The organism is Roseateles terrae (genome assembly GCF_014192155.1).
Lineage (GTDB): Bacteria > Pseudomonadota > Gammaproteobacteria > Burkholderiales > Burkholderiaceae_C > Roseateles > Roseateles terrae.
This window is the reverse complement of record NZ_JACHXO010000002.1, coordinates 391729-449399: the sequence shown is the minus strand read 5'-3', so window position 1 is coordinate 449399 and position 57671 is coordinate 391729. Positions and strand designations below refer to the sequence as shown.

At 65.6% G+C, this 57671-nt stretch carries 44 protein-coding genes and 1 tRNA gene (2 of these 45 only partly in view); 27 read left to right on the top strand and 18 right to left on the bottom strand.

The window, feature by feature from the left end:
* From FHS28_RS08410 to radC, 3 genes are all read right to left on the bottom strand, one after another.
* Positions 1-597, bottom strand: partial view of a hypothetical protein gene (locus FHS28_RS08410; RefSeq protein WP_184294401.1) — the 5' portion only. It extends 84 nt beyond the left edge of the window; the window shows 597 of its 681 coding nt (coding positions 1-597); its start codon is at positions 595-597; its stop codon lies off the left edge, out of view.
* A gap of 161 nt (positions 598-758) precedes the next feature.
* Positions 759-1400 carry a Smr/MutS family protein gene (locus FHS28_RS08405; RefSeq protein WP_310736762.1) on the bottom strand — a complete coding sequence of 214 codons (642 nt, stop codon included), beginning with the start codon at positions 1398-1400 and terminating at the stop codon, positions 759-761.
* Entirely contained in the window at positions 1397-2071 is a 675-nt protein-coding gene (gene radC, locus FHS28_RS08400; protein ID WP_088450301.1) for a RadC family protein, read from the bottom strand. The genes FHS28_RS08405 and radC overlap by 4 nt, the downstream gene beginning before the upstream one ends.
* Before the next feature lie 73 nt (positions 2072-2144).
* Here radC and FHS28_RS08395 point away from each other — a divergent pair, with 73 nt between their 5' ends.
* The 5 genes from FHS28_RS08395 (at position 2145) to FHS28_RS08375 (ending at position 6383) form a co-directional block, all read left to right on the top strand.
* Positions 2145-2588, top strand: coding sequence for an FKBP-type peptidyl-prolyl cis-trans isomerase (locus tag FHS28_RS08395; protein ID WP_088450299.1), 444 nt, complete (start codon positions 2145-2147; stop codon positions 2586-2588).
* A gap of 11 nt (positions 2589-2599) precedes the next feature.
* Complete coding sequence (ispH, locus tag FHS28_RS08390; protein WP_088450297.1) at positions 2600-3568, top strand: 4-hydroxy-3-methylbut-2-enyl diphosphate reductase; 969 nt, start codon at positions 2600-2602, stop codon at positions 3566-3568.
* Positions 3569-3684: 116 nt separating this feature from the next.
* A complete protein-coding gene (serS, locus tag FHS28_RS08385; protein WP_088450295.1) occupies positions 3685-4980 on the top strand; it encodes a serine--tRNA ligase in 1296 nt (431 codons plus the stop codon).
* Between the two features lie 208 nt (positions 4981-5188).
* Positions 5189-5279: transfer RNA gene (locus FHS28_RS08380), tRNA-Ser, on the top strand.
* A 546-nt stretch (positions 5280-5825) separates the two neighbouring features.
* Complete coding sequence (locus FHS28_RS08375) at positions 5826-6383, top strand: hypothetical protein (protein WP_184294399.1); 558 nt, start codon at positions 5826-5828, stop codon at positions 6381-6383.
* Positions 6384-6896: 513 nt separating this feature from the next.
* Here FHS28_RS08375 and FHS28_RS08370 read toward each other — a convergent pair.
* Positions 6897-8015 carry an IS3 family transposase gene (locus FHS28_RS08370; protein WP_246409742.1) on the bottom strand — a complete coding sequence of 373 codons (1119 nt, stop codon included), beginning with the start codon at positions 8013-8015 and terminating at the stop codon, positions 6897-6899.
* Positions 8016-8750: 735 nt separating this feature from the next.
* The gene (locus FHS28_RS08360) at positions 8751-9302 is read right to left on the bottom strand and encodes an RNA 2'-phosphotransferase (RefSeq protein ID WP_310736761.1); all 552 of its coding nucleotides are present in this window, start codon (positions 9300-9302) and stop codon (positions 8751-8753) included.
* Between the two features lie 114 nt (positions 9303-9416).
* Between FHS28_RS08360 and FHS28_RS08355 the strand changes: the two genes are divergently transcribed.
* The 9 genes from FHS28_RS08355 (at position 9417) to FHS28_RS08315 (ending at position 18273) form a co-directional block, all read left to right on the top strand.
* A complete protein-coding gene (locus tag FHS28_RS08355) occupies positions 9417-10142 on the top strand; it encodes an NUDIX hydrolase (protein ID WP_088450291.1) in 726 nt (241 codons plus the stop codon).
* A gap of 21 nt (positions 10143-10163) precedes the next feature.
* Complete coding sequence (locus FHS28_RS08350) at positions 10164-10718, top strand: O-acetyl-ADP-ribose deacetylase (protein WP_088450289.1); 555 nt, start codon at positions 10164-10166, stop codon at positions 10716-10718.
* A gap of 80 nt (positions 10719-10798) precedes the next feature.
* Positions 10799-11269 carry a GNAT family N-acetyltransferase gene (locus FHS28_RS08345; protein WP_184294397.1) on the top strand — a complete coding sequence of 157 codons (471 nt, stop codon included), beginning with the start codon at positions 10799-10801 and terminating at the stop codon, positions 11267-11269.
* A gap of 113 nt (positions 11270-11382) precedes the next feature.
* Complete coding sequence (locus tag FHS28_RS08340; RefSeq protein ID WP_184294395.1) at positions 11383-13176, top strand: AI-2E family transporter; 1794 nt, start codon at positions 11383-11385, stop codon at positions 13174-13176.
* A 352-nt stretch (positions 13177-13528) separates the two neighbouring features.
* Positions 13529-14137, top strand: a complete 609-nt coding sequence (locus tag FHS28_RS08335; RefSeq protein ID WP_246409832.1) for a YitT family protein — start codon at positions 13529-13531, stop codon at positions 14135-14137.
* A 283-nt stretch (positions 14138-14420) separates the two neighbouring features.
* Positions 14421-15290: a hypothetical protein gene (locus FHS28_RS08330; protein ID WP_184294393.1), complete on the top strand. Its 870-nt coding sequence runs from the start codon at positions 14421-14423 to the stop codon at positions 15288-15290.
* Positions 15291-15576: 286 nt separating this feature from the next.
* Positions 15577-15825, top strand: a complete 249-nt coding sequence (locus FHS28_RS08325; RefSeq protein ID WP_088450279.1) for a hypothetical protein — start codon at positions 15577-15579, stop codon at positions 15823-15825.
* Positions 15826-16204: 379 nt separating this feature from the next.
* The gene (locus FHS28_RS08320) at positions 16205-17302 is read left to right on the top strand and encodes a sensor histidine kinase (protein ID WP_088450277.1); all 1098 of its coding nucleotides are present in this window, start codon (positions 16205-16207) and stop codon (positions 17300-17302) included.
* Positions 17303-17352: 50 nt separating this feature from the next.
* Complete coding sequence (locus tag FHS28_RS08315) at positions 17353-18273, top strand: LytR/AlgR family response regulator transcription factor (RefSeq protein WP_088450275.1); 921 nt, start codon at positions 17353-17355, stop codon at positions 18271-18273.
* Positions 18274-18277: 4 nt separating this feature from the next.
* Here the strand turns inward: FHS28_RS08315 and FHS28_RS08310 are convergent, their stop codons facing one another.
* From FHS28_RS08310 to kynB, 4 genes are all read right to left on the bottom strand, one after another.
* On the bottom strand, positions 18278-20095 hold the full coding sequence (locus FHS28_RS08310) for an aminopeptidase P family protein (protein ID WP_088450273.1): 1818 nt from the start codon (positions 20093-20095) through the stop codon (positions 18278-18280).
* 101 nt (positions 20096-20196) lie between these two features.
* Positions 20197-21054 carry a tryptophan 2,3-dioxygenase gene (gene kynA / locus FHS28_RS08305; RefSeq protein ID WP_088450271.1) on the bottom strand — a complete coding sequence of 286 codons (858 nt, stop codon included), beginning with the start codon at positions 21052-21054 and terminating at the stop codon, positions 20197-20199.
* Positions 21051-22349 carry a kynureninase gene (kynU, locus tag FHS28_RS08300; protein WP_088450269.1) on the bottom strand — a complete coding sequence of 433 codons (1299 nt, stop codon included), beginning with the start codon at positions 22347-22349 and terminating at the stop codon, positions 21051-21053. The genes kynA and kynU overlap by 4 nt, the downstream gene beginning before the upstream one ends.
* Positions 22350-22470: 121 nt before the next feature.
* Positions 22471-23100 carry an arylformamidase gene (gene kynB, locus FHS28_RS08295; RefSeq protein WP_088450267.1) on the bottom strand — a complete coding sequence of 210 codons (630 nt, stop codon included), beginning with the start codon at positions 23098-23100 and terminating at the stop codon, positions 22471-22473.
* A 268-nt stretch (positions 23101-23368) separates the two neighbouring features.
* On the opposite strand from kynB, the gene FHS28_RS08290 reads away from it, so the two are divergent.
* Positions 23369-24601 (top strand): acyl-CoA dehydrogenase, encoded by a 1233-nt coding sequence (locus FHS28_RS08290; protein WP_088450265.1) that lies wholly within the window; start codon positions 23369-23371, stop codon positions 24599-24601.
* Positions 24602-24696: 95 nt separating this feature from the next.
* Here the strand turns inward: FHS28_RS08290 and FHS28_RS08285 are convergent, their stop codons facing one another.
* Positions 24697-26610 carry a glucokinase gene (locus tag FHS28_RS08285; RefSeq protein WP_088450263.1) on the bottom strand — a complete coding sequence of 638 codons (1914 nt, stop codon included), beginning with the start codon at positions 26608-26610 and terminating at the stop codon, positions 24697-24699.
* A gap of 746 nt (positions 26611-27356) precedes the next feature.
* On the opposite strand from FHS28_RS08285, the gene FHS28_RS08280 reads away from it, so the two are divergent.
* From FHS28_RS08280 to FHS28_RS08260, 5 genes are all read left to right on the top strand, one after another.
* Positions 27357-30152: a TonB-dependent receptor gene (locus tag FHS28_RS08280; RefSeq protein ID WP_221193819.1), complete on the top strand. Its 2796-nt coding sequence runs from the start codon at positions 27357-27359 to the stop codon at positions 30150-30152.
* Positions 30153-30422: 270 nt separating this feature from the next.
* Complete coding sequence (locus FHS28_RS08275; RefSeq protein WP_088450259.1) at positions 30423-32588, top strand: pectate lyase-like domain-containing protein; 2166 nt, start codon at positions 30423-30425, stop codon at positions 32586-32588.
* Positions 32589-32695: 107 nt separating this feature from the next.
* Positions 32696-33829, top strand: a complete 1134-nt coding sequence (locus FHS28_RS08270) for a DUF2332 domain-containing protein (protein ID WP_088450257.1) — start codon at positions 32696-32698, stop codon at positions 33827-33829.
* A gap of 155 nt (positions 33830-33984) precedes the next feature.
* Positions 33985-34341, top strand: a complete 357-nt coding sequence (locus tag FHS28_RS08265; protein WP_246409740.1) for a helix-turn-helix domain-containing protein — start codon at positions 33985-33987, stop codon at positions 34339-34341.
* On the top strand, positions 34338-35594 hold the full coding sequence (locus FHS28_RS08260; protein WP_088450253.1) for a type II toxin-antitoxin system HipA family toxin: 1257 nt from the start codon (positions 34338-34340) through the stop codon (positions 35592-35594). The genes FHS28_RS08265 and FHS28_RS08260 overlap by 4 nt, the downstream gene beginning before the upstream one ends.
* 55 nt (positions 35595-35649) lie before the next feature.
* Here the strand turns inward: FHS28_RS08260 and FHS28_RS08255 are convergent, their stop codons facing one another.
* Genes FHS28_RS08255 through FHS28_RS08235 form a run of 5 tightly spaced genes read right to left on the bottom strand, consistent with a single transcriptional unit; the run spans position 35650 to position 43081 of the window.
* The gene (locus FHS28_RS08255) at positions 35650-38217 is read right to left on the bottom strand and encodes an alpha-amylase family glycosyl hydrolase (protein ID WP_088450251.1); all 2568 of its coding nucleotides are present in this window, start codon (positions 38215-38217) and stop codon (positions 35650-35652) included.
* Positions 38214-39104 (bottom strand): maltose ABC transporter permease MalG, encoded by an 891-nt coding sequence (gene malG, locus FHS28_RS08250; RefSeq protein ID WP_088450249.1) that lies wholly within the window; start codon positions 39102-39104, stop codon positions 38214-38216. Before malG ends, FHS28_RS08255 begins: the two co-directional genes overlap by 4 nt.
* 16 nt (positions 39105-39120) lie before the next feature.
* Positions 39121-40746 carry a maltose ABC transporter permease MalF gene (gene malF / locus FHS28_RS08245; protein ID WP_088450247.1) on the bottom strand — a complete coding sequence of 542 codons (1626 nt, stop codon included), beginning with the start codon at positions 40744-40746 and terminating at the stop codon, positions 39121-39123.
* A complete protein-coding gene (malE, locus tag FHS28_RS08240; RefSeq protein ID WP_246409738.1) occupies positions 40743-41993 on the bottom strand; it encodes a maltose/maltodextrin ABC transporter substrate-binding protein MalE in 1251 nt (416 codons plus the stop codon). Before malE ends, malF begins: the two co-directional genes overlap by 4 nt.
* Complete coding sequence (locus tag FHS28_RS08235; protein ID WP_375140724.1) at positions 41990-43081, bottom strand: ABC transporter ATP-binding protein; 1092 nt, start codon at positions 43079-43081, stop codon at positions 41990-41992. Before FHS28_RS08235 ends, malE begins: the two co-directional genes overlap by 4 nt.
* A gap of 321 nt (positions 43082-43402) precedes the next feature.
* On the opposite strand from FHS28_RS08235, the gene FHS28_RS08230 reads away from it, so the two are divergent.
* The 6 genes from FHS28_RS08230 (at position 43403) to truD (ending at position 54574) form a co-directional block, all read left to right on the top strand.
* Positions 43403-45910, top strand: coding sequence for a glycogen/starch/alpha-glucan phosphorylase (locus FHS28_RS08230; RefSeq protein WP_246409736.1), 2508 nt, complete (start codon positions 43403-43405; stop codon positions 45908-45910).
* Between the two features lie 68 nt (positions 45911-45978).
* Entirely contained in the window at positions 45979-47973 is a 1995-nt protein-coding gene (gene glgB / locus FHS28_RS08225; protein ID WP_088450242.1) for a 1,4-alpha-glucan branching enzyme, read from the top strand.
* Between the two features lie 8 nt (positions 47974-47981).
* Complete coding sequence (glgX, locus tag FHS28_RS08220) at positions 47982-50222, top strand: glycogen debranching protein GlgX (protein WP_246409734.1); 2241 nt, start codon at positions 47982-47984, stop codon at positions 50220-50222.
* Between the two features lie 85 nt (positions 50223-50307).
* Positions 50308-51831: a 4-alpha-glucanotransferase gene (gene malQ, locus FHS28_RS08215; protein ID WP_088450238.1), complete on the top strand. Its 1524-nt coding sequence runs from the start codon at positions 50308-50310 to the stop codon at positions 51829-51831.
* Between the two features lie 280 nt (positions 51832-52111).
* Complete coding sequence (locus FHS28_RS08210) at positions 52112-53314, top strand: cation:proton antiporter (protein ID WP_088450236.1); 1203 nt, start codon at positions 52112-52114, stop codon at positions 53312-53314.
* Positions 53315-53530: 216 nt separating this feature from the next.
* Positions 53531-54574, top strand: a complete 1044-nt coding sequence (gene truD / locus FHS28_RS08205; protein ID WP_088450665.1) for a tRNA pseudouridine(13) synthase TruD — start codon at positions 53531-53533, stop codon at positions 54572-54574.
* Positions 54575-54721: 147 nt separating this feature from the next.
* On the opposite strand, the gene FHS28_RS08200 is transcribed toward truD, so the two are convergent.
* Positions 54722-55207, bottom strand: coding sequence for a hypothetical protein (locus FHS28_RS08200; RefSeq protein WP_088450234.1), 486 nt, complete (start codon positions 55205-55207; stop codon positions 54722-54724).
* A gap of 214 nt (positions 55208-55421) precedes the next feature.
* On the opposite strand from FHS28_RS08200, the gene FHS28_RS08195 reads away from it, so the two are divergent.
* Entirely contained in the window at positions 55422-56642 is a 1221-nt protein-coding gene (locus FHS28_RS08195; RefSeq protein WP_088450231.1) for a porin, read from the top strand.
* Here FHS28_RS08195 and FHS28_RS08190 read toward each other — a convergent pair whose 3' ends face one another.
* Together FHS28_RS08190 and FHS28_RS08185 are read right to left on the bottom strand one after the other, a co-directional pair.
* Positions 56643-56933: a hypothetical protein gene (locus FHS28_RS08190; RefSeq protein ID WP_088450229.1), complete on the bottom strand. Its 291-nt coding sequence runs from the start codon at positions 56931-56933 to the stop codon at positions 56643-56645.
* Positions 56934-57035: 102 nt separating this feature from the next.
* Positions 57036-57671, bottom strand: partial view of a glycoside hydrolase family 13 protein gene (locus FHS28_RS08185; RefSeq protein WP_088450227.1) — the final stretch only. It continues 1380 nt past the right edge of the window; 636 of the gene's 2016 nt are visible here — the last part of the coding sequence; the start codon falls outside the window, past its right edge — the gene reads right to left on this strand; the stop codon is at positions 57036-57038.

Sequence of the window (57671 nt, the reverse complement as noted above, 5' to 3'; positions counted from 1 at the left end):
TGCCGTGAGCGCGCGACGGGTACGGGCGTCCATGCCTCCCTGCAACGCCCGGATCTCAACGGCCACCACACGGCCGGCCTGCACCTCAGCCACCGCCCGGAAGACGGCTTCGCCGGACCAATGGACCGCCGGCATGTCCGGCGCACCCATCGAGGTACAGACCAGCCCCGGTGCAACCGGCTCCCGGGCGGCAGTGCCGCTGCCCGTACCCCCGGGCCCCGTCGCGCCTGTCACCCCTGCGCCGGCGGATTCCCCCGGCACTCCGTTGCCAGCCAGAGCGGGTGTGACCGTCTCGGACGGGGGCTGAGGGTTCACCAAAGGGGTGACGACCGAAACGTCCGGGACCTCCACCAGCCGAGGCGTGATCGATGCCAAGGGCGGCTGAGGCAATACGTCCACGGTGGGCGTCGGCGGTGGTGGCGTGCGGGCGACGTCCATCTGCACCTGGGTCAGCGGTGGTGGCTTGGGCGCGGCATGGCGCCGAAAACCTTCCACCAGCGCGGCCACCATGGCCACGTGCACAAGACCGACCAGAATCAAGCCGGCGCTGCGGGTGTGACCGGCGGCGCCCCAGGGGCGAACGGTTGCTGAAGGCATGCGAATCCCTCCCCATCGAAACGATGGCTACGTAATTGAGAATAGATGTCAACAACGCCGGCGTGGGCCCAGACTAGGGGCTTGCCGAGGGACCGTCAATGCAATTCCTGCGCGTGCAGGCATCAAAACAACGCGCGAAAACCCGGGGGAACGTTCTGGGGTCAGGTCGCGTTGAGCAGCACCATGAGGGCGCCGCTGCCGCCATCGCTGGCGCGGGCCTGGACAAAGGCCAGCACCTCCTGCTTCTGCACCAGCCAGCGCCGCACACGCGCCTTCAGCACCGGCTCACGACCCGGGGAGCCGTTGCCCTTGCCATGGACCACCCGCACACAGCGCAGGCCGCGGCGGGCGCTGTCGTGGATGAACTGGCCCAGGGCCTCGCGGGCCTGATCACGGCGCAGGCCGTGCAGGTCGATCTGGCCCTGCAGCGCCCAATGCCCACGGCGCAGCTTGCGCACCGACTCCTGGGTGATCTCGGGGCGGCGGAAGGACAGGGTTTCGTCGGTCTCCAGCAGCGAATCGACATCAAAGTCGTCCGACAGAGCCTGCTTCCAGGCCGCCTGCTCGTCCAGCATCCGCTGCAGCGGTTCCGGTGACGGCCGGCCGGGCTGCAGCAGCACGCGATTGGCCTCCGGCATCTTCACCACCGTCCCGACGGTCAGCTCAAAGATGCGAGCTTCCTGCTCGCGCAGACGCGCCTGCGCCGCCTCGCGTTCGCGACGCTCTTCTTCCGCCCGCTGGCGGATCCGAAGTTCTCGGTGCAGGGTCTGCAGGTCTTGCAGGCTGCGCAGGCGATCATTCACAACAAACCCAATTCGGCCATGGAGACAGCGTGCCCCGCGCCAACCACAAAGTGGTCCAGCACCGACACCTCCACCAGGGCCAAGGCTTCCTTGAGCGTCCGGGTGAGCCGGATGTCGGCCTCGGACGGCTGGGCATGGCCGGACGGATGGTTGTGCGCCAGGATCACCGCCGCGGCCTCCAGGGCCAGCGCGCGCTTCACCACTTCGCGGGGATACGCAATGGTATGGGATAGGGTACCCCGGAACATGTTATCCATGCGGATGAGGCGGTGGCGGACATCCAGAAACATCACGGCGAAGCACTCGTGGGGCAGGGCGTCGAGCTGCAAACGCAGGTAGGTGCGCACCGCGTCCACCGATTCGAACACCGGCTGGTCGGACAGGCCTTCGCGCAGGCCGCGGCGGGCGAGCTCCATGACGGCGGCCAGCATGGCCTGCTTGGCGGGCCCCACGCCGCGCAGCTCGCCGAGGTCCTTCGGATCAGCGCGGAGCAGGCCCGCCAGTCCGTTGAAGCGGTCCAGCAGCTCCCGCGCCAGTGCCAGCACGGATTGGCCGGGCAGGCCGGTGCGCAGCAGCACGGCCAGCAGTTCGCTGTCGCACAGGGTTTCGGGGCCGCGGGACAACAGTTTTTCGCGCGGACGGGCGTCGAGGGGCAGGCTGGCGAGGGTCATCTGAAGCGCTCTCGGGAGTTGGGCAGCGCTCAAGCCTAAAATCCGGCTTCGATTCCCAAAATACCCCTGACTTGTGAACCTCGTCCAACCTGGATCGTTCCTGACCCTGCATTACCGGCTCACCGGCCCGGATGGCCAGGACGTGATCAACACCTTCAACGACAAGCCGGCCACGCTGTCGCTGGGGACCGGCGAGCTCGCGCCCGCGATCGAAGCCCGCCTGATCGGGCTGGCGGAAGGCAGCCGCACCGTGCTGGAACTGGGCCCGGGCGAGGCCTTCGGTGATCGCAATCCGGAGATGATGCAGCGGGTGAAGCTCAGCCTGATGCGCGAGCTGGGCGACCCCTCGGAGGTGTACCAGGTGGGGGATGTGGTGCAGTTTCCGACCCCGGATGGCCAGGGCCAGTACGCAGGCGTGGTGCGGGAAGTGGGCGCGGATTGGCTGCTGTTCGACTTCAACCATCCGCTGGCCGGGCAGCCGGTGAGCTTTGAAGTGCAACTGATTGGTGTGTTGTGAGCGGAGCGGACATGCAGTTGAACAAGGACATCATCCTGGCTGAACCGCGCGGCTTCTGCGCGGGGGTGGACCGGGCCATCGAGATCGTCGAGCGGGCGCTGAAGAAGTTCGGCGCTCCCATCTACGTGCGTCACGAGATCGTGCACAACACCTATGTGGTGAACGACCTCAAGGCCAAGGGCGCCATCTTCATCGAAGACCTCGCGGACGTGCCTCCCGGCGCGACGCTGGTGTTCTCCGCCCACGGTGTGAGCCAGGCGGTGCGTCAGGAAGCGGCGGATCGCGGCTTCCAGGTGTTCGATGCCACCTGTCCGCTGGTCACCAAGGTGCATGTGGAGGTGGCCAAGCTGCACCGGGAGGGTTATGAGTTCATCATGATCGGCCACAAGGGCCATCCCGAAGTGGAAGGGACCATGGGCCAGCTGCGGGACGGCATCTATCTGGTGGAGGAAGCCTCGGATGTGCCGCATGTGCAGGTGAAGGATCCGTCGCGCGTGGCGGTGGTCACCCAGACGACCTTGAGCGTGGACGATGCCGCGGAGATCCTGCTGGCGGTGAAGCGTCATTTCCCGCTGGTGCGCGAGCCCAAGAAACAGGACATCTGCTACGCCACCCAGAACCGCCAGGATGCGGTCAAGGTGCTGGCGCCGCAGGTGGACGTGATGATCGTGGTGGGCAGCCCCACCAGCTCCAACAGCAACCGCCTGCGCGAGCTGGCGGAGCGCCTGGGCACGCCCGCCTACATGGTGGATGCGGCCGAAGACCTGAAGGCCGAATGGCTGGACGGCCGCAGCCAGGTGGGGCTGACGGCCGGCGCCTCGGCCCCGGACGTGCTGGTGCAGGCCGTCATCGACCGGTTGCGTCAACTGGGCGCCACCACCGTGCGCAAGCTGCCGGGCGTGGAAGAGCATGTGCGCTTCCCGCTGCCGATGGGCCTGGGCGACAAGTCCATGGCCGAGGTCACCAGCGAACGATCTTGATCGCTGTTGGCTGCTGCGGCGGACGCTGATCCGTTGCCGGTCCGACCTCTCCCTGGCGCGTGGTGCGAGGCATCACGCGTCGCCCTGAGCATCCAAGAACATCGAAGAGAACTCCCATGCTGGACATCACCCAAGTGCGCAAGGACCTGGACGCCGTCATCGCGCGTCTGCAGGCGCGCAAGAATCCGCAGCCCTATCTGGACGTGGACCGCTACAAGGCGCTCGAAGCCGAACGCAAGCAGGTGCAGATGCGCACCGAGGAACTGCAGGCCAAGCGCAACTCGCTCTCCAAGCAGGTCGGCCAGCTCAAGAGCAAGGGCGAAGACGCCAGCGCGCTGATGGCGGAAGTGGGCGGCATCGCTGACGAACTCAAGGCCGGCGCCGAGCGTCTGGACGGCATCCAGGCCGAACTGACGCAGATGCTGATGAGCGTGCCCAACCTGCCACACGAAAGCGTGCCGGTGGGCAGCGGTGAAGAAGGCAATGTGGAAGTGCGCCGCTGGGGCACGCCGCGCGAGCTGGGCTTTGCTGCGCGCGACCACGTGGACCTGGGTGCCCCGCTGGGCCTGGACTTCGAGACCGGCGCCAAGCTGAGCGGTTCGCGCTTCACCTTCATGAAGGGTCCGATTGCCCGCCTGCATCGTGCGCTGGCGCAGTTCATGCTGGATCTGCAAACGCAGCAGCACGGCTACACCGAGTGCTACACGCCCTACATCGTCAACCGCGAAGTGCTGGAAGGCACCGGCCAGCTGCCCAAGTTCAAGGAAGACATGTTCTGGGTACTGCGGGGCGGCGATGAGGAAGCGGTGGAGCAGTACCTGATCTCCACCTCGGAGATTTCGCTGACCAACACCGTGCGCGACCAGGTGCTGGATGTGAACCAGCTGCCGATCAAGCTGACGGCCCACAGCCCGTGCTTCCGCTCGGAAGCGGGCAGCGGCGGCCGCGATGTCCGCGGCATGATTCGCCAGCATCAGTTCGACAAGGTGGAGATGGTGCAGATCGTCCATCCTGAGAAGAGCTATGAAGCGCTGGAAGAGATGGTGGGACATGCGGAAGCGGTGCTGCAGAAGCTGGGCCTGCCGTATCGGGTGATGTCGCTGTGCACCGGGGACATGGGCTTTGGCGCCGCCAAGACCTACGACCTGGAAGTGTGGCTGCCGGCCCAGAACACCTATCGCGAGATCAGCTCGTGCTCGAACTGCGAGGGCTTCCAGGCCCGACGCATGCAGGCGCGTTTCAAGAATGCGCAGGGCAAGAACGAGCTGGTGCACACGCTCAACGGCTCCGGCCTGGCGGTTGGCCGCACCTTGGTGGCGGTGCTGGAAAACTACCAGCAGGCCGATGGCAGCATCGAGGTGCCGGAGGCGCTGCGCCCGTATCTGGGTGGGCAGGCGGTGTTGAAGGCCTGAGCCTGTTAGGTCGGCGAAGCCCGGGCACTGCGGTTTGAAAGCCCGGGGCCGTGCGACGGCTGCGGCGGTGTTGAATGTGGACAGAACGAGTTCGCACAATCGCGCGCTGAAACTTGTTCGGGGCCTGAAAACGCTGCTACACTCTTGGTCTTTCTCGCAGTCAACCCGCGAGACGCAAACACTCCGCAAGGGGTGTGTCACCGAATCAGGGAAGGTGGCAGAGTGGTTGAATGTACCTGACTCGAAATCAGGCGTAGGGCGAACCCCTACCGGGGGTTCGAATCCCCCCCTTCCCGCCAAATTGTCCGGAGTCATCCGGGCCGCAAAAAGCCAGTCGAGAGACTGGCTTTTTGCTTTTGACCTTTAGTGTCCCGGGGTGCGTTGTTGACGAGCTCCAGCCAGTTTTGAAACGCCTTGCTTATAGAGTCGCGTACTGCAAGATTGAATACAGGTACGGTTTTCTGGTAAGGTGGCGTGCATTCTCTTAACACTGGTGAAAAGCTAAATGAAATCGAGAAACCTTCGTCTTCTTCGCGTTACCTTGATGGTATCCGCAATGGTCATGCCTGGTCTTAGCTTTGCATCGCTCTATGTGGCGACGGGGCCGGTAGTGACTCCACGAGTTGAAAGCGGCGTGGCAGTGTTTTATGTAGGTCCATTCGGCGGAAATTGTGGAAGTCGTGCTTGGGTGGACCTGTCAACTCCGATCGGCAGGAGCACCTATGCAACAGTACTCACCGCTTTTGCTTTGGGGAAAAGCGTTACGGTACGCGTAGATGATGCAGAGCCGCGTGTTTTTGGTGAATGTAAGCTGTACGATATCGCAATAAATTAAGGGGCGTGGAATGCAAGTCATTCAATTCGGAAAGATCACCGATTTCGCCATTTTCGCCCTGCTGCTATGTCTCGAGTCAGCTAGCGCAGCAGGCACGGATGCTGTTCCGAATGGCTGCTCCTATAATATGTCATTGGCGGCTGGTCAAGCTGCCAACGGAGATCATCCCGGGTCAACTTCATGGTCTCCCGAGAGTACCGCTCCAATCGGGGTTAGTTACTATTTGTTCGTGAATCCGCTCAAAAAGCAGAATGTGTGTTTGCCCGGTGTGCCAACACTAACATTTCCGATCAAGATTCAACCGGGAAATATATTATTGGGGAACATGACTATCGTGGTGGATAAGATGGTTTCTGTAAATCAGTATTCAATGTCTGGTTCAGCAGTATTTCAAAAACCGAAGCTGCCCTTAGGCTCTTACACGATTGAAGGCTATGCGGTGCAAGGCGGTGGAGGTGTAAGCTTTATGGCGGCGTTATACGTCACACCGCAGGGGGTTCCTTTCAAGGACATCAAAAAGCTCTTTGCGACGAGTGTCCTGCCGTTACTGACTTCGGTTGAGGATTAATCTCAAGTAGATGTAGGTAAGTATTCGGGGTTCCGCCCCGCGGTGAAGGCTTTCCCACGTTGGCACCAGCGCACATGAGTTTAAACTGCGATTCGCGCCCGTCGATTGGGCGAGCCGCTGACGGAGGCGCAACGCTTGATGCGCCTAGTCCTCCAACACCATCTGCGGGAGGCGCACTGGTTTATCGCTACCTATATTGGCGCGCAACCTCGTAAATTTTGGTTCGGACGATGCCAACGGCGTATCCAAATGGCACACTGCTTCTCTTTGAAATTTTCGATAACGGTTCCTGCAAGTTGAACAAGTAGGTAATTCGAACTCACTCGATTGATTCGGTAGCACGACATCCACCCGTAAGCTCCCCTGCCAAGCAGACAGTTGATTTCCAAAGTCCGCCGCTGATGATGAATTGGGGCATGAACTGCTTGGGCGGCATCCCACCCAGCGCGTCATTCGGTCGGTACTCGTTGTACTGGTCAGCCAGTTGTATTGACCCAGCGAATCCTGCTCAGGTCAGGCCGCTAATGCAAACGCTTCAGCGGGAGTTCTCATATTCAGCGCCTGATGCGGACGCCGGTGGTTGTGGAAGTGGATCCAGTCGCCGATCAGGCGGCCGGCGTGCTGCAGCGATTCGAAGCGGTAGCGATGCACGCACTGCTCCTTGAGTGTGCGGATCACCCGCTCGACCAGGCCGTTCTGCTCGGGGCTGTGCGGCGTGATGAACTCCTGTCGCAGTCCGTAGCTCCTGACCAGGGCGGTGAAGTTTCGACTGGTGAAGACCAAGCCATTGTCTGAACGCAGCAGGAATGGCGTCGGCACCCGGCCCAGCGTTCCGAAGCGCGCGATGAAGGCCAGCTCCAGCGCCGATTCAGCTGTCTTGGGCTTCCCGCTGCGCGACAGATGCCAGCCCAGCAGTTCCCGGCTGTGGCAGTCGATGACCAGCGCCATCGTCGTCCAGCCATCGCGCCCCGCCCATACCCGGCACATGTCGGTGGCCCAGCGCTCGTTGGGCGCCTTAGCCACCGAGGGCAGTGACTGAATCCGCGGCCTGAAGCCTACCGGTCGCTTTCGTACCTGCCAGCCCCTGAGCTGGAAGATGCGCTGCACCGTGTTCTTGTTGAAGCCCAGCAGGTGCGCCACGGTGCGGTACCCGAAGGACGGGTTCTCCTCAATCATGGCTTTGATCGGGGCAACGAAGCGCTCCTGCAGCGTCGGCGCGGACTTGACGGGGCGGTAGTACGCGCTGCGCCGCGGCACGTCGAACCACCGGCACAGCTTGCTGATCGAGACGGTGATGCCGTCGGCTTGCAGTCCCTGCGGATCGTCTCGATCACTTCTCGTCCTCGCCCAGCAGGGACTGCAATTTTTTTCTAGCGCGCAGCTCCAGCATCGCTTCACCGTAGGCCTCCTGCAGGTCTTCAGTTGGCGCTCGTATTGCTCGCGAACGTCCTGCGGGTTGGCTTTCAAGGCGTTCTCCATCCCCTTGCGACCGTCTTCCACCCAGCTCTCAATCTCTGAGGGCGGCAGGTCGTAGGTTCGGCTGGCCTCGGAAACGCTGGTCTTGCCCTGGATGATCTCCAGCACCAACGCCGTCTTACGCTTGGCCATCCAGCGCTTGATTTCTTCGTCCATCAACGTACTCATGGTGTCTTCCTCTCAACGGTAACACCTGAGCAGGTTTTCACTGGGTCAATACAGAGCAGGCTGCAAATCTACTCCGCACACGTGAGGGGGCAGGCCGAGGTGCATAGGGTTGGAGTTCCTATGGGCAGGCCGGTTGCGGAAAGGAAATATTTCTAAGTGGCTGACTTTATTGAGAAATTGGGGTGACTCGAAATCCGGCGCAGGGCGAACCACTACCGGGGGTTCGAATCCACCCTTCCCGCTAAATTGTCCGGAGTCACCGGGCCGCAAAAAGCCAGTCGAGAGACTGGCTTTTTTGTTGTCTTCCGAGTCGCTGACACTGATGCGGATAGAGACACTGCGACAGTCATTCGACATTCTGAGTCGCTCCCTTCCCCCTCGCATTGAGCCCGGCACGCCTTGGCCGCCTGATCAGGGATATGACGACTACGAATCGCCGGCCCTGATCCATGCAGCCGCTCAGGAACTGGGTGGGCAGTCCTTCCTCACCGGCGATCCTGCCCGTGTGGAAACTTTCCTGGCGCTTGCTCAAACTCTGGCTGAGCCGCGAGTCATCGTTTTCTGGCTGCGTGCGTCAACGTGCTTTGCTGACGATGCGGGTGCAGGGCTTCAGCGATTGGTCGCGGGATGGTCACCAGCCCTGATCCGTTGAAGAGCTACTTGGCGCGGCACGTTGACCAATTGGTGGAAGCCGGCGGGCCTGGCTGAAACGCCTGGCCCAGGTCAGGCGTCTGGCTGTATGAACTCCGGTGGCACACCATCCACCAACCAGACGCCATTGGCCGAGCATCGGAATTGATGTCCGGCACTGACCATCCGCTGAACGTCGATCTTCAGCAGTACTGGCGCGCCGTAACGGCTTCCCACCGACAAAGCTGTATCGACGCTTTCGGTGAGGTGCACATGCTGCCGTGACCGGCGATCAAGTCCTTCGCTCATGATGGCTGCCAGGAAGCGGGTCGCCGTGCCGTGATATAGCACCGGCGGTGGTGTCACCACCGGCAGATCCAGGTCGATGGCGATGGAGTGGCCCTGACTGGCACGGATGAGGCTTTCATCTTCATTGAAAGTGAACCGCTTCTTGTCGTTGGTCTCGACGACCTCCCTCAACTGCGTCATGGACACCGGCCATCCCGCTGCCGCCAGCTTTTGAAGCAGTTCATCCACGCGAGCCCAGCCGGCGGGATCCAGCACCAGGCCGATCTCCTGCGGCTGATGGCGAAGCACCAGGCTGAGGAATTTGCTGATCGACGTCAGCTTGATAGGTGTCGTCACTATTTAGTTGTTCTGAACGTCTTATGAAAGATGTACAGTACAACGAATTGTGCGCCCAGGCAAGTTGTTCTTTGCATTGACGCGGTCCCGCCCCATTCCCGAAAACAGTCCACCATGGCCAAACCCAGTGCTCCCTCCGACTTCCCCCGCCCCTTCACCACGGTGGATGTCGTCATATTCACCGTCCTGAACGAAGCGTTGAAAGTGCTGCTGGTGCAGCGCCCCTCCGGCCGAGGCGAGCCATTCCCGGGTCAGTGGGCGCTGCCCGGCGGCTATGTGGACATTGACCAGGACGCCAACCTGCTCGCTTGCGCCCGCCGTAAGCTGCTCGACAAGACCTCGGTCCGCAGCCCGTATCTCGAGCAACTGGGCAGTTGGGGCAGTGCCACCCGGGACCCACGCGGCTGGTCCGCCACCCATGCGTACTTTGCTTTGATGCCGGCTCAAGCCGTGCAACTGTCCAAAGGCGCGAATGCGGCGGACGTGAACTGGTTCGATGCCGATGAGGTCCTCGCGTCCCCCTCCCTGGCGTTTGATCACGACGAGATTCTTCGAGCCGCGGTGGACCGGCTGCGAAGCAAGGTGGAATACACCTCGCTCCCCGCTTTTCTGCTGACCGAGCCGTTCACACTGCCGCAGCTTCAGAAGATGTACGAGATCGTGCTCGGGCGGCCCGTCGACAAGAGTGGATTTCGCACGCGGATGCTTGCCGCCGACTTCCTGGAGGAAGTGGGTGTGGTCGAAAGCTCCGCTTACCGGCCCCCCATGGGCTATCGCCTGAAGGATCGCGCCTTGCCGGTTTTCTTTCCGCGCACCTTCAGCCCTCGCGGCGAACAGTGAAGGGCCTGGACGGAGATCACCATGCACCCACAGCGCACCCTGCAAGCGCGCCGCGCCAACATCGTTACTCTCGACGTGGACGCGATTGTCAACGCCGCGAATTCGTCGCTGCTGGGCGGCGGCGGCGTGGATGGCGCCATCCACCGTGCGGCAGGCCCCCAATTGCTGGAAGCTTGCCGACAGCTCCACGGCTGTCGGGCCGGGCAGGCCAAGATCACCGCTGGATTTCGACTGCCGGCGCGCTACGTCATCCACACCGTGGGTCCTGTCTGGCGCGGCGGCCGCGATGGCGAGCCAGAGCTCCTGCGCAGCTGCTACATCCGCAGCCTGGATCTCGCGCGGCCTCATGCCATCCGCTCGATCGCTTTTCCCAGCATCAGCACCGGCTCCTACGGTTATCCGGTGGAGGCGGCCGCCCAGGTGGCGGTCGCGACGGTGAGGGCCTGGCTGGAGGCGAACCCGGCCGACCCGATGGACCCAGCCGGCCCGACGAACCTAGACGTCACCTTCTGCTGCTTCTCCGACAATGATCTGGCTGTCTACGAATCGTTGCTCGGCCCTTCCGCCCCGGCCTGATGCCTGTCACCGAAACCCCTTAGACTCCGCCCCACCTCATTCCCGCATCCCCGGGCGTCAGCGCCCGTGCTCCGGCTGCCATGCCCACCGACATCACCGTCTCGCTCGAACCGGCTGCGCAGCCGGAGGTCATCGCGCTCATCGAAGCGCTGGATGCCTACCAGGTCCCGCTGTATCCCGCGGAGAGTCATCACGGCATCGACATGGCGGCGCTGTCCGCGCCCAACGTGTTGTTTGCCGTGGCGCGAGACGGGCAGGGCGCCGCCGTGGCCTGTGGGGCCATCGTGGTCGGCGCCGAGTATGGCGAGCTCAAGCGCATGTACACCTTGCCTAGCCATCGTGGGCAGGGCATTGCACGTGGGCTGCTGGCACTGCTGGAAGCCGAGGCGCAAGCCCGGGGCATCTTCGAATTCACGCTGGAAACCGGCTACCTCCAGCACGATGCCATTGGCCTTTATGAACGCCTCGGCTACCGCCGTTGCGGCTCCTTCGGCGACTACGTCGACGACCCGAACAGCGTCTTCATGCGGAAGCGGGCAGGTGCGGCATGAGCGGGCCGACGCCGTCGCAGCCATCGCTGCATCAGCCTTTGCCGCGGCTACCTTCGCATCAACATCCCTTGCCACCCCCTTCGCCGCCTCCGACGTCGCCCACCCCGCTCCCCGTGAAACTGCTGGTCGGCCTCGGCGTCCTGGCGGTGCTGTACCTGGGCCGGGAAGTGCTGGAGCCCATCACCCTCGCTGCGATGCTGAGTTTCCTGATGGCACCGGTCGTCCGCAAGCTGCGCAGCCTGGGACTGAACCAAACCACCGCCGCCATCGGCACCCTCGCACTGGCCGGACTGGTGGTGAGCGGCATCGCGATGGTGCTGGTGATGCAGCTCAGCGCGCTGTCGCGGGAGTTGCCCGCGTATGAGGAGAACGTGCGAACCAAGGTCACGCGGCTGCGCATGATGACGCTGGATCAGCTTCAGCAGGCGCAGGGCCGCGCCGGACGCATGATCGGTGACCTCGCAGCCCCGGCGGATGTGGGCGATCGTGCCGACGCCGGCGATCCCGGTGATCGCCCCTCCGGCACCAGCGACACCAAACCTGACACCAGCGCTTCCCTCATCCGGCAAATGCTGGCCGCTGTCTGGGGACCTGTCGGGGTGGTGGGTATCGTGGTGCTGGTGCTGATCTTCGCGCTGCTGGAGCAGGACGCGCTGCGCGACCGGCTGATCCGCCTCGTTGGCGGCCACGACGTGCGCGCCGCCACAGCCGCGTTCAATGACGCCGGCCAGCGGCTGTCCCGCTACTTCGTCTCGCAATTCCTGGTGAACGTCGGCGTGGGCTTGGTGATCGGCCTGCTGCTCTACGCCACCCATGTGCCGCACGCCACCATCTGGGCGGTGCTGGCCGGATTGCTGCGATTCATCCCGTACGTTGGTTTCCCCGCCGCGGCGCTCTGTGCGGGCGTGATGTCGGCCGCCATGGCCCCCGGCTGGGATCTGATGATCTCTACGTTGCTGATCTTCCTGGCGGTGGAAGTCATCGTCGCGCATGTGATCGAGCCGCAGCTTTACGGTCATGCCACCGGGCTGTCGCCGTTCTCGGTCGTGGTCTCCGCGATTTTCTGGAGCGCGCTCTGGGGGCCGGTCGGCCTGCTGCTGTCCACGCCGCTGACGCTCTGCCTGGTGGTGGCCGGCCGCCATGTGCCGGCGCTGTCGTTCCTGGACGTGCTGCTGGGTGATGCGCCGGCGCTCGACATGTCCCAGCGCTTCTACCAGCGCAGCCTCAGCGGCGATGCGGTTGAAATCCTGGCCGACGCTCGCGCCTACCTGAAGCGCCGCACGCTGGCTCGCTATTGCGACAAGGTGGTGATGCCTGCCCTGGAACTGGCCCGTCATGATTTCGAGCAGAACCTGATCACCCCGGATCAACGCCTGGCGGCTCAGCAGGTCATCGTGCAGGTCTTCGCCACGTTGACGCACAGCCCCGTGCCGCGCCGTCGCAAGGCAGCGGTGCTGGACGGCGCCGACCTGGGCATGCGTCTGCGCCAGGAACGCCTGCAGACGGAAGGGCGCTGGCAGGGGGCCCTGGATGTGCCGGCCGGCTCGGTGATGCTGTGCATCAGCATGGGCGGCCGGTCGGCCCATCTGGTGGCGGAGATTCTGGTGCGGGTGCTGCGGGACAGCCGCCTCGACGCCCGGCACGTCACCGCCGAAGAACTCACCGGCCCGCCTGACGAGGCCAAGCTGGAGGCGATCGGCACCGTGTTTGTGGTGGGCGCGTCGGTGCAGGAGCACGATGCGGAAGAGGCCCGGCTGCTGAATGAGTGCCTCGCTCAGTTGCCATCGGCACAGGTGGTGATGGTGATGCCACCGGGGCAGGCGACCCATGACCCGATTGGCAACGGCCGCGCGCATCACACCGCCTATTCCTTCGAGGAAGTGCTAGGGCTGCTGCCGAGACAGTGACCGCGACGGTGCACTGAAGTGATCCGGTCGGGACGGCGGCCCGGTGGAGACGGCGCGGATCCTTCCCCTCTGCGGAGCTGGCACCGATCCTCGCCGCGCTGCCTTGATGGCGCCGATCCTTCCCGCGCTGCGCACGTGGCGCGGATCATCCCGCTTTGCGGACGCGGCGCCGATCCTTCGCGCACTGCGCAGGATGAGCGCCGTTCCCGGAAATTAGAGCGCCGGCCCGACTCACATCAGGGTTCTCCCGGGGGATACTCGCCGGCACGTTTTCTGCTTCGTCTACGGGATGAGTGACCGACCCCTGCACCTCCCCGTCGATGCCGCTGCCACCACCCCGGCGACGGTGACGATGGATGACCTGACCATCCGCTCACATACCCTGTTTGAGGATGCCCAGGCGATTTTCACTGGCACGCTGTTCGTGTCGCTGGCCCTGATCCTGTTCGCCCAGGCGGGCCTGCTGACCGGCGGCACCGCGGGCGCCGCGTTCGTGTTGCACTACGCGACCGACGTCAGCCTGGGCCGGCTGTTCTTCCTGATCAACCTGCCGTTTTACTGGTTCGCCTGGACGCGCATGGGCCGGGAATTCACGATCAAGACCTTCATCTCGATTGCGCTGCTGTCGCTGATGACCGAGTTCTCGCCGCGCCTTTTCGCCATCGACCGGCTCCACCCGGCCTATGCGGCGGTGCTGGGCGGCTTGCTGCTGGGCTCGGGCTGCCTGTTCCTGGCTCGGCACCGCGCCAGCCTGGGCGGTGCCACCATCGTGTCGCTGTATCTGCAAAAAGCCAGGGGCTGGCGCGCTGGCAAGGTACAGATGGCCATGGACTGCGCCATCGTGCTGCTGGCCTTGACGGTGATCTCACCGGAGCGCGTGGCCTACTCGGTGCTGGCGGCGGTGGTGATGAATCTGTTCATTGCTGTGAACCACAGGCCGGGACGTTACGCGGTGCTGTGACGATGCCCCGCGCGACAGGGCAGGCCCCTCTTGGCCGCCTGCGACTTCACTGAAGGGGTCAGGGTTAACCCTTTATCTGCGGCGAGATGGGGCACTGCGGCGCGACAAACTGCCCACTCCATTCAACTGGCGGAAAAAAAGTGTGTCGGTTTCATAAATCGCCCTAAAGTCGTCCGAGACATGGCCGAAAAACCGAACATGCCCTGAAAAGGTAAGCAGGCGGGAAGCGTTCCCGCCCGGCATCCGCTGGCCGATTCCGCGGAATCCTTCGTGGAGGCACATCATGATCTCTGCTCTCGCAACAACCGCGACCAGCTCCGCTTCCAGCGCTGCGCCGCTGCGCAGCCGCGAGCAGGAGTCCGTCAATGCCGCGGAGGCTCCCGAAGCCTCTGCGGTCGTCACTTTGTCCGCCGCTGCCACGTCGCTCGCGGCGCGTGAGGCGTCGACCCCGGTACGTCCGACAACGGTCCCGGCTTCGGCCAAAGCGGCCAGAACGGACGCCGGTTCGACTTCCATCGCCATAGGCGCCGAAGACGCCGCGGTCGGTTCCGCTGCGTCGGTCGCCCCGGCTACCGCCACCAATCCGCCGGTCAATGCGGCCACAGCCGTCCCGCCTGCGGTGGCCAACAGCCCGGCGCCGGCACGCGCCGCCGCCGCTGGCGTCGCGCCCGTAGTGCCTGCCGCCAGTGGCGGCGCACCGGCTTCGACTGCTCGAGCGCCCGCCGCAACAGCCGCCGCTCCAGCCGCAACGGGCGCCGCACCAGCCGCAACGGGCACCGCACCAGCCACAGAGAGCGGCGCTGGTGCCCCCACGGGGTCTACATCCACGACTTCAGCTGCTTCTGCATCTGCATCTGCATCTGGTTCGGCTAGACCGTCGGCCACGGCCACGCCAGCGGCCACGCCAGCGGCCACGCCGGCGACCACGGAAGCGTCCAGCGCCAGTTCCGCTTCCACGGTGTCGCTGGTGCCCAACCTGATCTACGCACCGGCCGACAGCAATGAAAACGGCGTGATCTCGGCCGCCGAACAGAAGGCCTATGACCTGGAGCAGTTCCCCGAAGGCGTCGAGCTCAAGTCGTCGCCGGTGCCGCCCCCGCGAGTGAGCCAGGAACTGCGCGAGTACGTGGCGGTGTCCCAAGGCGGCGACTGATCGCGGCTATTGGCCCCGCTGTCGTTCTCTTTGCCGTTCTCCTGGCGTTCCCGCTGTCGTCCCCGTCCTTGGAACGGGTGACGCGACGGTTCCGCGCCGGATCCTCCCTGCGGCCCGCACCACGGGGATCGTCCCTGAATGCCTCCCCCGACGCCATTTCAGGCACCGCCGACCCTCGCCCCCGCTCACCACCCCCATTGGTGTGCACACCTCAGGTGGGTAGCTCATCTCCCCCATCACGCGCACAGTCCCCCTATCGTGGCCAACGGGCCACCAGGAGACGGACATGCATTTCGCTGAAGTCGATACAGGCGACTATCGCATCTACGCCGGCGCCATCGAGCGACCCCGCCAGTTCGGCTACGTGGCCGCGGTGGTGGTCATGCGGCAGGGCCGCGCCCCGGACAAGCGGGAAGCTTATCGAGACGAAAACCTCGCTGGCGGGTACGGTTGGGCCACGCCGGCCGAGGCGCTGCGCTTTGCCATCAATGCTGGCAAGGAAGCAGTGATGTGCAACATCGGCATGCGGGCCTGAGCCGTGGCGCACACCCTCCTTGCGGGACGCCGCCGCACGCTGCTCATGGTGGGCAACATCCATTTGGTGGTGGAAGCCGCGCCGCGCTGCGCCGCCAGAGATCGACAAACCCGCCCGGCCCGCGTCGTGCCGCAGGGCGGCTGGTGTCGCAAACGAGCCTGCCGGGCAGCGCCCCGCTCCGCGCCCACCGCTCGATGAGCAACCTGAACTCGCTGAGCATCCACAGCCTCTGAGCATCCGCAGTCCGCTGAGCGCCCGGAACCCAATGAGCGTGCGCAGGGCGCTTTGAAGGCGCGGCTCAGGCCGCCCAGCCCGTCTTTCGTCGCTTCCCCGCTGTTCTGCCCTTGGAGCCGCCGGGGCCCGCCGCTATCGTGGGGGCATGTCCTCTCCGCCGACCGCGACTCCACGCCCCAGTTTCCGCGCGCCGGGCCAGCCCTGGCACGGATTCGTCTCCTATCTCACGCCGCGCCGTCTGGCCCTGGCGCTGGTCCTGGCCACGCTCGCCGCTGCGGCGCTGGACCCCATCTTCATCATCCCGTTCCCGGTGCTGCTGGGCCGCACCATGTTCGTCGGCATGCTGGCGCTGCTGGCGTTCTCGGCGGCCGGCCAGTGGCCCCGTCGCCTGCCGCGCTGGTGGGCGCGCTGGTTCTTCCAGGTGGTGGTGGTGGCGGCCGCCGTGCCGGTGGCCACCTTGGTCGTCTACCTGGTGGCCGTCGGCGGCGACCTGGCGAGCCTGGTCCAGTCCGAGGCCCGGATGCTGGGATTCATGTGGATTGCCGGCTCGGGCCTGGTCGTTGGCCCCTTGCTCGCCATGGGGGCGCTGTACCGACAGCGGGACGCCGAGGCGCGCAATCAGGCGCTGAGCTTTGAGCTGGAGCGCAGCGAGCTGGAGCGACAGGCGCTGGATGCCCGTCTGCGCCTGCTGCAGGCACAGGTAGAGCCTCACTTCCTCTTCAACACGCTGGCGAATGTCCAGGCCTTGGTGGAAACCGGGTCGCCGCAGGCGGCTCCGGTGCTGCGCAGCCTGATTGCGTACCTGCGCGCCGCCATGCCGCGGCTGCAAGGGGAGAGCGCCACGCTGGGTGACGAACTCGCGCTGGTGCAGGCCTATCTCGAGTTGATGCACCTGCGCATGCCGGACCGGATGAGCTTTACCGTCGAGGTGTCACCGGCGCTCAGCGGCCTACGGTTCCCGCCGATGGCGTTGCTCACGCTGGTGGAGAACGCGGTGCGGCATGGCGTGGATCCCAGCGAGGACGGCGGCCGAATCGAGGTGGGCGGCGACCAGCAGGGCGGACGCATACGCCTGTGGGTGAGCGATACCGGTGTCGGCCTGCAGCACGAGATGGGAGCCGGGACCGGGTTGCGCAACCTGCGTGAGCGGCTGACGCTGTTCTACGGCCTCTCGTCCACACTGGAACTCACCGAAAATCAGCCGCATGGCCTGCGTGCCGAACTTAATTTTCCGTCGCCCTAGCATCGTCGCCCGCACGCCACCCCGCCCTTCATCATTGCAGCCGCAAGCCCATGACCGCCGCCGCCCCTACCGCCCTCATTGCCGACGATGAACCGCTCCTGCGCGACAGCCTGCAACGCAGCCTGGCCGCTGCATGGCCCGCGCTCAGCGTGGTGGCGCAGGCGCGCAATGGGCGCGAGGCGGTGGAGCTGTTTGAAATGCACCGGCCGGACGTGGTGTTCCTGGACGTTCACATGCCGGGCCTGAACGGCATGGAAGCGGCGCGTCAGATCGCGCGGCAGGCCCACATCGTGTTTGTCACGGCCTATCAGGACTATGCGCTCCAGGCTTTTGAGCGCGGCGCGATCGACTATCTCGTCAAGCCGATCGACGAAGCGCGCCTTGCCGACACGGTGGAGCGGTTGAAGGACCGACTCCAGACCTCTGCGCCGGCGCAGGCGCCGGTGGCGCTGGAAACCGTCATCGAGGAACTCGCGCGACGCATTGCACGTCCGGCATCGGCGTCCCTGCCGGGGGCGACGTCCCTTTCCACATCCCCGTCGATGTCCACGCCGATGTCCAGCCCCACGCCCGTGCACACGCCCGGGTACCCAGCCACATCCGCTGCCGGTGAACCCGCGGCCCACGCGCTGGCGTCCGATACCGGCCCCTTGCAATGGATCCGCGCCTCGGTGGGCAGCACCTTGAAGCTGATCCCGGTGGACGACATCCTCTTCCTGCGGTCGGACGAGAAGTACACCCTCGTTGCCACCGCCGATGGCGAGGCGCTGATCCGCACGCCGATCCGCGAGCTGATCGAACGCCTGGACCCACAGTGCTTTGTGCAGGTGCACCGCTCGGTGGTGGTGAACCTGCATGCGATCAGCCACGTGACCCGCGGGCCGAATGAGACGGCGGACCTGCACTTGAAGGCCCGCCCGGAAGTGCTGCCGGTCAGCCGCAGTTACCTGCACCTGTTCCGGCAGATGTGACGCCTCAGCGCGTCAGCGGCTCCGTCCGGGTGGTCAGCCACGCGAGCGCATCCCCGCTGACCAGCGGCGACAGCCGGCGGCGCACTTCGGCGTGGTAGTCGTTGAGCCATGCCAGCTCTTCATCGGACAGCAGCGACACCATCACGCATCGTGTGTCGATCGGGCACAGGGTCAGTGTTTCGAAAGCCAGCATCTCGCCGAACTGGCCGTTCTCGGGCGTCTCATGCTGAACGTTCAGCACCAGATTCTCGATCCGCACGCCCCACTGCTTGGGACGGTAGAGGCCCGGCTCGATCGAGGTGATCATGCCCGGCTCCATGGCCATGTTGGCATCCGGCACCGCCTTGGAAATGCTCTGGGGGCCCTCATGCACATTCATGAAGTAGCCCACGCCGTGGCCGGTGCCGTGACCATAGTCCAGCCCATGGGCCCACAGCGGCGCACGTGCGATGGCGTCGAGCATCGGGCTCAGCGTGCCGCGCGGGAAGACGGTTCGGGAGAGCGCAATGGTGCCCTTGAGCACCAGCGTGTAGTCGCGCCGCTGTGCGTCGGACACCTGGCCAATGGGCCACACGCGGGTGATGTCGGTGGTGCCGCCCAGGTACTGACCGCCGGAGTCGATCAGCAGCAGGCCATCGCCCTTGATCTCGGAGAACAGCTCGGGCAGGGCGCGGTAGTGGGGCAGGGCGCCGTTGGCATTGAAGCCGGCGATGGTGGAGAAGGAGAGACCCACGAAACCGGGGCGCTTGGCCCGCTCGGCGCTCAGGTGTTCGTCCACCTTCAGCTCGTCCAGCGGTTCTCCACGCGCCAGGGCTGCTTCGAACCAGGCATAGAAGGCGCACATGGCGGCACCGTCCTGCTCCATGGCTTCCCGTACGAATTGCGCCTCGGCGGCATTTTTGCGGCTCTTGAGCAGCGTGCTGGGATTGATGGCCTCCACCACACGCACCGCCGCCGGCAGCGCTTCACGCAGGCCCAGCGTCACGCGGCGCGGGTCGATCAGCACGGTGGCGGTAGCCGGCACCTGCGCCAGGGCGACGGGGGCATTCGCATAGGGGCGCACCTGGACGCCATCGGCGGCCAGACGGGCGCTCAGCGCGGCGTCGATCTTGCCGTCCTGAACGAACAGCTCGGCGCCGTCCGCCGTCAGCAGCGCATGGCCCACAAACACCGGGTTGTAGGTGACATCGGAGCCGCGCAGGTTGAACAGCCAGGCCACATCGTCCACGCTGGAGATCAGGTGATGCGTGGCGCCGTGCTGGGTCATGGCGGCCCGCACCTGGGCCAGCTTGTCGGCGCGGCTCACGGTGGCGTGCGGCGCCTGATGCTCATACACCTTTGCGTCGGGCAGCCCGGGGCGGCCGTCCCAGGTGGCGTCGAGCAGGTCGAGTCCGGTGTTGATGCGGATCTGGCGGGGCGTCAGTGCCTGGCGCAGCAGCTGCGCCATGGCCAGGCCCAGCACCTGGCCATCCACCACCAGCGTCTGCCCCGGCTGCAGCGTCTCGGCCAGCCAGTTGACGTGATGCGTCGCGGCGCCAGTCGGGATCTTGAACAGCGAGATGCCGCTGCCTTCGAGCTCACGCTCGGCCTGTGTCCAATAGCGGCTGTCGGCGAACAGCATCGCCTGGTCGCGGGTGACCACCAGCGTGGCCATGGAGCCGGTGAAGCCGGACAGCCATTCACGACCCTGCCAGCGCTCCGGCAGGTATTCCGACAGATGAGGATCGGCCGATGGCACCAGGATGGCGTGGGCGTCGGCGTTGCGCAGGGCGTCCCGCAGGCGGGAGATGCGCAGCTTGATCTGGGAAATACGGGTATCCATGGGCGGGCCTTGTGAGCTGCATCAACGTGCCCCGATTGTAGGAGTTGGGCCCGCCCGTGCCGGTCGGCATGCCCCGATGGACAGGCCGACTTCACCTCCGTTCACAATTCCGTGCGGAGTGCCCAGAGTTCGGGGAAGAGCACCGTATCCAGCATCTTGCGCAGGTAGCTCACGCCGCCGGTGCCGCCGGTGCCGCGCTTGAAGCCGATCACCCGCTCCACCGTGGTGACATGACGGAAGCGCCAAAGCCGGAAGGCGTCTTCCAGATCGACCAGTTCCTCGCCCATCTGGTAGAGGTCCCAGTATTGCTTCGGGTCGCGGTAGACCTGCAGCCAGGCGGCCTTCACGCCCTCGTCCGCTTCGTACGGGCGGGTGAAGTCGCGCGTCAGATGCGTCGCCGGGACCTCGATGCCGCGTCGCTGCATCAGGCGCAGCACCTCGTCGTAGAGCGAGGGGGCTTCATACGCGGCCTGCACGTCGGCGAGCAGGTCCGGCCGGTGCGCATGCGGCTTGAGCATCGCGGCGTTCTTGTTGCCCAGCATGAATTCGATCCGGCGGTACTGCGCGCTCTGGAATCCGCTGCTGTTGGAAAGGTAAGGCCGGATGGCGGAATACTCGGGCGGCGTCATCGTGCCCAGCACGTCCCAGGCATGCACCAGCTGCTCCATGATGCGGGAGACCCGGGCCAGCATCTTGAACGCTTCGGGCAGATGGTCCGCTGCCACTTCGCGCACGGCACCGTTCAGCTCATGCAGCATCAGCTTCATCCACAGCTCGGACGTCTGGTGCTGCACGATGAACAGCATCTCGTTGTGGTCCGGAGAGAGCGGATGCTGGGCGCTGAGCACCTGATCCAGGTGCAGATAGTCCCCATAGCTCATGTCGCGCGAGAAATCGAGCTGCGCGCCTTCTTCCTGCACGATGCGCTCGGTGGCGCCGGTGTGATGCGGGCAACTCATGTCACTGCAGCCTTCTGGTTGAAACGGGCTTCACGCCACTCTTCGCGCGTCAGCACCTGGTAGAGATGTTCCACCGCATCGTAGGCATCGGTGAAGCCCACATACAGCGGCGTGAAGCCGAAGCGCAGGATGTGCGGCACCTGGTCCAGGCGGTCCGGGTCGCCCGCGCGGTAGTCGCCAATCACACCGCGCTCGATCAGCGCCTGCACCACCGCATAACTGGCGCGTTCCAGCGGCGGCTTCAGCGCCAGGCAGACCTGGCTGCCACGGCGCGCATCCTCACGCGGCGACACGACAGTCACGCTCAGAGCGCCGCAGCGTTCTTCCGCCAGCCGTGCGAACAGCTCCGTCAGTTGCAGCGACTTGCGGCGCAAGGCCGCCATGCCGCCCATCGGCTCGGCAGCCAGCAGCGTGTCCACGCCGCATTCCAGCGCGGCCATTGAAATGATGGCCGGCGTACCGCAGATGTAGCGGCGGATGCCGGGCGCCGGACGATAGTCGGGGCTGAACTCGAAGGGCGCGGCATGGCCCAGCCATCCGGAGAGCGGCTGCCAGAAGCGGTCGGCATGACGGGGGTGCACCCAGACAAAGGCCGGGGCGCCGGGGCCGCCGTTGAGGTACTTGTAGCCGCAGCCGATGGCGAAGTCGGCATTGGCGCCGGTCAGGTCCACCGGCACCGCGCCGGCGGAATGGCAGAGGTCCCAGATGGTCAGGGCGCCGACGTCGTGCGCGGCGCCGGTCAGCGCGGCCATGTCATGCCAGGCACCGGTGCGGTAGTTCACATCGGTGATCAGCAGCACGGCCAGATCGCTGTTGATCGCCGCTTCCAGTTCTTCGGGGCTGTCGACCAGCACCAGGCGCATGCCGTGCTGCTCGGCCACGCTCTGGCTGATGTAGAGGTCGGTGGGAAAGTTGCTGCGCTCGGTGACGATGGTCGTGCGTGAAGGCGACTCCGCCTTGATCATGCGCACGGCCGCGGTGAGCACCTTGTAGATGTTGAGTGAGGTGGAATCCGCCACCACCACCTCACCCGGACCCGCGCCGATCAGCCGCGCAATCTTGTCACCGATGCGGGTGGGCAGGTCGATCCAGCCGGCGGTGTTCCAGCTCTTGATGAGGTCGCGGCCCCATTCCTCGGTGACCACCTGCTGCACACGGCCCGCCGTCGCCGCGGGCATGGCGCCAAGCGAGTTGCCGTCCAGATAGATGACACCGGGCGGCAGCACCATCTGATGTCGCAAAGCGGCCAAGGGGTCGGCCGCATCGAGGGCCTGGCAGTCGTGTCGTGTGGTCATGGGGTGATCGGTTCGGGTGAGGCGTTGGCGTGGGGGCCGATGCGTGTCGAGCTGCGGGTGTCGGCGGCAGGTTCGGGGGCAGTGCGCGTCGGCTTGAATCGGGGTGAAAGCGGCGGCGCCTTCAAAGCGTCCGCAGCACGGCGCGCACCGGCGAGGCACAGGCGCCTGCCAGCTTCAAGGGCAGGGCGATCAATTCGTAGTCGCCCTCGGGCACGTCGTCGAGCACGAGGTTTTCAAGCACCCGCAGGTCCAGGCGCCGCAGCTGTTGATGGCTGTCCAGGCTCTTGCTCGTCGCCGGGTCCACCGAGGGCGTGTCCAGGCCGATGAGCCGCACCCCATGGGACGCCAGCCATTCCACCGTCTCCGGCGCATAGGCGGTGAACGCGGGATTCCACACCGTGTCCGCTTTCTGATTGCAGCGCACCAGCACGCGGGGCGGGAGATCGTCCTGGGCATGCGCCAGATGCTCGATGCGGATCAGCGGCCCGCAGTCAATGGCATGGATGACGCGACAGGGACCCAGGTAAGGATCCAGCGCCACCTCGGCGGCCGAGGGCGCGTCGTTGGCGTAATGCAGCGGCGCATCGGCATGGGCACCCACATGAGGCGACAGGCTCAATGCACTGAGGTTCACCGGACAGTCCGGCGACAGACGCGCGGTCCAGCGCAGGGCGTACGGTTCGTCGCCGGGGAAGATCGGCGAATCCGGTGCAATGACCGGCGAGATATCCCAGAGGGTCTTGTGGCTCATGGCAGATGGGGCAAGAGGTCTGGCGGGTGGAGATCCCGGGCAACGGCGCGCACCTTATCGTGGGCTCGTGGGGCGTGGTGTCGGTTAATTCCAACAGGCCGTCCGCGGGGGACGGCGAGCCTTCGATGCAAGCGCTTTGACCCGATCCATTTTGCGACGTGCGAAGCTGGCATGGTGGTGACACGATCCACCCCGAGACCGCACTACCATGCGGCATGGCACTTCGTGCCCCAGAGCAGATGGCGTTCCGCCAGTGAGAGAGACATCCATGACATCGACATCTTCCTCCCCGACGCAAGACCCCAAGGCCAGCCAGGCACCCAAGGCCGCGAAGGCGCATTTCCACTGGGACGATCCGCTGCTGCTGGACCAGCAGCTGACCGACGATGAACGGGCCGTTCGCGACGCGGCCCATGCCTACTGCCAGGACCGGCTCGCGCCCCGCGTGGTGGAAGCCTTCCGCCACGAGAAGACCGATGCCGCCATCTTCCGGGAGATGGGTGAGCTGGGCCTGCTGGGCGCCACCATTCCGGAAACCTACGGTGGCGCGGGCCTGAACTACGTCTGTTATGGGCTGATCGCGCGCGAAGTGGAGCGGGTGGACAGCGGCTACCGCTCGATGATGAGCGTGCAGAGCTCGCTGGTGATGGTGCCCATCCACGAATTCGGCAGTGAGGCCACCCGCCAGAAATATCTGCCCAAGCTGGCCAGCGGCGAATGGATCGGCTGCTTCGGCCTGACCGAGCCCAACCACGGTTCCGACCCGGCCTCGATGGTGACGCGGGCCCGCAAGGTGGACGGCGGTTATTCCCTCACCGGCAGCAAGATGTGGATCACCAACAGCCCGATCGCCGATGTCTTCGTGGTCTGGGCCAAGGACGATGAAGGCCAGATTCGCGGCTTCGTGCTGGAGAAGGGCTGGAAGGGCCTGACCGCACCGGCCATCCACGGCAAGGTCGGCCTGCGGGCGTCGATCACCGGCGAAATCGTGATGGACGGCGTGTTCTGCCCCGAAGAAAACGCCTTCCCCGAGGTGCGCGGCCTCAAGGGACCCTTCACCTGCCTCAACAGCGCCCGCTTCGGCATTGCCTGGGGGGCGCTGGGAGCGGCGGAGAACTGCTGGTTCACCGCCCGCCAGTATGTGCTGGACCGCCAGCAGTTTGGCAAGCCGCTGGCGGCCAATCAGCTGGTGCAGAAGAAGCTGGCGGACATGCAGACCGAGATCACGCTCGGCCTGCAAGGCTGCCTGCGGCTGGGCCGCATGAAGGACGAAGGCACGGCAGCGGTGGAGATCACTTCCATCATGAAGCGCAACAGCTGCGGCAAGGCCCTGGACATCGCTCGCACCGCGCGGGACATGCTGGGGGGCAACGGCATCAGCGATGAATTCGGCATCGCCCGTCATCTGGTCAATCTGGAGGTGGTCAACACCTACGAGGGCACGCACGACATCCATGCGCTGATCCTCGGCCGCGCGCAGACTGGCATCGCAGCGTTCTGAGACGCGGCGGGGAGGGCGGTGAGGTCCGCCCTCAGCCCCTTTGCAGTCAGCCCTTCACCCTGGGTGGAGGCGCGTCGTGGGCGCCTGAATCTGGCTCAGCGACTGTGCGCAGTCAGATTCGCCAGCGGCGTCACCAGGCTCACACCGGGCGCTGTATGCCGTAGCCCGCTTTGGGCATCACGAAGATCGGACTCCGGGTCTGCCGTCAGCGTCGGCATGTCGATGGCCTGATGGGCCGGATCGCGACGCATCGCCACGCCCACCGCCATCATGTCGATCACCAGCAGGTGCAGGATGCGGCTGATCATCGGCATGTGGGTGGCAACGTCCTCGACATGGTCGACGATCAGCAGGGCGTCCGCCTTCTTCGCCAGCGGTGACTGGCTGGCCGTGATGGCCAGGATCGATGCGCCTCGTTCCTTCACTGCATCCGCCACGGCGATCAGCTCCGGCACCTTGCCGCTACCGCTGATCAGCACGGCCACGTCACCAGCGCGCAGCGTCTGCGCGGCCAGCAGTTGCAGGCGCGGTTCCACATAGGCATTGCACGCCATGCCCAGACGCAGGAACTTGAACTGCGCGTCCTGCGCCACCACGCCGTAATGGCCGACGGCAAAAAATTCGATGCGGGCCGCGCCCAGCAGCAATTCGATGCTGCGGTCGATCATGTCCCGGTTGAGCTGGCTGCGCACCTGCAGGATCGCCGAAGCAGTGTTGCCCAGCACCTTCTCGCCCAGCTCGACCATCGAGTCGTCCTGGGTGACCTGCGTGTGGCTGACCGGTACGGTGCCGGTCAGGCCCGACGCCAGACGCAGCTTGAAGTCGGACAGGCCCTCGCACCCCAGCGAGCGGCAGAAGCGGATGACCGTCGGCTGGCTGACATTGGCGGCCTTTGCAATCTCCGCAATCGGGTCATTGAGCACCTTGCGGGAATGGGCGAGCACATGGTCGGCAACGCGCTGCTCGGCGGGCGAGAGATTGTCCCGCGCGCGGCGGATCTGCCCGAGGATGGCGGACGTGCCGCTGCTGCTGCTGCTTTGCAGGCTGCGCAATTGCGCTTCGAGAATGGCGGAGGTGCCGGTGAAGGTGGCGTGCTCCGCGGTGACCACGAATGTGGGAATGGCGGAGACGTAATCGCTGAAGCGGCCCTTGTCCTCGAAGCGCTCGCGAAAGCGCGAACGGTCGAAGTATTCACCCAGCCGCGGAATGATGCCGCCGCCCAGATAGATGCCGCCGTGGGCGCCCAGGGTGACCGCCAGGTTGGCGGCGGCCGTGCCCATCAGGGTGCAGAAAAGCTCCAGCGTTTCGCCGCAGACGAGGTCCGAACCTTCCAGTGCGCGGGCGGTGATCTCTGGCGCGGTGAGGGTTTCGGGCGGGCGGCGCAGATAGGCGGCCATCGCGCGGTACATCAGTTCCAGGCCGGGGCCGGAGAGCAGCCGTTCAAACGACACATGCTCAAATTCATTCCAGGCAAACCGCAGCAGCGCGATTTCGCGGTCGTCGCGCGGGGCGAAGGTGCTGTGACCGCCTTCGGAGCCGAGGGAGACCCAGCCCTCCCCAGCCGGAATCAGTCCGGAGACGCCAAGGCCCGAGCCCGCCCCGAGCAATCCCATCACGCTGTGCGCACGGGCTTCGCCGCCGCCCACCTGCCGCAGTTCACTGGATCGCAGGCGGGGCAGGGCCATGGCCAGCGCGGTGAAGTCATTCACCACGACCAGCGTCTCCAGTCCCAATTGCTGGCGCGTCTCTTCAATCGAGAACGACCAGTGGTAGTTGGTCATTCGTACCCGGTCGCCATCTACCGGATTGGCAATGGCCACGGCCGCGTGGGCAATGCCCGCCTGGGGCACCTGATCCATGTAAGCCCGGACGGCAGCGTGGAAGTCCGCATGCTCGTCGCAGCGCAGCGAGACGATGTGCTCGAACTCTCCGGGCGCGGTCTCGAGGGCAAAGCGGGCAAAGGTGCTGCCAATGTCGGCCATCAGCCGTGGACTGTCGAAATCACGCATGGAAAAAAGCAAGGACTCACCCGCACCGGCACCGGCAACAGGCCGGCGCACCAGCCGAGGGATGGGCGATTATGGCGTGCGACCCCGAGGCCTCCGGAAGGGTTTGGCCCTAGCGTCTGACACACCGACCATGGCTGCACTGTAGTGTCACTACAGCCACCCGGAAAAGAAGCGCTGCCTCAGCGTCGTGGAGGTCCTTTCTCGAGGAGAGACGGAACACGGGTCAAAACGAGGTCTGGTGGCCAGTGTAATGAGATCGCTACCAGACGCGCAGCCACGGGAGAACGCTCTTGTTGGAGGGGTGTAGTTTTGCTACCTTGCGCAGCGGTGCGTCTGTCTTCGGTCCGCCCTTCGGGCCGCCAGAACCGCCGGGCCCATGCCGCGTTGCGACCCCGTTTCGGCGCTCCCTTCGGCCGCCCGCCCGCCGATAGAGAACTGTCCTCCCCTTCATTACATGCACTTTCTTGGTGAAAGTTGTAGTACGGCTACATCGCGTTTTTGGGGATGCTGCTCCATAAGCTGTCCAGCAAGCGTTAAATCAAGGGCTTAGCAGCGCTTGTGTACGGTTTCGTACGCGTTTTTTAAAGTTGTACGTCGTTCAAGGGTTTGCGCTGACTTGGTTCGAGATCTAGTTTTAGTACAAAATTTCCTCAAGATGTGTTGGGTTCAGTGTTCCTGCCGCGGGAAACCACAGCTGTACGGTCATCAGGCAGGAACCGACGTCAGACGAAAAGAGGAGACAAGACATGACCACTTTGCACGCCAAGCGCGAGCAGTTCCGTATTCGTCCCATTGCAGCGGGTTGCATGCTGCTGGGTCTGCTGGCCGCCGGTGCCGCTCAGGCGCAACAGGCGCCGGCTGCAGAGGGCGACAAGTCGGCCGACCGAACCCTGGACACGGTCACCGTGACCGGCATTCGCCGCGGCATTGAAGCCGCGATTTCCGTCAAGAAGAATTCGGATTCGATCGTCGAGGCGATTTCGGCGGAAGACATCGGCAAGCTGCCCGATGTGTCGATTGCCGAATCCATTGCCCGCCTCCCCGGCCTCTCCGCCCAGCGGGTGGCTGGCCGCGCCCAGGTGATCAGCGTGCGGGGTCTGTCTCCCGACTTCGCCACCACGCTGCTCAATGGCCGCGAACTGGTGAGCACCGGTGACAACCGCAGTGTGGAATTCGACCAATATCCGTCGGAACTGCTGAGCGGCGTCACCATTTACAAGACGCCAGATGCCGGTCTGGTGGGGCAGGGCCTCTCCGGCACCATCGACATGCTGACGGTGCGTCCGCTGGACTTCGGCAGCCGCGTCGTGTCGTTGAGTGCGCGCGGCAGCCGCAATTCGCTGGGCTCCGCCGCCAGCGAGAGCGCCAATGGCAACCGCTTCAGCGCCAGCTACATCGACCAGTTTGCGAACCGCACCATTGGTGTCTCGATTGGTTTTGCGCACCAGGAAACTCCGATTCAGGAAAACCAGGTGGGCCTGTACGAGCCCTGGGAAGCGACCAGCCGCGCCGACCTTCCGACCGGCACCTTCAATACCGGTGGCATCAAGGCGCTGCGCCGTACCGGCCGGCAGGAACGCAATGGCGTGATGGCCACGGTGGAGTTCCGTCCCAGCAAGAACTGGACGAGCGTGGTGGATGGCTTCTGGACCAAGGCCAAGCAGGAAGACACCGCCAATCAGTTTGAAATGAGCATGGGTTGGAACGGCAATGGCACCTGCGCGCCGGCCACCCCCTGCACGACCTGGAGCAATCCGACGGTCAACAGCAACAACTCGCTGACCAGCGGCACGTTGTCGTATGCCTATCCGCTGGTGCGCGGCATCTACAACAAGCGGGACGACAAGATCGTGGCCGCCGGCTGGAACAACAAGCTCAAGTTCGACAACGGCGCTTCGCTGATGGCGGACTTGAACTACTCCAAGGCGACCCGCGACGAAGTCAGCCTGGAGAACAACACCCAGTTGAGCCGCGTCACGGCCGTGCCTTATGACACGGTGCAACTGGCCTACCGTTCGGGCAACTTCTCGCAGATCGTCCCGACGCTGGACTATTCCGACGCCAGCAAGCTGTTCTTGACCAACACCATTTACGGTTCGGGCTATGGCAAGGTGCCCAGCGTGAAGGACGAGCTGAGCGGCTTCAAGCTGGTGGCCAACCTGCCTGCACCGGCCGCTCTGGATGGCTGGTTCGCGGACTTCGACATCGGTGTGAACTATGCGGACCGCACCAAGAAGAAGCGCCAGCCGGAAGGTGGCACGACGCTCAAGGGTGCGGACAGCGTCATTGCCTCGGACCTGCAATACAGCCCCGTCAATCTGGGCTTCGCGGGCCTGGGCACCATTCCTGCGTGGAATGTGCCGGGCACCATCGCGCGCTACATGGACTTCAACCCCACGGATGATCAGGCGTGGCTGGTGTACAAGGCCTGGGACGTCTCGGAAAAGACCACCACGGCCTTCCTGAAGGGCAATATCGACTCGACCACCTTCGGCCTGCCGATGCGAGGCAACGTGGGTCTGCAGATCGTCAATGTGAAGCAGGAGTCGTCGTCGTTCTATTGGGATTCGACGAGCGGCACGGGGGTCCGCAAGCCGGTGTCCAGCGGCAAGACCGTCACCGACTTCCTGCCGGCGCTGAACCTGGCCTGGTCGCTGGGCAATGAGCAGACGCTGCGTCTGGGTCTGGCCAAGCAGATGGCCCGTCCCAAGGTGGACCAGCTGCGTTCCTCGCTGGACTTCGGTGTGGACAACGCCACTGGCAAGCCCGGCGCCAGCGGCGGCAACTCCAAGCTGAACCCGTGGCGCGCCAATGCGCTGGACCTGTCGTATGAGAAGTACTTCGGCTCCAAGGCGTATGTCTCGGCCGCCGGCTACTACAAGGACCTGCGCAGCTACATCTACACGCAGTCCAACGACCAGTACGACTTCTCGCAGTTCCTGCAGGGCTACACCCCGCCAAGCACCTGCGGCAATGGCACGCAGCAATGCCCGCCCGTGCGGCCCACCGGCACTTACACCGCGCCTTACAACGGCAAGGGCGGCAAGCTGCAGGGGATTGAGCTGACGGCGTCGCTGCCCCTGAATCTGCTGTCGAGCTCGCTCAATGGCTTCGGCATCATCGCCAGCGCCAGCTTCAACCACAGCAACATCCAGGTGAAGGATCCGGAAAGCGCGAGCAGTGTCGGCAATGGATTCATCACGCTGCCGGGTCTGTCCAAGCAGGTCTACAACCTGACGGCGTACTACGAGCAGGACGGCTTCGAGTTCCGTATCAGCCAACGTCGTCGTTCCGACTTCATTGGTGAAATCGGCAACTTCAATGGCGCTCGCACGCTGCGCTATGTGGTGGGCGAAAGCATCGTGGATGCGCAGGTCGGCTACACCTTCAGCGAAGGTCCTCTCAAGGGGCTGAGCCTGCTGGCGCAGGTCAACAACCTGACGGATGAAGCCTACCGCACCTACGCCGGTACGAAGGACCGCCCGCTGGAGTACATGAAGTGGGGCCGCGTCTATCAGGTCGGCGCCAACTACAAGTTCTGATCGGTGCCGGGGGCTTGCGTCCACGGACGCGGGCAAGCACCCTCTCAAGCCTCGGGCCGCAAGGTCCGGGGCTTTTTTGTTCAGGCCTCTTGCCAGCGTCGCTTTTGCAAAGATTTGTTCGTATGACGCTCTCGTTCTTCCGGGACGGGCTCCTCAGAATGTGGCGGGTCACGAAACACAAGGACACCAGTCGTTGCCGACCGCCCGTGTTTCCTTCTTAGACTCAGCAGCCATTGAATCAGGAGGCCGAGGATGTCGCGCAAGTCAAGAATGGATCCACCGCGGGTCCCGAACCGTCTGGGGCAGGCTTTGCTGCTGACCGTGGCCTGTCTGGTGGCGACGGCGCTGTCGGCCCATGAGGCCCACGCCGCCACCTTGCGCGCGACGGCCAACAACAACTACGTCAGCGCCACGGCCACCGGCACCTCATTCCTGACCGCCACCGAGCCTGTGGCCAGTACCTGGGAGCAATTCCAGCTGGTCAACAACGCCAACGGCACCGTGTCGCTGCGGGCCACCATCAGCGGCAATTACGTGGCCGCAGACACCGGCCTCAATGCGCCGGACACCAACAAGCTGATTGCCAATCGCGGCAGCATTGGCGGCTGGGAGCAGTTCACCGTCGTGCCGCAGTCCAATGGCACGGTGGCTTTGCGGTCGTCCGCCAATGGGCTGTATGTCTCTGCCGATCTGAACCTGGGCGGGGTGCTGGTGGCCAATCGCAGCACGGTGGCCGCCTGGGAGCAATTCGTGATCAGCGACCTGCCCGCGCCGGCCACTCCGCCGGACTTCGGTCCCAATGTGCGGGTGGTCAATCCGAACACGCCCAATTTGCAGGGTCTGATCAACGACATCTACAACGCCCAGCAGCCCAATCACTTCGGCAATCGGCGGGACGCGATTCTGCTGACGCCGGGCACCTACAACAATCTGCGGATCCCGGTGGGCTTCTACACCCAGGTGCTGGGGCTGGGCAGCCACCCGGACCAGGTGCAGGTGATTGGTGACCTGCGCTCCAATGCCTATCTTGACGGGGACAACGCCACGCAGAACTTCTGGCGCGGTGCCGAAAACTTCTCGGTCACCCCCACGCTCGGCATCGGCAACAACACGATGCAATGGGCGGTGTCGCAGGCCATCCCGTTCCGCCGTATGCATGTGCGCGGCAACATCAAGCTGAATCAGAACAGCGGATGGTCCAGCGGCGGCTGGTTCTCAGATGTGCTGGTGGACGGCCAGGTCAATTCCGGCAGTCAGCAGCAATGGATTTCCCGCAACAGCCAGTGGGGCAGCTGGGTCGGATCGAACTGGAACATGGTGTTTGTTGGGGTGCCCACCGCGCCCGCGGGTGACTTCCCGACAGCGGGGCAGCGCTTCACCAAGATTGCGCAGACGCCGGTGATCCGTGAGAAGCCTTATCTGTTCATTGACAGCGACGGCAGCTATGCCGTGCGGGTGCCTTCGCTGCGCACCAATACCAGTGGCATCTCGTGGGCCAATGGCGGCGTCACACCCGGACGCACCCTGCCCATCACCCAGTTCTACATTGCCAAGCCCAGTGATTCAGCGGCCACGTTGAATGCGCAGCTCGCTGCGGGCAAGCATCTGTTGATGACCCCTGGCGTCTACGTGCTCACGCAGACGCTGCGCATCAACAATCCCAACACGGTGGTGCTGGGCATCGGCTTCCCGACGCTGCGCTCCGACAATGGGCAGCCGCTGATCCAGACGGCCGACGTGGATGGTCTGACGCTCTCGGGTCTGTTCCTGGATGCGGGCGCGGTCGAGTCGGGGGTGCTGGTGGAGATTGGCCCCAATGGAGCCGCCGCCAACCATGCCGCCAATCCGATTGCGCTGCATGACCTGTTCTTCCGCGTCGGCGGTGCCGCCGCGGGCCGTGTGCGGATCGCGCTGAGCGTCAACAGCAACAACACCATTGTTGATCACACCTGGATCTGGCGTGCGGACCATGGCGCCGGCGTGGGCTGGGCCAGCAATCCGTCCGAAAACGGGCTGTGGGTGAATGGCAATGATGTGACCATGTACGGTCTGTTTGTTGAGCACTTCCAGAAGCATCAGGTCGTGTGGAACGGCAATGGCGGCCGGGTCTACTTCTATCAGTCCGAGATTCCCTACGACCCGCCGAGCCAGTCCGCCTGGAACAGCCCGACCGGCCGTGGTTATGCGTCCTACAAGGTGTCCGACTGGGTGACGAGTCATGAGGCCTGGGGTTTGGGCGTCTATAGCGTCTTCACCAACGGCAATATCTGGCTGGACCGCGCCATCGAAACACCGGTCAGCAGTGCCGTGCGTTTCCACAACATGATCTCCGTCTGCCTCGGCAACAACGGCGGCATCGTGCATGTGGTCAACAACACTGGCGCACAAACCGGCTGCAATGCCTCCTATACGCCGACGGTCACCAACTTTCCCTGAGCGGGCAGGGCGGGCCTTTGCCGGCCCACGGTCAGACCGCCGACCATTGCCTCGTCGCTGATGCGCTCCAATGCGTGCCATGATGGGCTTTCAATGCGGATGGCCCTATGACGATCGATGACCCGGCGGTGCTGAACCGCATGTCCCGGCGTTTCCGGAACTTCTCCGAGCAGGACGGTCAGGATGACCGTCTTTATGCGGCCCTCGCGCGGCATATTGCAGACGATCCGCAGCTCTGTGGATTGTTGGCAGAGGCGCCGCCGGGCCAGCAACTGCCGGTGTTGCTGCTGGCGGCGTTGCATGACTGCATGCTTGACGAGACCGTCCCGCGCAGCGAACTGCACGACTACTACCCGACCGCAGACGGACACCGTCCACCGGATGACGCATTGCCCGCGGCACTTGGTACTTTTGTCCAGCGCCATCGAAGCCGTCTGGTGCAGACGCTGCGCACCCACGCCACGCAAACCAACGAGATTGGCCGCTGTGGCGCATTGCGAGTGGCGCTGCAGGCCTTGATGCAGCGGCTGGGCCTGGGAGAAGCCACACCGCATCCGATTGCACTGTTTGATTTCGGCTGCAGCGCGGGACTGAACCTATTCGTTCAGGACTACGGCTACGAAGATGGCTGGGACCCGCAGCCGGCCGGGGATGCAGCGGCACCCGTGATTCGCGGTCAGTGGCGGCGTCCTCCGCCCTCGGCACTCAAGGGCCCACGCCGCTGGCAGGTCAGCGAATCGATGGGCGTCGATCCGGCGCCGGTCAGCGTCAGCGACGCGATCGCGACCCGGTGGCTCCGCGCCTGTGTGTGGCCCTACGACGAGGCCAGAGGAGGACGGCTGCGTCAGGCGTTGGCCCTGGCAGCCGCAAGACCTCCTCGCCTGATCGCGGCGAAGGACGGTCTTCAGGCGCTGGATCACTGGCTGTCGCAACTGCCGGGTGGAACGCAGGCGGTGATGGTCAACACCTGGGTGCTGGCCTATCTCGATCCGGAGCAACGCAGACGTTTGGATCAGACGCTCGCCGGGTGGACGAAGACGCGGGGCCTGGCTTGGATCAGTGGGGAGGCGGGCAAGTTTTCGCCGCTCTCCTCGCTGCCGCCCGCCGCAGCGGGGGAGCCGGTGGAGACCACCACGCTGTGGACGCTTCGCTGGCTCGATGGCGCTCAGGTGTGCACTGAACCATTGGCGTGGGCGCACGCGCATGGCAGATGGATGGAGTGGGTGGAACAGTCGCCATAAAAGTTGGAGAAATAGAGCTTTTGCCAACATATATATGAGATTTTGCGGCGAGGCCGTCCAACGCAACGGTCGCGCAGAAACCAACATATAAATTGGAGAAATGCGGTCTGTGGTAACGTTTATGCATGCCAAAACGCTCCCCTGCTGTTGACTTGATGCCCGCAGAGGCTTCCGCCCATCTGCGCCTGCTAGGCCAGAACCTGGCCATCGCACGCAAGCGTCGGCGGGAGACCATCGGCACCTGGGCATCACGCATCGGGGTGTCGGAGCCCACACTGTCCCGGATGGAGCGCGGCGATCCGACGGTCTCGATGGCGGTCTATGCCACCGCGCTGTGGATGATGGGCCGCAGCCGGGCCCTGGCCGATGCCGCAGATCCGCAACTGGACCTGGGGGCCCTGGAGAACGACGTCCGCGCGGCACAGGCAAGATCCATCCGCCGCCAACGTAAGGCCGCCGGGGCGCCCACCGCGCCAGCGCGCGCGACAGTGTCAGGAAGGAGCGCCAAATGAGCGGCGCCATCCCGGGCGACCTGCCGGACGCCCTGTATCTGTGGTGGCTCGGAGATCCGGAGCATCCCCGTTTGATCGGTGAGCTGGCCATGGCACGCGCGCAGCGCGGGGTCTCCCTGCGTTATGACGAGGCCTGGCTTGACAGCGGATTCCCACTCAGCGAAGACCTTCCGCTGATCGATGGTGAGTTCATGCCGCGCGACAAGGACACGGCTGCAGGTGCAGTGGACGACGCGAGACCCGACCGATGGGGTGAGCGGGTGATCCGGTTTCTGGACCGGCCGACGCGGTTGAGCGTGCTCGACTTCCTCTACTACGCGGGGGACGAACGCTTTGGCGCGCTAGGCGTGTCACCGTCGGGCACCCGCTACCTTCCCCGGGTCATCGGTCCGCTCCCCAGCCTGCCGGACGTGCCGGCCATCGAGACCCTGGTCCAGCACATCCTGGCGGGCGCGCCCGTGGAGGAGTCTCAGCGTCGGCTGGTCGCCCCGGGAGTGACCTTCGGGGGCGCGCGTCCGAAGGCCCTCATCCACATTCAGGGCGAACAGTGGGTGGTGAAGTTCTCCGAGCCCGGAGAAGATTTCAACATGCCGCTGGTGGAGCACGCCACGCTGACGCTGTGTCAGCAGGCCGAGATTGAGGTGGCAGCATCGCAGGCGCTTACGCTTCCCCAAGGCGGGCACGCGGTCGCGGTGAAGCGATTCGACCGGGCGACGGGACGACGTCTCCATGCCTTGTCCGCCAACGTCGCGCTGAAAGCCGCGGGGGCGGAGCTGGGGTATCCGGAGCTGGCTCAGTTGCTGAGGCGTCGCGGAGATACCCAGGATCAACTGGCGCGCCGGCAGATGCGGGAACTCTTCCGCCGCATGGTCTTCAACATCCTGATCGACAACACCGACGACCACGAAAAGAACCACGTGCTGTTGCAGAACCCTACGGGGTCGCTGCGGCTCTCCCCCGCCTTTGATGTCCTGCCTTCGGGCCAATCGCTGGGCTATCAGCAGATGCGAGTGGGGGTTTCCGGGCACGACGCCACGCTCGACAATGCGCTGTCGGAAGCCTCCCAATTCGGCCTGGATGCCAAGCAGGCCCGACTGGAGATGGCCCATGTGGCGAGCGTGGTGTCCGGATGGAAAGAGCACTTCGCATCCGTTGGAGTCACCGCCAGAGACATCGACCTGTTGTCCGCGCAGATTGATCGCCCCGCGCTGGCCGTGCCGCGGGAGGCGGCGATGAAAGCGGGCCGCGTGTGAAGCGTGCCGGGGTGCACTTCCACCCGGCCTCCGGTCTCCGACGCTGATCACTGACTTACCGAGAGCTGCGCATCCACACCCGTCCGGACAAGGCGGGCACCTCCAGCGTCACACGCCCATCCGGCGCGACCGTCACCGCATCTCCGCCAAGTGCGTCCTGCAATGCCTGCCCCTGCAGCGACGGCGGCAGCTGCAGCGCGACCGTCTTCGCTTCGTCCGCGTTGTTGAGTGCCACCAGCGCAGCCTGCGCGCCATCGCGTCGCAGCAGCACGATCAGATGCTCATCCAGCAGCAGCGGCGCTTCCAGGCTGCCGTGCCGCAGCACCGGCCACTGCTGCCGCAGCGCGACCAGCTGCCGCACCTGCGCCTTCAGCGCTTCATCCGGGTGCCCGCCCAGGTCAGCCCACGGGTAGGGCGCGCGGTTGTAGGGGTCGTCACCGCCGGTGACGCCGACCTCATCGCCGTAGTAGATCGTCGGCGCGCCCGGCCAGGTCATCTGGAACCACACCGCCAGCAGCAGGCGACGTTTGGCCAGCGCCAGAGCTTCCGCACTCGCGCCCTCGTCGGCGCCCAGGTGGTGCAAGGCGCGCGGCTGGTCGTGGGTGGACAGCAGGTTCATCGACGCGGCCAGGGCCTGCGCCGGGTAGGCCTCGCGCAGCAGCTCCAGGTTTTGATAAAGCCGGTCCGCCCGTCCGCCGGCGGCGTAGTCCAGCACGGTGTTGCGGAAGATGTAGTTCATCGTCCCGTCGAAGCTGTCGCCCAGGAAGAACTTGCTGGCGTCGAACCAGGTCTCGGCGATGGTGAGCGCGTCGGGGCGGTGGTGTTTCACCGCCTGGCGCCAGCCCCGCCAGAAGTCATCCGGCACATACGGCGCCACATCCATCCGCCATCCGGCCGCACCCTGGTCCAGCCAGAATGTCGTCACCGAGTCGGACGCCTCGTAGGCGAAGCGGCGGAAGTCCTTGCTGGCCTTGTTCAGCTCCGGCAGGTCCTTCACGTCCATCCAGCCTTTGAACTGCCGATCCGGATCGGTCTGGGTGGTGTCGAAGCTGAACCAGCCGGCGTAAGGGGAGGTCGGGTTGATCTTGCCGCCGTCGAAGGCGCCGCCCGCAGGGTAGTTGCTGAAGCGGTTGAAGTAGGGTGAATCGGCCCCGACGTGATTCAGCGAGGTGTCCGGAATCACACGAATGCCGCGACGAGCAGCCTCCGCGGTGAGCCGCTTGAAATCGTCGTTGGTGCCGAAGGCGGGGTCGACGCGCTTGTAGTCCGCGGTGTCGTACTTGTGGTTGCTGGCCGCCTTGAAGATCGGCGTCAGGTAGAGCGCATTGGCGCCCAGCGCCTGGATGTCATCCAGCTTGCTGATCAGGCCGGCGAGGTCGCCGCCGTAGAAGTCGTTGTTGTAGACCGCGTCCGACCCATCGCCGCTGCCGGGTTTGTAGGGCCGGTCCATCCAGTTCGTGTGGAACTCGATGTCATGGCCCTGATAGCGGTCGCGCCCGGGCTTGGGATCGTTGGACGGGTCACCGTTGCGGAAGCGCTCCGGGAAGACGTAGTAGTACACCGCATCACGCGCCCAGGCGGGCACGGTGAAGTCCGCGGCATGCACCGTCTGGCGGTAGCGGCGGATACGGCGCTTGTCGTCTGCGTGGTCGTCGGACCTGGCGCCGGCCTTGCCGCCGGGGATCTCCGCGATCAGGCCGACGCCCATCGAGCCTTTCTCGCGGGTCCAGTAGATGCTGTCCTTGTTGTTGCCGTAGACGTAGCGCTGACCGCCGATGGTGACGACGAAGTAGTAGCCATACACGGCCGGGGCGCCGAAGCGGTGTCGCACGGACCACCGCTCGCGGCCCTGCGCATCCAGCGCGCCGGGCAGCTTGTGCATCGGCGCGCGGGCCTGCTCGGTGTAGTCCAGCCGTTCCTGGGGGCCCTCCAGCCGTCGCTTGTCGACGACCAGTTCCACCCGGGTCACGCCCGGCAACGCCTTCAGTTCGAACTCCACCCAGCTGCCCGCCGGCAGGGCACCGAAGGGACGCTTGAAGTCGGTGCTGCGGGAGTCGAAGAGCACACTCAGCGCCACCGGATCGGTGACGCTGCTGGCATTGGGGTCGGGTGCCGGATAAGCGGAGCAGGCCGCAGGTGTCGGCGGGCAGGGCGCCACGGTCAGCGAGGGCGTGCCTTGTGCCCATCGCAGCTCCAGCCGATGGAGGCCACCATCAAAGCGCTGTTGAATGGCGGCGCCCTTGAGGGTCATCGCGCGCGGGTCGCCGCCGAAATCGGCATCGGCGGACCAGTCCTCATCGCCGATCTTGAAGGACTGCTCGCCCTTGAGCTGGAGGATCAGCTCGTGGTGGTCGCAGACCCAATAGAGGCGCTGCGTGTCCGGCGCGGACCAGTTGTTCAGCGTGCCGCGCAGGTAGAGGTCGCGTCCGGCGAGCGGAGGGGCGGTGCAGGCGTCAGTCGCCGGGGGTGGGGCGGTGAAAGCAGGCGCCGATGCCGACGTCGAAGCCGATGCCGGCGCTGCGGGAGCCGCGTCCCGCGGCAACGCAAGCGAAGGCGCTGCCATCGACGCGGCTGCCGCGATCAGCACCGCGATCCGCGTGCTTCGCTTGCGAGCGGCGCTCATCCCTTCACGCCGCCGGCCGTCAGCCCCGACACAATCCAGCGCTGCGCGATGGTGAACACCAGGGTGATGGGCAAGCCGGACAGCACCGCCGCAGCGGCGAAGTCGCCCCAGAGGAAGCGCTGGTCGTGCAGGAAGTATTTGGAGCCGACCGCCAGGGTCAGGTTGCCCTCTTCCCGCAGCAGCACCGACGCCACCGGATATTCGATGATGACCCCGATGAAGGCCAGCACGAAGACCACCATCAGGATGGGCACCGCCATCGGCAGCAGCACCAGCCGGAAGGCCTGCCAGTGGGTGGCGCCGTCCACCTTGGCGTTCTCTTCGATCTCCACGGGGATGGTCTCGAAGTAGCCCTTGATGGTCCAGATGTGGGTCGCCACGCCGCCGAGGTAGGCCACCACCAGCCCCGCATGGGTCTCGATGCCCAGCCACGGTACATACGCCCCGATGGTTTCAAAAATCGCGTAGATGGCCACCAGGGCCAGCACCGCGGGGAACATCTGCAGCAGCAGCATGCTGTTGAGAATGGCGCTCTTGAAGCGGAAGCGCAGCCGCGCAAATGCATAGGCCGCGGTGGTGGAGAAGGCCACGATCAGCAGGGCCGAGATCGTCGCCACCTTGATCGAATTCCACAGCCAGGTCAGCACCGGGAAGGGCGGCTGCACCATGGAGCCGTCGGCGGCCTGATACGGAATGCCCAGCGCCAGCTTCCAGTGCTCCAGACTGATCTCGGATGGAATCAGCTGTCCGGTGGCAAAGTTGCCGGGCCGCAGCGAAATCGACACCACCGCCAGCAGCGGGAACAGCGTGATCGCCAGGAAGACCCACAGCACCGCGTGGGCCGCGAAGACCCGCCAGCGGGCCTGTTTACCTCGAACGATGGCCATCAGTGGGCTCCCTTGCTCACGATTGCTTCCTCATCAGCCTCAGGTTCAGCAGCGACATTGCCGCCACGAGGAAGAAGATCAGGGTGGAGATCGCGGCGGCCAGGCCAAAGTCCGACCCCGAGTCGCGGAAGGCGATGCGGTAGGTGTAGCTCACCAGGATGTCGGTCTGCCCCGCGGGAATCTTGCTGGACAGGTAGTCCGGCCGCCCGTCGGTCAGCAACGCAATCACGACGAAGTTGTTGAAGTTGAAAGCGAAGGCCGCCACCAGCAGCGGCGACAGCGGCTTGATGATCAGCGGAACGGTGATCTTGAAGAAGTTGGTCAGGGGACCGGCGCCGGCAATGGCGGAGGCCTCGTACAGATCCGCCGGAATGGCCTTCAGCAGGCCGGCCGCCAGGATCATGATGTAGGGATACCCCAGCCAGACGTTCACGATCAGCAGCATCGTCTTGGCCAGCAGCGGATCGGCAAACCAGGCGGGCTTCACGCCGAACAGCGCATCCAAAATGGCGTTGATCTCGCCGAAGTTCTGATTGAAGAGACCTTTGAACACCAGGATGCTGATGAAGCCCGGCACCGCATACGGCAGGAACAGCAGCGTGCGATAGGTGCCTCGGAATCGCAGGTCCTCCCAATTCAGCAGCACCGCCAGCATCATGCCGATGGCCGTGGCAAACACGACGGTCAGCAGCGAGAAGACCACCGTCCAGGTGAAGATGGACAGGAATGGGCCGCGGAAGTCGGGGTCCAGCACCATGCGGGCGTAGTTCTGCCAGCCCACCATCACCTTGTAGCCCGGCTGCAGATGCTCACCGGCCTGGTTCTCGTAATAGCCGGTGCGGGCATTGGGCGAGAAGCGCTGGCCGTCTGCCGTGCGCAGCAGGCTGCCGTCGGGCTGTTCCTCGAAGTGGCGCCGGATCGGGCCGAATTCACGCAGTCCCAGGTAATGCAGCACGTCCGCCTCGGCAGTCTCACCCGGCAGGCGCAGGCGCAGATGGGACAGGGCCTCCCGGTGCTGCACCCGCTCACGCAGGGACAACGCCGGGCCGAGGTCGACATCAGCGGCCTGGCTGGCCGGCAGCACGGTCACATCCACCGGCTTGTCGCCGCGCAGCGCCACCGGCGGCGTCACCCATTCCACCGCCCCCGTGTCCGGATGCCGCAGCACCAGCCGGAACTCCCGGCCTTGTGCATGGAGCGCATAGTCCCGCACCCGGTCGGGCAGGGCTTCATGCTGCTCCAGCAGATAGTCCCGCACCCGCTCCTGGCTCAGCAGGTGGGCCGAGGAGTAATTCGTGAAACCGATCTGCGTGGTGTAGAGCAGCGGGAAGGCGATGAACACCAGCATGCCGGTGATGCCGGGGAACAGATAGCGCCAGGCGAAGCCGCTCTGGTTGAGGTAGATGCCGAAGCCGGCGCCGAACAGCGCCAGCGTGCCGAGCGCCCACCAGGTCTGGCCGCCGGCGTACAGGGTGTAGACGAGGTAGAGCGCGGCCAGGGCAATCAGCGCCACCACCGGCCAGTAAAGCCAGCGGGCCACGCGCTGCAGCAGGCCGGGCGGCTGGATGCTGTAGCGCTGGGCCAGCGGCGAATCGTCGAGCGCGCCCTTCAAGGACAGCGCGGAAGCAGGGGTGGCATTCATGGCTTGAGCAGCATCCGGCCCGAAGCACCATCCAGGGCGTCCTTGGGGCTTTGCAGTCCATTGGTGATGGCTTCCAGGGCCGCATCCATCGCGGTCCAGAAGCGTCCCACTTCAGGGACATTGGGAATCGGCGCACCGGCGCGGGCGTTTTCCATCGTGGCCCGGATCAGCGGGTTCACCGACAGCTCCGCATAGAAGGCCTTGTTGGCCGGCACGCCAATGGGCACGTCGGCATCCAGCACCTTGAGCGAGGCGGGACGCATCAGGTGCCATTCGATGAACTCCCGGGCGAGGTCCTTCTGACGCGACGGCGCCGCGATCATGCAGCCCAGCACGCCCACGAAGGAGCGGGAAGGTCGGCCCGGCACGGCCGATGGAATGGGCGCGACGCCGAAGTCGATGCCTGCCTTGCGGGCGTTGTCCCAGGCCCAGGGGCCGGAGATCATCATCGCAATTTCGCCGCGTGCAAAGCCCGACTCCATTTCGGAGTAGCGCGCGCCCTTGGGCATGACGCCGTCCTTGATCAACCGGTCCAGCACCTGCGCGCCGGCCAGGGCACCGTCGTTGTTGACCTGCACCTGCGAAGGATCGAAGTCCCCCTGCGCATTGCGGCCAAAGATGACGCCGCCCGCGCCGGCCAGAATCGGCCAGGTGAAGAAGCTCTTGTTGTAGTCCCAGAGGATGGCACTTTTGCCGCGGGCCTTGAGGCTGCGGTCGAGGGCGATGACCTGCTCGAAGGTGGCCGGCGGCTGTTTCACCAGCGCCTTGTTGTAGATGAGGCCGCTGGCTTCAATCGCGATGGGGTAGCCCCAGAACCGGCCCTGATAACGGAAGGCCTCCCAGGTGCTCGGTTCCAGTTCCTCATACAGCTGGCGCCGCGGTTGCACCGGTGTGATCAGGCCGGCCTTGGCCCATTCGCCCACGCGGTCATGCGGCCAGCAGAACACGTCCGGCCCTTTGCCGGCGCCGGTGGCCTGCTGGAACTTGTCCGGCGCATCGACCGGATGCTCCACCACCACCTTGACACCGGTGGCCTGCTCGAAGGCATTGCCGACCTTCTGCAGGCCGTTGTAGGCCTTGTCGCCATTGATCCAGACCAGCAGACGCGGCGGCCCCTCGGCCCGGGCCTTCTGATGGGCGCCGAGCAGCGGCAGGGCCACCAGCAGGGCCATGGCGAAGGCGCGCAGGGGGCGTTGCTGCGCGTCGTAGGTCCGCGCGCGGCGCATGAGCGTTCCGGCCAGGCTCATGCCGGCACTCCCAGACGGCGGAACGCCAGGCCCTCGGCATCAAACAGATAACAGGCGTCTGGCGACACGAAGAGACTGAGGGCGTCGCCGGTCCGCACGCGGGTGCGTCCGTCGAATTCGCAGGTCAGTGCTTCTTCCGCGCCGGGGTAGTCGCAGTAGGCATGGGTGGAGCCGCCCAGCGATTCCACAAAGGTGACTGTCGTCTGCAGCAGGTTGCTGTCACCGCCGACCTGGAAATGTTCGGGGCGAATGCCCAGCGTCACGGTGTCTCCGGGGCGGGCACGCGACGCATCAACGTCGGCCCGGATCAACGCGCCGCCGGCGAGCTTCACCAGCGCCTGCGTGGCCGATGCCTCCACCACCTCCGCTGCCACGAAGTTCATCCGCGGACTGCCGATGAACCCGGCCACAAACAGATTGTCCGGATGCTCATAAAGCTCAATGGGCGTGCCCACCTGCTCGATGCGTCCGGCAGACAGCACCACGATGCGGTCGGCCAGCGTCATCGCCTCCACCTGGTCATGGGTCACATAGACCATGGTGGTCTTGAGGTCCTCATGCAGCTTGGCGAATTCATACCGCATGCGCACCCGCAGCGCGGCGTCCAGATTGGACAGCGGCTCGTCGAAGAGGAACACCTCCGGCTTGCGCACGATGGCGCGGCCAATGGCCACACGCTGGCGCTGCCCGCCGGACAGGTCTTTGGGTTTGCGGTCCAGCAGGTGTTCAATATGGAGGATGCGCGCCGCATACCGGACGGCGCGGTCGATCTCGTCCTTCGGCACCTTGGCCAGCTTCAGCCCGAACGCCATGTTCTCGTAGAGATTCATGTGCGGGTAGAGCGCGTAGCTCTGGAACACCATGGCAATGCCGCGTTCAGCCGGGGGCACCTCGTTGACCAGCCGCCCGCCAATGCGCATCTCGCCACCGGTGATGTCTTCCAGCCCGGCGATGGTGCGCAGCAGGGTGGATTTGCCGCAGCCGGACGGGCCCACGAACACCATGAATTCGCCGTCCCGGATCTCCAGGTCGATGCCGTGCAGGATCTTGGTCTCGCCATAGGCCTTGACCACGGCTTGCAGCTTCACGTCCGCCACTTGATACCTCCGCAGCCGCCGCCCGGGCGGGGACTGCCTGTCTCGCTCATTGGAATGGATGCGACAAACGACCGGGCCACCTTGCAGCCGGTTGCTGTCATTTGTAGAGAATATACATGGCGTACAGCGCGGTCACAACGCGGTGAAACGCGTGTTCTCGGAGCGGAATCAATATGAATCAATCACTTGCCGCTGGATCCGGGATAACCCGATGTAGTCAAACTACAGAAAACTACAGGCGCTTGGTGGATACTTCAGCCGTCTACCGCACTGTAGAGGCCGCGAGCTGTCGGCCCCATCGCTGAACACCCTATGAATGCCGCTGCCTCCCGTGCCCTGTCCACCTTTCCCACCGGTGATGCCATGACGACTCCCACCGCTTCTTCCGACCTGAGCGTCGCTTTCCAACTGGCGCTGCAGCGCGAGCTGCATGTCGGCGGCGAAGCGGCCAGCCCGCAAGCCCTGCTGCGCGCCGCCGCCCATGCCTGCCGTGAACTGCTGGCCCAGCGCTGGGCCGACACGCAGGCCGAAGACGCCCGTCGCGGCCTCAAGGCGTCGGTGCGTCGTGTGCACTATCTGTCGATGGAATTCCTGATGGGCCGTGCCCTGGGCAATGCCCTGGCCGCGCTGGGTCTGGAAGAGACGGTGCGCGCCGCCTTCACCGCCGAGGGCCATACGCTGCCGGACGTGCTGGAACGTGAGCCGGACGCTGCGCTGGGCAATGGCGGCCTCGGCCGCCTGGCCGCCTGCTTCCTGGATTCCTTCGCCGAGCTGGGCCTGCCGTCCTTCGGGTATGGCCTGCGTTATCAATATGGGATGTTCGCGCAGGGCATCCAGAATGGCCGTCAGGTCGAAGCGCCGGATGACTGGATGGCGCAGGGCAATCCCTGGGAAGTGATGCGGCCCGAGCTGCGTTATCTCGTGGGCTTTGGCGGTCATGTGGAAGTGGATGCGGGCGGTGCGCGCCGCTGGGTGCCGGCTGACCATCTCGTGGCGCAAGCCTACGACTTCATCGTGCCGGCCCACCACACCCAGCGCGTCTCGACGCTGCGCCAGTGGCATGCCCAGGCGGAAGCGCCGATCGACTTTGCTGCCTTCTGCCGCGGCGATCATCAGGCCGCCGCCGCTCACCGTGTGGCCGCCGATGCGATCAACTGGGTTCTTTATCCCGACGACAGCACCGACGCCGGCCGCCAGCTGCGCCTGAAGCAGGAGGCCTTCCTCGTCAGCGCCTCGCTGCAGGACCTGATCGCGCGCCACCTGCAGGAGTTCGGGACGCTGGAGCAGCTGGGCCGCGCCAACGCCATCCATCTGAACGACACGCATCCGGCGCTGGCCCCGGCCGAGCTGATGCGCCTGCTGCTGGATGAGCACGGCATGGCCTGGGACCAGGCCTGGTCCATCACCCGTCAGGCGGTCAGCTACACCAATCACACGCTGATGCCCGAAGCGCTGGAGACCTGGCCGGTGCGCCTGTTCGAGGCCCTGCTGCCGCGTCATCTGGAAATCATCTATGAGATCAATCACCGCTTTTTGGAGCAGGTGAAGCAGCAGTACCCCGGCGACGGCGAACTGGTGCGCCGCGTCTCGCTCATCGACGAAGGCGGCCACCAGGGCAACTGGGGCGGCGAGCGCCGGGTGCGCATGGCGTCGCTGGCCATCGTCGCGTCGCATCGGGTCAACGGGGTGGCGGCGCTTCATTCAGACCTGATGGTCAAGACCATCTTTGCCGACTACGCGCGGCTGTTCCCGGAGCGTTTCCATAACGTGACCAATGGCGTCACACCGCGCCGCTGGCTGCAGCAGGCCAACCCCGGTCTGTCTGCGCTGCTCGACCGCAATATCGGCATCGGCTGGCGTCAGCGCCTGGACGAAATGGGCCGTCTCACGCCACTGGCGGCCGATCCGGCGCTGGGTCAGGCGCTGATGGCCGTCAAGCGCGAGAACAAACAGCGCCTGGCCGACCGCATCCGCCGCGACCTGGGTGTGACGGTGGCGGTGGACAGCCTGTTTGATGTGCAAATCAAGCGCATCCACGAATACAAGCGGCAGCTGCTCAACGTGCTGCATGTCATTGCCCGTTATCAGGCCATCATCGCCAATCCGACGGCGGACTGGGTGCCGCGTACCGTGGTCATTTCCGGCAAGGCCGCGTCGGCCTATGTGATGGCCAAGTCCATCATCCAGCTGGCGCATGACGTGGGACGCGTGATCAACAGCGACCCGCGTGTGGGCGACCGTCTCAAGCTGGTCTTCCTGCCCAACTACGGTGTGAGCCTGGCCGAGCTGATCATCCCCGCGGCCGACCTGTCGGAGCAGATCTCGACGGCGGGCACCGAAGCGTCCGGCACCGGCAACATGAAGTTCGCCCTGAACGGTGCGCTGACCATTGGCACCTGGGACGGCGCCAACATCGAGATGGCCGAATCCTTCGGGGAAGAGCACATGTTCACCTTTGGCCTGCGCACCGAGGCGGTGGAAGCGCTCAAGGCGGTGGGCTACGAGCCGCGCCACTATGTCGAGCAGAATGCGCAGTTGCGGGCCGTCATCGATGCGATCTCGCGCGGCGACTTCTCCCAGGGCGATTCGGGTCGATACCGCGCCCTGGTCGACAAGCTGCTGAACCAGGACATCTACCTGCTGATGGCCGACTTCGCCGATTATGTGAAGGCGCAGGAGCGGGTGGACGACTTGTTCCGCGATCCGGTCGCGTGGGCGCGCTGCGTGCTGCTGAACATGGCGGGCATGGGACTGTTCTCGTCGGACCGCACCATCGAGGAATACGTGGATCGGGTCTGGTCCGCCAAGAGTCTGGGCTGAATCCGCGGCTGGTGCCGCCCAGCCCGACCCAAGACCTGGAGTGACCTACGCGTTGTTGTTCTATCGCCATGTCCGTTGATGCGTCCCTGATCGATCTGCTGCCCGAGGACGAACTGCGTCTGCTGGCCGCCGGGGACCATCTGCGGCCCTGGCTGTGGCTGGGGGCGCATCCGCTGCAGTGGCAAGGGCGGGACGGCGTCCGCTTTGCCGTCTGGGCGCCCGCTGCGCAGCGGGTCAGCGTGGTGGGCAGCTTCAACGACTGGGACGCCGAGCGGCATCCGATGCGGTTGCGTGGCGATGCAGGCATCTGGGAAGTCTTCGTGCCGCACGCGGCGATTGGCGACTTCTACAAGTTCGCCGTGATCGATGCCCAAGGGCAGCCGCTGCCGCTCAAGGCCGATCCGTACGCTTTCCGCGGCGAGCTGCGGCCGGACAATGCCAGCATCGTGGCCGGGCTGCCGCCGCCCGTGACCTTGCCGCCCGCACGGGCGAAGGCCAATCGGCGCGAGGCGCCACTGTCCATCTACGAATTGCATCCCACGTCCTGGCGCCGGGAGGATGACGGCTTCCCGGACTGGGACCTGCTGGCGCGGGAGCTGCCGCCCTATGCCGCCGCACTCGGCTTCACCCATGTGGAGCTGCTGCCAGTCACCGAATATCCGTTTGATCCGTCCTGGGGCTACCAGACCCTCGGCCTGCATGCGCCGACCGCACGGCTGGGACCGCCTGAAGGCCTGCAGCGCTTCGTTGCGGCCTGCCATGCCGCCGGCCTGGGTGTGCTGCTGGACTTCGTGCCGGCGCATTTCCCCGAAGACCCCCACGGCCTGGCGCGTTTCGACGGCTCGCCGCTGTACGAATATGCCGACCCGCGAGAAGGCTGGCATCAGGACTGGCACACGCTGATCTACGACTTCGGCAAGCCGCAGGTGCGGCAGTTCCTCTGTGGTGCGGCACTGTTCTGGGCGGAGCGTCACGGCGTCGACGGACTGCGCGTGGACGCTGTGGCGTCCATGCTCTACCGTGACTATTCCCGCCAGCCGGGCGAGTGGATTCCCAATGTCCATGGCGGACGGGAGAACCTCGAAGCGGTGGCACTGCTGCGCCACATGAATGAAATCCTGGGCCGCGAGGTGCCTGGGTTCATCACCATTGCGGAAGAATCGACGGCATTTCCGCTGGTGTCGGCACCGACGTCCTCGGGCGGCCTGGGCTTTCACTACAAGTGGAATCTCGGCTGGATGAACGACTCCCTGCATTACATGCGGGAGCTGCCGATCTTCCGGCAGTGGCATCACGACAAGATCACCTTCGGCCTGGTCTACGCCTTCAATGAGAATTTCGTGCTGCCGCTCTCGCACGACGAGGTGGTGCATGCCAAAGGCGCGCTGATCGCCAAGATGCCGGCCGACGATCGTCCGCTGGCGGAGATGCCGCTCGCCGTGCAGGCCCAGCCGGATCGCTGGGACACGCCGGGCGACTGGCAGCGGTTCGCTTCACTGCGGGCGTATTACGGCTTCATGTGGGGCCACCCCGGCAAGAAGCTGCTGTTCATGGGGCAGGAGTTCGCGCAGACGCAGGAATGGGATTTCGAATCCGCGCTGCCGTGGGCACTGCTGGAGCGCCCTGCGCATGCCGGCGTGCAGCGGCTGGTGGAGGCCCTCAATGCGGTATACCGGCGCTGGCCGGCGCTGCATCGGCAGGAGGCGGAGCCCAGCGGCTTTGAATGGCTGCAGGATCGGGATCGCGAGCAGTCGGTGTTCGCCTTTGCCCGCAGTTGCCCGGAGGCGGCGACGGTGGTGGTGGTCAGCAACTTCACGCCGGTGGCGCGGGAAAACTATCACGTGCCGCTGCCTTGCGATCCGGCGTCCGGTTCGCCTTCCGGTGGGGCAGGATGGCAGCTGCTGCTGGACACCGATGCCGAAGCCTTCGGCGGTACCGATTGGATGCAAGGCCGACCCGAACCCCGGGTCGAGCACGGCGCGCTGGTGCTGCAGCTGCCGCCGATGTCCACGCTTTTTCTGGTGGCCGCGGCCGATGCCGCGTCCACCGATTCCCCCGTTTGATGACGATGATGACCAAGACCCTTCCTCTCCAGCCCGGACGGCATGAGCCGCTTGGCGCCCATGTCCGCGACGGCGGGGTGAACTTCGCGGTCTTCTCGGCGCACGCGTGGCGGGTCGAGGTCTGCCTCTATGACGACGCCGGGCAGCGCGAGCTGGCCCGCTATCCGCTGCAGGGACCGGTGGACGGCATCTGGTCGGGTTTCCTGCCCGGTGCACGAGCGGGCCTCGTCTACGGCTTGCGCGCACATGGTCCGCATGCGCCGCAGGAAGGTCACCGCTTCAATGCCAGCAAGCTGCTGCTGGATCCGTATGCCCGCGAGATCGTGGGCCAGTTCAGCTGGCAGGCCGAACATCACGGCTATCCGCTGGGACATCCCGACGGCCCGATGATTCTGGACGCGCGGGATAACGGTGCGATCGCATTGAAGGCCCGCGTGGCGCCGCCGAGTGGCAGGGCCGTCCGTGCCGGTACGGACGCGGATACGGATGCTGATGCTGGTGCTGGTGCTGGTGCTGGTGCTGGTGCTGGTGCTGGTGCTGGGATCTCCGCCGCTGCCGCTGCCACTTCCACCACCGCGCTGACGCTCGACCCGCGCGCCAATGCCCCCCGCCACGCGCCGGAATCGGTCGTGCTGTACGAGGTGCATGTGAAGGGCTTTTCCATGCGTCATCCGGACATCCCGGAGGCGCTGCGCGGCAGCTATGCGGGCCTGGCCCATCCGGCGGCCATTGCGCATTTCAAGCGCCTGGGAGTGACGACGCTGTCGCTGCTGCCGGTGCAATACACCATCGATGAGCCCCATCTGGCCCACACCGGCCTGCGCAACTACTGGGGCTACAACACGCTGGGCTTTTTCTGCCCGGACCCGCGCCTGGCCAGCAGCGCCGTGCGGCACGACCCCACCGCTGTGGCGCAGGAGTTCCGCGCGATGGTGCGCGACTTGCATGACGCCGGCCTGGAGGTGGTGCTCGATGTGGTCTACAACCACACGCCCGAGGGCAACGAATACGGCCCCACGCTCTCACTGCGCGGACTGGACCAAAAAAGCTACTACCGCCTGCAGCCGGACGACCCGTCCAAGCTGGAGAACCTCACCGCCTGCGGCAACACGGTCCGGGTGCAGCATCCGCGGGTGACCCAGCTGGTGCTGGATTCGCTGCGCTACTGGGTGGCGGAGATGGGCGTGGACGGATTCCGCTTCGACCTGGCACCGGTGCTGGGGCGCACCGATTGCGGCCACGATCCTCAGGCGGCCTTCTACACCGCGCTGCGGCAGGATCCGCTGCTGTCCCAGGTCCATCTGATTGCAGAGCCCTGGGATGCCGGGCCGCAGGGTTATCAGCTGGGACAGTTCCCGGGCCGCTTCATGGAATGGAACGACAAGTTCCGGGACGGCGTGCGCGGTTACTGGCTGGGGCACGGCCCCGACGGCGGGCCGGTGAACCGCGGCGCGCTCGCGAGGCGCTTCACCGCCTCCAGCGATGTCTTCCAGCAGGGGCAGCGATCGCCGCTGGCGTCGGTCAACTTCCTGGCGGTGCATGACGGCTACACCCTGGCCGATCTGGTGAGCTACTCCCACAAGCACAACGAGGCCAACGGCGAGGACAACCGCGACGGCCGCGACGGCGAGCTCTGCCACAACTTCGGCGCCGAAGGCCCGACCGACGATCCTCAGATTCGCGACACCCGTCGCCGTGTGCAGCGGGCGCTGCTGGCCACGCTGCTGCTGTCGCAGGGCACGCCCATGCTGTACGCGGGCGACGAGATCGGCAACAGTCAGGGCGGCAACAACAACGCCTACTGCCAGGACAACGACATCGGCTGGCTGAACTGGGAGGGCGCCGATCTGGCGCTGGCCGGATTTGTCGGCGAGGTATTGCGCTGCCGGCGTGAACATCCGCTGCTGCGTCACGGACGCTGGTTCAGCAGTGGGGGCGACGAGGCGGTAAGCCTGCGCTGGTTCCATCCCTCCGGCCGTGACATGCGCCAGGAGGACTGGCACGACGGCGGCTCCCATGCGCTGGCCGTGCGGCTGAGCGACGGCTCCGAAGACCTGCTGCTGCTGTTCAATCCATCGCCCTGCGATCATCCGTTCCAGCTGCCGCCGACGACCATGGGCCGCAGCCGGCAGGCCTGGTCCCTGCGGATCGACAGCAGCGAGGTGACACCGCCCGGGCGGGTGGCGTCGCTGTCCCTGTCTGTGCCGGCACGGGCCTTGATGCTGCTGGCGGCGGAGGCGCCGGTCTGAACCTGCGCACCGGACCTGCACAGACCCTCCATACCCCCCATCCTTTCGAACGCACAACACCCTTCCGAGACATCGCGAGACCGCCATGAGCATCGACCTGAACCAGCGCCACTCCGGCGTGCTGCTGCACATCACCTCCCTGCCGGGGCCGCACGGCATCGGCGACTTCGGTCCCGAGTCCCGTCACTTCGTGGATTGGCTGCAAGCCGCTGGCCAGACCCTGTGGCAGTGGCTGCCCAGCACGCCGATCGGCCCGGGCGAGAGCCCTTACCAGGGCGTGTCGGCCTTTGCCGGCAGCCAGTGGATGGTGGCGCTGGAGCCGCTGGTGGCGCAGGGCTGGCTGGACACGCCGGAGCTGCCGGCCGGCGGCTTTGCCTCACAGCGGGTGGACTTTGGCCAGGTGCTGCCGTGGCGAGAGCGGCAACTGCGCGCAGCGGCCGCGGGATTCTTCAGCAAGGCCACGCCGGAGCAGCGTGACGCCTATGCCGCCTGGTGCGACAGCCAGGCGCACTGGCTGCCCGACTACGCCCTGTTCATGGCCATCCGCTCGCCGCGCAACGGTCAGCCCTGGTGGGAATGGCCGCGCGACCTGGCCGCCCGGGAGCCGAAGGCCCTGGCCAGCGCCCGGGAGCAATACGCCGACGAGATCGCCTTCTGGCAATTCGTGCAGTGGTGCTTCGACGTGCAGTGCGGCGAGCTGAAGCGTTATGCGAACGAGCGCGGCGTCTTCATCATGGGCGACCTGCCGATCTTCGTTGCGCATGACAGCGCCGACTGCTGGGCCCGCCCGGATCTGTATGAACTGGACGATCAGTTCCAGACGACCGTGGTGGCCGGCGTGCCGCCCGATGCACTGTCGGCCACCGGCCAGCGCTGGGGCAATCCGCTGTACCGCTGGGACAAGATGGCCCACGAACACTTCGACTGGTGGACGGCGCGGGTGAAGCGGGCGCTGGTGAATGCGGATGTCTTCCGCATCGACCACTTCCGCGGATTCGCGGCGTACTACGAGATTCCGGGCAGCAGCCCGGACGCGACCCAGGGCCGCTGGATGACCGGACCGGGCAAGGCGCTGTTCGATGCCATCGCCAAGCAGCTGGGCGAGATTCCGGTGGTGGCGGAGGACCTGGGCTTCATCACGCCAGACGTGCACGAGCTGCGCGATGCGCTGGGGTACCCCGGCATGAAGATTTTGCAGTTCGGATTTGGCGGCGACGGCACCCACGAGTTCCTGCCGCAGAACTGGCCGCGTGCGGCCGTGGCCTACACCGGCACCCACGACAACGACACGGTGCGGGGCTGGTGGAACCAGGCCAGCCCGCGCGAGCGGGCCTTTGCCGGCACCTATCTGGCCTGCGGGGACCACGACATCCACTGGGCGATGATCCGGGCCTGCGCCAATTCGGTGGCCAACCTGGCGGTGTATCCGATGCAGGACGTGCTGGGCCTGGGCAGCGAGCACCGCATGAACGTGCCTGGCATCCTGGGCGGCAACTGGGGCTGGCGCTTCACCTGGGACATGGTGGGCAGTGAGCCGGGGCGGGTGCTGGGGCTGATCAGCGCGGCGGCGGGGCGTGCGCCGATTGGGCTGGCCCACCTGCCCGAGTAACTGATCGAGTCCTGGCTCGAGTCATTCACGGTTCGAGTCACCGTAGCCCGGCCGGCGTGAAACGCTGAGTCGGGCGCGGAGCATTCGGTCACTCGGTCAGTCGGTCAGCCGGTCAGCCGGTCAGCCGGGCAGCCGGTCAGCCGGGCAGCCGGGCAGCCGGGCAGCCGGGCAGCCGGGCAGCCGGGCACGCGCGCATTCGGGCATTCCCTCGGACGGCGGCCAGACAACGTTGTCAAAATCGGCAAAAAATGAGCTGACACCCAGCGCCGCCGGAGACACCATGGGCACCACCGAGCTATTCCTGATCGCGCTGGCGGTCACCCTGGCCGTTCCGTATCTCATCTGGCGGCTGGGCGGCACCGATCAGTTCGCACCGCTGGTGGTGGTGCAGATCCTCACCGGTGTCCTGCTGGGCCCGGGCCTGCTGGGCGGCGTCTTTCCAGAGGCCTTCCAGGCGCTGTTCAAGCCGGACGTGGTGCAGGCGCTCAACGGCGTCTCGTGGTGGGCGGTGATCCTCTTCGTCTGGCTGGCCGGCATGGAGCTGGACCTGGGCAAAGCCTGGGCGCACCGCGTGGAGAGCGGCATCACCGCCGGGCTGGCGCTGGGCGTGCCGATGGTTTTTGGCGCACTGGCCGCGCTGGTGCTGCTGGGTCTGGGCGACCAGTGGATGGGCGCCGCCGCGCAGCGCTGGCAGTTCGTCGTCGGCGTGGGCATGTCCTGCGCGGTGACGGCGCTGCCAATCCTCATCCTGCTGATGGAAAAGCTGGACATCCTGCGCCAGCCCATGGGGCAGCGCATTCTGCGCTACGCCAGCCTGGACGATCTCGCCATCTGGACGGTGCTGGCCGTCATCCTGATGGACTGGGAGCGGGTGGGGAGGCAGTTGCTCTTCCTGCTGGCCTTCGGCGTGGCGACGGTGCTGATGCGCCGGCTGATGCGCATGCTCAGCCGTGCCGACCGCTGGATGGCCGGCCTGGTCTGGCTGGTGCTGTGCGCCTTCGGTGCGGACTGGTGCGGCCTGCACTACATGGTCGGCGCCTTCCTGGCCGGGGTGGTGATGGATGCCGAATGGTTTGAAGAAGCGGAGCGCGATGCCCTGCGCCACCACGTGCTGCTGGTACTGATGCCCATCTACTTCCTCAGCTCCGGGCTGCGCACCCGCTGGGGCGTGGAGGGCGGGCTGGTGTTTGCGGCTGCGGGGTTGCTGCTGGTGGCCTCGGTGTCCGGCAAGCTGCTCGGTGTGCAGGCGGCAGGGCGACTGCTGCGCTGGGGGCCGGGCGAGGCCTCCATCATCGGATGGTTGCTGCAGACCAAGGCGCTGATCATGATCATCTTTGCCAATGTGCTGCTGGACAAGCAGATCATCTCCGGCGAAACCTTCACCGCGCTGCTGCTCATGGCGGTGGCGTCCACGGTATTGACCATGCCGATGGTCGCATCGCGGCTGGCGCGCATCAAGGCGCTGGTGCTGCGGGCGAGTTAGCGGACAGAGCGGGGGCGAATCGAGCCCAGGGAGGGGCGCTGTCCACTCGACGACACCCACCCCGCGACGGGTATATCGGGGCGCGGATCGAGTGGAGGCGGATCGAGGACAATCCGCGATTTGCTGCCCTTGCGTTGAACGCCGCCTCGTTTGCGCCTGGACGGCGCCTCCGTGCGCATCGCTCCGCTGCCCGCGCCCCCGTCCCCGCTCCTGCCCATGACCGACACCTCCTACCTCCGCCTGCCGCAATGGCCGCATGCCTATCCGGCCAGCGGCGCGACCGCCACGCTCAAGCTTCACAACGAAGACTTCAACGTCACCGAACTGGCTCTGCAACTGCCCTCCGGGGCCGGTGAGCATGTGTGGATCGAGGTGGAGAAGAACGGGGCCAACACCGCCTTCGTCGCCCAGCAACTGGCCGCCGCGGCCGGCGTGCTGGACAAGGACGTGGGCTATGCCGGTCTCAAGGACCGGTACGCCATCACCCGCCAGTGGTTCAGCATCTATCTGCCCAAGGGCGAGACGCCGGACCTGACCCAGCTGCAGCATCCCGAATTCAAGGTGCTGAGCCAAAGCCGCCATGTGAAGAAGCTGCGTCCCGGCGACCTGCTGGGCAACCGCTTCCGCATCGTGCTGCGGGACCTGAAGGGCGACCGGGAAGCGGTGGAGGCCAACCTCAAGGCCGCAGCCTCGCAAGGGGTGCCCAACTACTTCGGCGCGCAGCGATTCGGTCATGAAGGCGGCAACGTCGAACAGGGCCGGTTGATGCTGGCCCGCGAGATCCGGGTGCGCAATCCGAAGAAGAAGGGCATCTACTTGTCGGCCGTGCGGTCCTTCCTGTTCAACGAAGTGCTGGCACTGCGCATCGAGCAAGGGCTCTGGGGGCAGGCGCTGCCGGGCGACGTGATGGACGAAGCCGGCCGCCCGACAGGTCCGATGTGGGGCCGTGGCCGTGTCAGCACCACCGAGCAGGCGCAGGCGCTGGAGAACGGCGTGGCGGAGCGCCATGCCTTGCTTTGCGATGGCCTGGAGCATGCCGGCCTGGAGCAGGAGCGTCGCTCGCTGGTGGCGCTGCCGGGTGACATGACCTGGGAGTGGCGAAAGGACGACTCACAGGGCGACTCACAGGGCGAACAGCTGGTGCTCAGCTTCACACTGCCCCCGGGCAACTATGCGACGTCCCTGCTGAGCGAACTGCTGACGACCCAGGAACCGGAGCGCCAGACGGAGGGCGAGGGCGAGCCGGTGGTGTTCGAGTAAGAGCGCCCAACCCGCCACGGCGAAGCGGCGGGCGTGTGGCTGGGCGCTTCATCCGCTCGGCTGCTCACCCGCTCACCCGCTCACCCGCTCTGCGACTCAACTGCTCACCGCTCAACTGCTCACCGCGGAACTGTTCCGCGCCCCCGTTCAGCGAGCCATCGCGCCTGCGTGTGCCATCGCCGCAGCATTGCTCACTGCCGTCACCAGCACCGCGGCGGTGGCCGTCCAGGGCAGGCCCACACGTGCCTGCGCCAGCAGCTCGCGGGTGTTGTCTGCGGGGGTGCTTTCTTCCAGCGGACGGATGGTCAGGTGCTCGTCCGCACGGGCCAGCGCCAGATCTTCTTCCGACATGCCGACGAACACCTGCGCGAAGGCCTGGCTGATGGCATCCAGCGCCGCCTCGGTGGCACGGCGCCAGCGCTTGACCATGGCGCAATCCGCCCGGGAGGCGCTGGCGGGAATCGTCCAGCGGGCGTCTCCGCCAGTGATGGCGGAGCAGGCGTGGAAGACGTCGATCACGCCCTGGGGACCTCCCAGCCGGGCGTCCAGCACCTGACGGGCGATGGTGCGGGCCAGATCCCGCTCGTGATAGGGGACCGGCACCCGGTCCAGGATGACTTCATATTTGCGCATGTGGCGTTCCTCTCTGCTTGCGTCTGAGGTGAAAGAATACTGGATGGATATCCAGTCTTTCAATCACCATTCGTCGGGTGCTGCCACCACTTGTCAGCAGCTTTCAGCGCAGGGACTCACCCAGATGGCGGGGACGTGTCCCCGTCATTGGTGGCGTGGGTGAACCGCCAGCACGGGTCTGTGGAAGACCCGGCGTGAAGCGGACCATGGGCGGATGAAGTTCCTGCCGTTCCCCCTGCTCGCCGGGCGCCCGTACGCCTCTTTCAGACGTCGCACCGTGGGCGCCACCCCGGGCACCGCCTGCATCCTGGTGGGCTGCGCCTTGCAGCTGTTCAGTCCGACTACGCAGGCGCAGGAGGACGGCGTCGCCGCCGCCCCAGCCCGCGCTGCGAACACGCAGACGTCGCATCAGGGCGAGACCACCGACCTCACCCTCTACGGCCGCCTCAACGTCGCCGCCGAATCGGTCAGCGGGGGGGGCCACGGACGCCAGTCGCGGCTGAGCAACTACCGGTCGGTGCTCGGCTTCAAGGGCCAGGAATCGCTCGGCGACGATCTGCGCGTCGTGTGGCAGATCGAAGGCTCGGTGCTGGTGGACAGCGGCGGCGGCACCAGTCTCGCCAACCGCGACACCCGCCTGGGGCTCAGCGGCCCCTGGGGCACCGCCTTCGCGGGGGTGTGGACCTTGCCGTACAACGCCGCCACCTCCGGCTTCGACCCTTTCTATCCGACCACCGCCGGCTATATGGCGTTGATCAGCAATGGCTCGGCGTCCATTGCCAGCAATGTCAGCGACACGACTTCATTCGACCGGCGTCAGCAGAACGTGGTGCAGTACTGGACGCCGACCTGGGCCGGATGGTCCGGCAAGCTGGCCTATTCCCCCGGGGAAGACCGTTCGGCGCTCACCGGCGCCCGGCCGTCGCTCTGGTCCGGCTCGGCCACGTATGTGAGCGGCGCCTTCACCGCCGTGCTGGCCCATGAACTGCATCGCCACTTCCAGACCGCGGACAGCACCGACCGCGGCTGGAAGCTGGGCGCCAGCTGGACCTGGGGAGACACCCGCTTGGCCGGACTTGTGGAGCGGCTCGACTACGGCACCGCCAGCGGCCGTCTGCGGCGCGATGCTCTGTATGTGTCGCTGGTGCACAAGTGGCAGGCCTTCAGTCTGATGGGCGGGCTGACGGTGGCCGGTGACGGCAAGGGACCGTCCACCGACCGCATCGGCGCCGTGCGCAGCGGCGACGAGACCGGTGCAGCACAGGTCACCGTCGGCGCGGATTACGCGCTGTCCCGCCGCACCTCGATATTCGCCATGGCCAGCCGCATCCGCAATGACGATGCGGCGTCCTACGACTTTGCGATCAACAGCCCGGGAGCCACGCCGGGCTCCCATCCCACACTGCTGTCGGTGGGGATGCGTCACAGCTTTTGATCAGTCCTGCGGGGCGCCCGGGTCGAAGTTCTCATCAAGGCTGAAGTCGCCATCCCGCATGGCGGCGATGGTCGCCTGTGCCTGCGTCAGATACCGCTGCGGCACGCGGATGCAGGCGCCGCCCACGGCGATCGCCAGCAGCGAATGGGCCTGCACCAGGTTGGTGTCGCCGGCTTCGGCCGGAATGCCGGCCGCGGCCAGGCAGCCACACAGCATGTGGGCCTCCGTGGGCGTGAGGTCTCGCGCGGCGATCACAAGATCGCCATCGGTGTCGTCGAAGCTCGGTGGCACGATCTCTCCTGTCTGCCGTGGTCGTGACCAGTGTAGGCCGGGACGGCAGGCCGCCATTCCCCCCGTGGGAGGGAAGCGGTCAGCCGCTCGCGCAGCGTCCGCTCAGGACACCACCAGAAGGAGCGCCGTTTTGCCGGGCACGTCCAGGTCGGTGCCCAGCAGGAAGGTGCGCCCGCTCATCACCTCCTGCGCCAGCTCGCCCGGACGCACCATGTCGCGGAAGCGGTCCAGGGCCAGCCGCTGCGATTCGCTGCGCTTGTTCATCACCAGCATCAGGCGGCGTTGCCGGCCGGTGGTGTCACCCGGCGCATAGCGGAACAGCACGTGCGTGCCGTCCAGCGGTGCATACTGCATCAGCCCGCCCTCATGGACCAGCCGCTCGTGTTTGCGCCAGTTCAGCAGGCGCTTGAGGAAGGCCTGGGCTTCGCGTTGTGCATCGCTGAGTCCTTCACCGGTCACCGCATTGACGCGGTCGCCGACCCAGCCGCCGGGGAAATCGGCGCGCACCGCCCCATCGTCGCGATGCCGCGGGCTGGTCAGCAGCACCTCCGAGCCATACAGGAATTGCGGGATGCGGCGAATGAAAGCCAGCCAGGTCCACGCCATGCGAGTCAGCGCCACGTCTTCGTGGAGCACGCTGAACAGGCGAGGGGTGTCGTGATTGCCTTCAAACAGCACCAGCTGGTCCGGACGCGGATAGACGAAGTCATGCGCCAGGGTTTCGTAGAGGCGCATCAG

What these genes read in the sequence shown, in the direction of transcription:
- radC (WP_088450301.1), bottom strand. Translation starts at nt 2,071, where the DNA reads ATGACCCTCGCCAGCCTGCCCCTCGACGCCCGTCCGCGCGAAAAACTG.
- ispH (WP_088450297.1), top strand. Translation starts at nt 2,600, where the DNA reads ATGCAGTTGAACAAGGACATCATCCTGGCTGAACCGCGCGGCTTCTGC.
- serS (WP_088450295.1), top strand. Translation starts at nt 3,685, where the DNA reads ATGCTGGACATCACCCAAGTGCGCAAGGACCTGGACGCCGTCATCGCG.
- FHS28_RS08375 (WP_184294399.1), top strand. Translation starts at nt 5,826, where the DNA reads ATGCAAGTCATTCAATTCGGAAAGATCACCGATTTCGCCATTTTCGCC.
- FHS28_RS08370 (WP_246409742.1), bottom strand. Translation starts at nt 8,015, where the DNA reads ATGGACGAAGAAATCAAGCGCTGGATGGCCAAGCGTAAGACGGCGTTG.
- FHS28_RS08355 (WP_088450291.1), top strand. Translation starts at nt 9,417, where the DNA reads ATGGCCAAACCCAGTGCTCCCTCCGACTTCCCCCGCCCCTTCACCACG.
- FHS28_RS08350 (WP_088450289.1), top strand. Translation starts at nt 10,164, where the DNA reads ATGCACCCACAGCGCACCCTGCAAGCGCGCCGCGCCAACATCGTTACT.
- FHS28_RS08345 (WP_184294397.1), top strand. Translation starts at nt 10,799, where the DNA reads ATGCCCACCGACATCACCGTCTCGCTCGAACCGGCTGCGCAGCCGGAG.
- FHS28_RS08335 (WP_246409832.1), top strand. Translation starts at nt 13,529, where the DNA reads ATGGATGACCTGACCATCCGCTCACATACCCTGTTTGAGGATGCCCAG.
- FHS28_RS08330 (WP_184294393.1), top strand. Translation starts at nt 14,421, where the DNA reads ATGATCTCTGCTCTCGCAACAACCGCGACCAGCTCCGCTTCCAGCGCT.
- FHS28_RS08325 (WP_088450279.1), top strand. Translation starts at nt 15,577, where the DNA reads ATGCATTTCGCTGAAGTCGATACAGGCGACTATCGCATCTACGCCGGC.
- FHS28_RS08320 (WP_088450277.1), top strand. Translation starts at nt 16,205, where the DNA reads ATGTCCTCTCCGCCGACCGCGACTCCACGCCCCAGTTTCCGCGCGCCG.
- FHS28_RS08315 (WP_088450275.1), top strand. Translation starts at nt 17,353, where the DNA reads ATGACCGCCGCCGCCCCTACCGCCCTCATTGCCGACGATGAACCGCTC.
- FHS28_RS08310 (WP_088450273.1), bottom strand. Translation starts at nt 20,095, where the DNA reads ATGGATACCCGTATTTCCCAGATCAAGCTGCGCATCTCCCGCCTGCGG.
- kynA (WP_088450271.1), bottom strand. Translation starts at nt 21,054, where the DNA reads ATGAGTTGCCCGCATCACACCGGCGCCACCGAGCGCATCGTGCAGGAA.
- kynU (WP_088450269.1), bottom strand. Translation starts at nt 22,349, where the DNA reads ATGACCACACGACACGACTGCCAGGCCCTCGATGCGGCCGACCCCTTG.
- kynB (WP_088450267.1), bottom strand. Translation starts at nt 23,100, where the DNA reads ATGAGCCACAAGACCCTCTGGGATATCTCGCCGGTCATTGCACCGGAT.
- FHS28_RS08290 (WP_088450265.1), top strand. Translation starts at nt 23,369, where the DNA reads ATGACATCGACATCTTCCTCCCCGACGCAAGACCCCAAGGCCAGCCAG.
- FHS28_RS08285 (WP_088450263.1), bottom strand. Translation starts at nt 26,610, where the DNA reads ATGCGTGATTTCGACAGTCCACGGCTGATGGCCGACATTGGCAGCACC.
- FHS28_RS08280 (WP_221193819.1), top strand. Translation starts at nt 27,357, where the DNA reads ATGACCACTTTGCACGCCAAGCGCGAGCAGTTCCGTATTCGTCCCATT.
- FHS28_RS08275 (WP_088450259.1), top strand. Translation starts at nt 30,423, where the DNA reads ATGGATCCACCGCGGGTCCCGAACCGTCTGGGGCAGGCTTTGCTGCTG.
- FHS28_RS08270 (WP_088450257.1), top strand. Translation starts at nt 32,696, where the DNA reads ATGACGATCGATGACCCGGCGGTGCTGAACCGCATGTCCCGGCGTTTC.
- FHS28_RS08265 (WP_246409740.1), top strand. Translation starts at nt 33,985, where the DNA reads ATGCCCGCAGAGGCTTCCGCCCATCTGCGCCTGCTAGGCCAGAACCTG.
- FHS28_RS08260 (WP_088450253.1), top strand. Translation starts at nt 34,338, where the DNA reads ATGAGCGGCGCCATCCCGGGCGACCTGCCGGACGCCCTGTATCTGTGG.
- FHS28_RS08255 (WP_088450251.1), bottom strand. Translation starts at nt 38,217, where the DNA reads ATGAGCGCCGCTCGCAAGCGAAGCACGCGGATCGCGGTGCTGATCGCG.
- malG (WP_088450249.1), bottom strand. Translation starts at nt 39,104, where the DNA reads ATGGCCATCGTTCGAGGTAAACAGGCCCGCTGGCGGGTCTTCGCGGCC.
- malF (WP_088450247.1), bottom strand. Translation starts at nt 40,746, where the DNA reads ATGAATGCCACCCCTGCTTCCGCGCTGTCCTTGAAGGGCGCGCTCGAC.
- malE (WP_246409738.1), bottom strand. Translation starts at nt 41,993, where the DNA reads ATGAGCCTGGCCGGAACGCTCATGCGCCGCGCGCGGACCTACGACGCG.
- FHS28_RS08230 (WP_246409736.1), top strand. Translation starts at nt 43,403, where the DNA reads ATGAATGCCGCTGCCTCCCGTGCCCTGTCCACCTTTCCCACCGGTGAT.
- glgB (WP_088450242.1), top strand. Translation starts at nt 45,979, where the DNA reads ATGTCCGTTGATGCGTCCCTGATCGATCTGCTGCCCGAGGACGAACTG.
- glgX (WP_246409734.1), top strand. Translation starts at nt 47,982, where the DNA reads ATGACCAAGACCCTTCCTCTCCAGCCCGGACGGCATGAGCCGCTTGGC.
- malQ (WP_088450238.1), top strand. Translation starts at nt 50,308, where the DNA reads ATGAGCATCGACCTGAACCAGCGCCACTCCGGCGTGCTGCTGCACATC.
- FHS28_RS08210 (WP_088450236.1), top strand. Translation starts at nt 52,112, where the DNA reads ATGGGCACCACCGAGCTATTCCTGATCGCGCTGGCGGTCACCCTGGCC.
- truD (WP_088450665.1), top strand. Translation starts at nt 53,531, where the DNA reads ATGACCGACACCTCCTACCTCCGCCTGCCGCAATGGCCGCATGCCTAT.
- FHS28_RS08200 (WP_088450234.1), bottom strand. Translation starts at nt 55,207, where the DNA reads ATGCGCAAATATGAAGTCATCCTGGACCGGGTGCCGGTCCCCTATCAC.
- FHS28_RS08195 (WP_088450231.1), top strand. Translation starts at nt 55,422, where the DNA reads ATGAAGTTCCTGCCGTTCCCCCTGCTCGCCGGGCGCCCGTACGCCTCT.